The 54800-nt window shown below is 34.3% G+C and carries 44 protein-coding genes; 24 read left to right on the top strand and 20 right to left on the bottom strand.

The window, feature by feature from the left end; translation table 11 throughout:
• From ICJ83_RS11800 to ICJ83_RS11790, 3 genes are all read left to right on the top strand, one after another.
• Positions 1–3594 (top strand): HYR-like domain-containing protein (locus ICJ83_RS11800; RefSeq protein WP_188230599.1); only part of this gene is annotated, 3594 nt, incomplete at its 5' end.
• A 12-nt stretch (positions 3595–3606) separates the two neighbouring features.
• Complete coding sequence (locus tag ICJ83_RS11795; RefSeq protein ID WP_188230598.1) at positions 3607–4527, top strand: PorP/SprF family type IX secretion system membrane protein; 921 nt, start codon at positions 3607–3609, stop codon at positions 4525–4527.
• 11 nt (positions 4528–4538) lie between these two features.
• Positions 4539–6455, top strand: coding sequence for an OmpA family protein (locus ICJ83_RS11790; RefSeq protein ID WP_223154757.1), 1917 nt, complete (start codon positions 4539–4541; stop codon positions 6453–6455).
• A 445-nt stretch (positions 6456–6900) separates the two neighbouring features.
• Here the strand turns inward: ICJ83_RS11790 and ICJ83_RS11785 are convergent, their stop codons facing one another.
• Positions 6901–7395 (bottom strand): CAP domain-containing protein, encoded by a 495-nt coding sequence (locus ICJ83_RS11785; RefSeq protein ID WP_188230597.1) that lies wholly within the window; start codon positions 7393–7395, stop codon positions 6901–6903.
• Positions 7396–7560: 165 nt separating this feature from the next.
• Positions 7561–8208, bottom strand: coding sequence for a pyridoxamine 5'-phosphate oxidase (gene pdxH / locus ICJ83_RS11780; protein WP_188230596.1), 648 nt, complete (start codon positions 8206–8208; stop codon positions 7561–7563).
• A gap of 90 nt (positions 8209–8298) precedes the next feature.
• Between pdxH and ICJ83_RS11775 the strand changes: the two genes are divergently transcribed.
• A complete protein-coding gene (locus tag ICJ83_RS11775) occupies positions 8299–8721 on the top strand; it encodes a hypothetical protein (protein WP_188230595.1) in 423 nt (140 codons plus the stop codon).
• On the opposite strand, the gene ICJ83_RS11770 is transcribed toward ICJ83_RS11775, so the two are convergent.
• From ICJ83_RS11770 to rpsA, 6 genes are all read right to left on the bottom strand, one after another.
• Positions 8718–9623, bottom strand: a complete 906-nt coding sequence (locus ICJ83_RS11770) for a ribonuclease Z (protein WP_188230594.1) — start codon at positions 9621–9623, stop codon at positions 8718–8720. The two genes, ICJ83_RS11775 and ICJ83_RS11770, sit on opposite strands and share 4 nt — an antisense overlap.
• Before the next feature lie 3 nt (positions 9624–9626).
• Complete coding sequence (locus ICJ83_RS11765; protein ID WP_188230593.1) at positions 9627–10097, bottom strand: DUF3291 domain-containing protein; 471 nt, start codon at positions 10095–10097, stop codon at positions 9627–9629.
• A gap of 1 nt (position 10098) precedes the next feature.
• Positions 10099–10431, bottom strand: coding sequence for a ribonuclease Z (locus tag ICJ83_RS11760; RefSeq protein WP_188230592.1), 333 nt, complete (start codon positions 10429–10431; stop codon positions 10099–10101).
• Positions 10432–10433: 2 nt separating this feature from the next.
• Positions 10434–11363: an aspartate carbamoyltransferase catalytic subunit gene (locus tag ICJ83_RS11755; RefSeq protein WP_188230591.1), complete on the bottom strand. Its 930-nt coding sequence runs from the start codon at positions 11361–11363 to the stop codon at positions 10434–10436.
• Positions 11364–11441: 78 nt separating this feature from the next.
• The gene (pyrR, locus tag ICJ83_RS11750; protein ID WP_188230590.1) at positions 11442–11981 is read right to left on the bottom strand and encodes a bifunctional pyr operon transcriptional regulator/uracil phosphoribosyltransferase PyrR; all 540 of its coding nucleotides are present in this window, start codon (positions 11979–11981) and stop codon (positions 11442–11444) included.
• Between the two features lie 206 nt (positions 11982–12187).
• Positions 12188–14020: a 30S ribosomal protein S1 gene (gene rpsA / locus ICJ83_RS11745; RefSeq protein ID WP_188230589.1), complete on the bottom strand. Its 1833-nt coding sequence runs from the start codon at positions 14018–14020 to the stop codon at positions 12188–12190.
• Between the two features lie 296 nt (positions 14021–14316).
• On the opposite strand from rpsA, the gene ICJ83_RS11740 reads away from it, so the two are divergent.
• On the top strand, positions 14317–14697 hold the full coding sequence (locus ICJ83_RS11740; RefSeq protein WP_188230588.1) for a LysM peptidoglycan-binding domain-containing protein: 381 nt from the start codon (positions 14317–14319) through the stop codon (positions 14695–14697).
• Positions 14698–14778: 81 nt separating this feature from the next.
• Here the strand turns inward: ICJ83_RS11740 and cmk are convergent, their stop codons facing one another.
• Both cmk and porQ read right to left on the bottom strand, forming a co-directional pair.
• A complete protein-coding gene (gene cmk / locus ICJ83_RS11735; RefSeq protein ID WP_188230587.1) occupies positions 14779–15474 on the bottom strand; it encodes a (d)CMP kinase in 696 nt (231 codons plus the stop codon).
• A 1-nt stretch (position 15475) separates the two neighbouring features.
• A complete protein-coding gene (gene porQ, locus ICJ83_RS11730; RefSeq protein WP_188230586.1) occupies positions 15476–16495 on the bottom strand; it encodes a type IX secretion system protein PorQ in 1020 nt (339 codons plus the stop codon).
• Positions 16496–16678: 183 nt separating this feature from the next.
• Between porQ and ICJ83_RS11725 the strand changes: the two genes are divergently transcribed.
• Complete coding sequence (locus ICJ83_RS11725) at positions 16679–17848, top strand: retropepsin-like aspartic protease (protein WP_188230585.1); 1170 nt, start codon at positions 16679–16681, stop codon at positions 17846–17848.
• Between the two features lie 69 nt (positions 17849–17917).
• On the opposite strand, the gene lon is transcribed toward ICJ83_RS11725, so the two are convergent.
• Together lon and ICJ83_RS11715 are read right to left on the bottom strand one after the other, a co-directional pair.
• Complete coding sequence (lon, locus tag ICJ83_RS11720) at positions 17918–20368, bottom strand: endopeptidase La (protein WP_188230584.1); 2451 nt, start codon at positions 20366–20368, stop codon at positions 17918–17920.
• Positions 20369–20546: 178 nt separating this feature from the next.
• Positions 20547–21197 (bottom strand): rhomboid family intramembrane serine protease, encoded by a 651-nt coding sequence (locus ICJ83_RS11715; RefSeq protein WP_188230583.1) that lies wholly within the window; start codon positions 21195–21197, stop codon positions 20547–20549.
• A gap of 62 nt (positions 21198–21259) precedes the next feature.
• Here ICJ83_RS11715 and ICJ83_RS11710 point away from each other — a divergent pair, with 62 nt between their 5' ends.
• Complete coding sequence (locus ICJ83_RS11710; RefSeq protein WP_188230582.1) at positions 21260–22141, top strand: lysophospholipid acyltransferase family protein; 882 nt, start codon at positions 21260–21262, stop codon at positions 22139–22141.
• Between the two features lie 95 nt (positions 22142–22236).
• On the opposite strand, the gene ICJ83_RS11705 is transcribed toward ICJ83_RS11710, so the two are convergent.
• Positions 22237–22752, bottom strand: a complete 516-nt coding sequence (locus ICJ83_RS11705) for a DUF3124 domain-containing protein (protein WP_188230581.1) — start codon at positions 22750–22752, stop codon at positions 22237–22239.
• Between the two features lie 12 nt (positions 22753–22764).
• A complete protein-coding gene (gene glmM / locus ICJ83_RS11700) occupies positions 22765–24159 on the bottom strand; it encodes a phosphoglucosamine mutase (RefSeq protein WP_188230580.1) in 1395 nt (464 codons plus the stop codon).
• A gap of 84 nt (positions 24160–24243) precedes the next feature.
• On the opposite strand from glmM, the gene ICJ83_RS11695 reads away from it, so the two are divergent.
• The 9 genes from ICJ83_RS11695 (at position 24244) to pheT (ending at position 38860) form a co-directional block, all read left to right on the top strand.
• The gene (locus ICJ83_RS11695; RefSeq protein ID WP_188230579.1) at positions 24244–24855 is read left to right on the top strand and encodes an acyl carrier protein phosphodiesterase; all 612 of its coding nucleotides are present in this window, start codon (positions 24244–24246) and stop codon (positions 24853–24855) included.
• A gap of 183 nt (positions 24856–25038) precedes the next feature.
• Entirely contained in the window at positions 25039–25755 is a 717-nt protein-coding gene (locus ICJ83_RS11690; protein ID WP_188230578.1) for a hypothetical protein, read from the top strand.
• A gap of 520 nt (positions 25756–26275) precedes the next feature.
• Positions 26276–29110 carry an excinuclease ABC subunit UvrA gene (gene uvrA, locus ICJ83_RS11685; protein ID WP_188230577.1) on the top strand — a complete coding sequence of 945 codons (2835 nt, stop codon included), beginning with the start codon at positions 26276–26278 and terminating at the stop codon, positions 29108–29110.
• Between the two features lie 95 nt (positions 29111–29205).
• Entirely contained in the window at positions 29206–29892 is a 687-nt protein-coding gene (locus ICJ83_RS11680) for an LOG family protein (RefSeq protein ID WP_188230576.1), read from the top strand.
• A gap of 187 nt (positions 29893–30079) precedes the next feature.
• Positions 30080–32842 carry a metalloprotease gene (locus ICJ83_RS11675; RefSeq protein WP_223154756.1) on the top strand — a complete coding sequence of 921 codons (2763 nt, stop codon included), beginning with the start codon at positions 30080–30082 and terminating at the stop codon, positions 32840–32842.
• A 167-nt stretch (positions 32843–33009) separates the two neighbouring features.
• Positions 33010–35421 carry an alpha-ketoacid dehydrogenase subunit alpha/beta gene (locus ICJ83_RS11670; RefSeq protein WP_188230574.1) on the top strand — a complete coding sequence of 804 codons (2412 nt, stop codon included), beginning with the start codon at positions 33010–33012 and terminating at the stop codon, positions 35419–35421.
• A gap of 35 nt (positions 35422–35456) precedes the next feature.
• Complete coding sequence (locus tag ICJ83_RS11665; RefSeq protein WP_188230573.1) at positions 35457–35840, top strand: DoxX family protein; 384 nt, start codon at positions 35457–35459, stop codon at positions 35838–35840.
• Positions 35841–35843: 3 nt separating this feature from the next.
• Entirely contained in the window at positions 35844–36314 is a 471-nt protein-coding gene (locus ICJ83_RS11660) for a hypothetical protein (RefSeq protein ID WP_188230572.1), read from the top strand.
• A gap of 116 nt (positions 36315–36430) precedes the next feature.
• Entirely contained in the window at positions 36431–38860 is a 2430-nt protein-coding gene (gene pheT, locus ICJ83_RS11655; protein ID WP_188230571.1) for a phenylalanine--tRNA ligase subunit beta, read from the top strand.
• 18 nt (positions 38861–38878) lie between these two features.
• Here pheT and ICJ83_RS11650 read toward each other — a convergent pair whose 3' ends face one another.
• Positions 38879–39631: a sulfite exporter TauE/SafE family protein gene (locus tag ICJ83_RS11650; RefSeq protein ID WP_188230570.1), complete on the bottom strand. Its 753-nt coding sequence runs from the start codon at positions 39629–39631 to the stop codon at positions 38879–38881.
• Positions 39632–39744: 113 nt separating this feature from the next.
• Between ICJ83_RS11650 and ICJ83_RS11645 the strand changes: the two genes are divergently transcribed.
• Complete coding sequence (locus ICJ83_RS11645) at positions 39745–39981, top strand: DUF2007 domain-containing protein (RefSeq protein WP_188230569.1); 237 nt, start codon at positions 39745–39747, stop codon at positions 39979–39981.
• A gap of 15 nt (positions 39982–39996) precedes the next feature.
• Here ICJ83_RS11645 and ICJ83_RS11640 read toward each other — a convergent pair whose 3' ends face one another.
• Complete coding sequence (locus ICJ83_RS11640) at positions 39997–40449, bottom strand: Lrp/AsnC family transcriptional regulator (protein WP_188230568.1); 453 nt, start codon at positions 40447–40449, stop codon at positions 39997–39999.
• Positions 40450–40618: 169 nt separating this feature from the next.
• Here ICJ83_RS11640 and ICJ83_RS11635 point away from each other — a divergent pair, with 169 nt between their 5' ends.
• Positions 40619–41758, top strand: coding sequence for a histidine decarboxylase (locus ICJ83_RS11635; RefSeq protein WP_188230567.1), 1140 nt, complete (start codon positions 40619–40621; stop codon positions 41756–41758).
• Between the two features lie 81 nt (positions 41759–41839).
• Here the strand turns inward: ICJ83_RS11635 and katG are convergent, their stop codons facing one another.
• A complete protein-coding gene (gene katG / locus ICJ83_RS11630) occupies positions 41840–44014 on the bottom strand; it encodes a catalase/peroxidase HPI (protein WP_188230566.1) in 2175 nt (724 codons plus the stop codon).
• Between the two features lie 291 nt (positions 44015–44305).
• Here katG and tpx point away from each other — a divergent pair, with 291 nt between their 5' ends.
• The 6 genes from tpx to ribB all read left to right on the top strand — a co-directional run bounded on the left by tpx (position 44306) and on the right by ribB (position 51520).
• Positions 44306–44806 carry a thiol peroxidase gene (gene tpx, locus ICJ83_RS11625; RefSeq protein ID WP_188230565.1) on the top strand — a complete coding sequence of 167 codons (501 nt, stop codon included), beginning with the start codon at positions 44306–44308 and terminating at the stop codon, positions 44804–44806.
• A 17-nt stretch (positions 44807–44823) separates the two neighbouring features.
• On the top strand, positions 44824–45192 hold the full coding sequence (locus ICJ83_RS11620) for a diacylglycerol kinase (protein ID WP_188230564.1): 369 nt from the start codon (positions 44824–44826) through the stop codon (positions 45190–45192).
• 64 nt (positions 45193–45256) lie between these two features.
• On the top strand, positions 45257–47671 hold the full coding sequence (locus ICJ83_RS11615; RefSeq protein WP_188230563.1) for a DNA translocase FtsK: 2415 nt from the start codon (positions 45257–45259) through the stop codon (positions 47669–47671).
• Positions 47672–47684: 13 nt separating this feature from the next.
• Positions 47685–48320: a LolA family protein gene (locus ICJ83_RS11610; RefSeq protein ID WP_188230562.1), complete on the top strand. Its 636-nt coding sequence runs from the start codon at positions 47685–47687 to the stop codon at positions 48318–48320.
• Positions 48321–48331: 11 nt separating this feature from the next.
• On the top strand, positions 48332–50341 hold the full coding sequence (locus ICJ83_RS11605) for an LptF/LptG family permease (protein ID WP_188230561.1): 2010 nt from the start codon (positions 48332–48334) through the stop codon (positions 50339–50341).
• A gap of 15 nt (positions 50342–50356) precedes the next feature.
• On the top strand, positions 50357–51520 hold the full coding sequence (gene ribB / locus ICJ83_RS11600) for a 3,4-dihydroxy-2-butanone-4-phosphate synthase (RefSeq protein ID WP_223154754.1): 1164 nt from the start codon (positions 50357–50359) through the stop codon (positions 51518–51520).
• Here the strand turns inward: ribB and ICJ83_RS11595 are convergent.
• The 3 genes from ICJ83_RS11595 to ICJ83_RS11585 all read right to left on the bottom strand — a co-directional run bounded on the left by ICJ83_RS11595 (position 51517) and on the right by ICJ83_RS11585 (position 54546).
• A complete protein-coding gene (locus ICJ83_RS11595) occupies positions 51517–52482 on the bottom strand; it encodes a hypothetical protein (RefSeq protein ID WP_188230560.1) in 966 nt (321 codons plus the stop codon). The genes ribB and ICJ83_RS11595 overlap by 4 nt on opposite strands.
• 127 nt (positions 52483–52609) lie before the next feature.
• On the bottom strand, positions 52610–53806 hold the full coding sequence (locus ICJ83_RS11590) for a DegT/DnrJ/EryC1/StrS family aminotransferase (RefSeq protein WP_188230559.1): 1197 nt from the start codon (positions 53804–53806) through the stop codon (positions 52610–52612).
• A gap of 110 nt (positions 53807–53916) precedes the next feature.
• Entirely contained in the window at positions 53917–54546 is a 630-nt protein-coding gene (locus tag ICJ83_RS11585; protein WP_188230558.1) for an NAD(P)H-dependent oxidoreductase, read from the bottom strand.
• Positions 54547–54800 lie beyond the last annotated feature (254 nt).

Genomic DNA, 54800 nt, shown 5'->3' with positions numbered 1-54800 from the left:
GAGGCCTGTGATATTAACGGTCTGAATGACTTTAGTACCACGGCAGTGGATATTACTGGCGATGCTGTAACTTACGGTTACAGTGTGACTGAGGCTTGTGATTATACCGTAACCTATCAGGATAGCCAAAGCGGGTCTTGCCCGATTACCGTAACACGTACCTTTACAGCTACCGATGCTTGTGGTAACTCGGCTACCGATACACAAACTATTACTATTGATGATACTATAAATCCAGTTATCACAGCCCCTGCTGATGATACCATCGAGGCCTGTGATATTAACGGTCTGAATGACTTTAGTACCACGGCAGTGGATATTACTGGCGATGCTGTAACTTACGGATTCAGTGTGACTGAGGCTTGTGATTATACCGTAACCTATCAGGATAGCCAAAGCGGGTCTTGCCCGATTGTGGTAACACGTACCTTTACAGCTACCGATGCTTGTGGTAACTCGGCTACCGATACACAAACTATTACTATTGATGATACTATAAATCCGGTTATTACAGCTCCTGCTGAAATTACTGTGGAAGGTTGTGATGAAGGAGATATTACTACAGATGGAACTACTGCTTTAGCTTACAGTACTACTGCGGTTGATATAACTATAGACCAATTTAAAGCTGAAGGTGGAGATGCGTCTGATAGTTGTGGTATTCAATCTATTACTTATAGTGATGGAGCCCCGTCAGGAAGCTGTCCCGTAACTGTTGTAAGGACATTTACAGTTACTGATCCTTGTGGAAACACAAATTTTGCAACTCAAACTATAAATGTAGATGACACCACCCCTCCAACAATTGACAACAGTAATATAGCTGATATAGATATTGAATGTACTTTAGATGATCCTCAGAAATTAACCGATTGGCTAAATAATAATGCTGGTGCTACAGCTAACGACGCTTGTGGTTCTGTAACCTGGACAAACAATTATGGTCAAGACACTAGTGTGAAATGTAAAGAAGGAAAAGGAATAACAATAACTTTTACAGCTACTGATGCTTGTGGAAACTTTTCAGAAACTCAAGCTATTTATCATATTCAAGATAATATTGCTCCAAGTATAACAGTAGTTGCTTCTGATTATATAGCAGAATGCGATGGTGCAGGAAATATACAAGAACTTAACGATTGGCTAAACTCAAATGGAGGTGCCACAGCTAGCGATGAATGTTCTACTATTGACTGGTCTAACAATTTTTCAGCTTTAAGTAATGAATGTGGTAATACAGGTTCAGCGACAGTAACTTTCACCGTAACTGACGCCTGTGGTAATTTTAGCGAAACAACTGCAACATTTACCATTCAAGACACTATGCCTCCTGCATTAACAGTCCCTACCGACGTAACCATCGAATGTACTGAAGATGAAACTAGCGCCAATACTGGCGTAGCAACTGCTACAGAAACTTGTGGAAGTGTTACGGTTACCGAAAGTGACTCGGAAATTACTGCTTGTGGAAACACTAAAGTAATCACTAGAACATGGACAGCTACTGATGAATGTGGTAATCAGACTTCTGATACACAAACTATCACCGTTCAAGATACCACGCCTCCAGTTTTAACGATCCCTGCAGATGTAACTATCGAATGTACTGAAGACGAAACTAGTGTTAATACCGGCGTAGCAACTGCTACAGATACTTGTGGAAGTGTTACGGTTACTGAAAGTGATTCTGAAGTTGCTGCTTGTGGGAACACTAAAGTGATTACCAGAACATGGACTGCTACTGATGACTGTGGTAATCAGACTTCTGATACACAAACAATCACTGTTCAAGATACAACGCCTCCTGCATTAACTATTCCTGCTGATGTAACCATTGAATGTACTGAAGACGAAACTAGCGTTAATACAGGCGTAGCAACTGCTACAGATACTTGTGGAACCGTAACAATTACCGAAAGTGATTCTGAGGTTGCAGCTTGCGGAAACACAAAAGTGATTACCAGAACATGGACAGCTACTGATGAATGTGGTAATCAGACTTCTGATACACAAACTATAACCGTTCAAGATACAACGCCTCCTGTATTAACGATTCCTGCAGATGTTACTGTGGAATGTACTGAAGATATGACCAGTACCAGTACTGGTGTTGCAACTGCTACAGATACTTGTGGAAATGTTACGATTACTGAAAGTGATTCTGAGGTTACAGCTTGTGGAAACACCAAAGTGATTACCAGAACATGGACAGCTACTGATGAATGTGGTAATCAGACTTCTGATACACAAACTATCACTGTTCAAGATACAGTTGCTCCAGTTTTAACAGTACCTACTAATGTTACTGTAGAATGCACTGAAGATATAAGCAGTGTCTCACTTGGAACTGCCACAGCAACTGATAACTGTGGAAGTGTAACTGTTTCTCAAAGCGACTCTGAAGTTACTGCTTGTGGAAACACAAAAGTTATTACAAGAACGTGGACTGCAACAGATGAATGTGGTAACTCAGCTTCGGCTACTCAAACTATTACTGTAGAAGATACTACTCCTCCAGTTTTAACAGTACCTGCCGATGTAACAATCGAATGTACAGAAGATGCTACTAGCGTTAATACTGGTGTAGCAACCGCAACAGATACTTGCGGTAATGTTACTGTGAGCGAAAGTGACTCAGAAGTAGCAGGATGTGGCGCTTCAAAAACAATTACGAGAACATGGACAGCTACTGATGAATGTGGCAATACAGCTACGGCTACGCAAACCATTACAGTGCAGGATACGCAAGCACCAGAAAACACAACTAATTATAATGAAATTGTAAGAATAACATCATTAAATATTCCTGATGCTCCTGATATACAATTCACAGACTGTTCTGACTTCACGGTACAATTTACAGAGGTGAATACATTTATAGATAATGTTTTTGCAGATTACGAAATTACACGTACCTGGGTTGCTACCGACGAATGTGGTAATGTATCAGAGGTTAAACAACAAGTATTTGTGGCTATAGAAACCGTGACCACAAGAACAACTTCAAGTCCGATTTGTTTTGACGATGGTGCTAAGGATTTAAGAGACTTTTTACCATCTAACTTAAACCTTGACGGTGTTTGGGAGTTCATTTCAGGAAACAACATAGCAACCCTTGTAGGATCGATTTTCGACCCAACAAAACTACAGTTAGGAGAAGATATTCGCCCTGGTGAAATTTTAGAATTCTTAATAAGGTACAAGACGACTAAAGATGGTTCTATAAATGAAACCGAATTAACTGTCCAAGTAAACTCAGATTGTATTGTACTTCCATGTGGAGTTAATGATATTGAGATTTCTAAAGCAGTAACACCTAATGGAGATCCTTACAATGAGACTTTCGACATAAAAGGAATTGAACTTTGTGGGTTTATTGCTGAAGTTAAAATCTTTAACCGTTGGGGTGCCTTGATTTACGAATCTAACAACTATACCCTCGGAGAAAACATGGGTGACTGGAATGGAACCGCTAGTAAATCCTCTTTCGGATCTGCTGATAAAGTACCTAATGGAACTTATTATTACATAATTAACTTAAAAGATAGTGGATTGGCACCATTTACAGGACCAGTTTATTTAGGAACTAAATAAAAATCTTAACCTATGAAACTTTTTAAACATTACATAATCGCTATTGCATTATTAAGTTGTACGGTTGGAATTGCCCAACAATTACCGCAGTTCACGCAGTACATGTATAATACAATATCTATTAACCCAGCTTATGCTGGTAGTAGAGACGCCCTTAGCATTGTTGGATTACACAGAAGCCAATGGGTTGGTTTTAGAGGTGGACCAATAACGCAAACATTATCTATTCATACGCCTTTAAGAAACGATAGAATAGGTTTAGGTTTATCTTTTATTGAAGACGATTTAGGTCCTGAAAATTTCTCTTACCTATATGGTGATTTCTCGTATGCTATTCCAACGGGGCAAACCGGAAAATTAGCCTTTGGTATAAAAGGTGGGTTTACCCAATATAGCCTGGACGACGATTTTAGAAACTATGAAAGTTTAGATCCAACCATATATGGTATTCAAAACCGTTGGACACCAAATGTAGGTTTGGGAATATACTGGAGTACTAACAAATGGTATTTAGGTCTATCGGCCCCCAGAGTTTTAAATACAAACAGAAACACGGAAGAAGGCTTTGAAGCTTTAGAGCGCTTAAGTTATTATTTTACGGGTGGTTATGTGTTTAACCTAAGTAAAAAAATAAAATTCAAACCGGCTTATTTAATAAAAGCAACTAACGGCGCTCCCCTATCCTACGACCTTACTGCTAATTTTCTGTTTAATGAAAAGTTCTGGTTAGGTGGTTCGTATAGAATTAACGAACAAACAGCTGCTATTGGTGGTATTGTAGATTTTCAAATTTCAAGACAACTACGTATAGGATATGCTTATGAAAAACCCATTTCAGACATAGCTGACTATACGACAGGAACGCATGAAATCCTGCTTATTTACGAATTCAAATTCTTAAATTCTAAACTAAAATCACCTAGATACTTCTAATACCCTGAGATATGAAGATTAAAAATTACATTTTAGTATGTGCTGCAATTATGCTTTCCTTGACTGTTTTTGCTCAACAAGGACAACAAAAAAAAGCAGACACTTTATTCAATAAATTTTCTTTTGTAAAAGCTGCAGAAGTTTATAAAGAACTTATTGCTAAAGATTACAACAAAGATTACGCCACAAGAAAACTGGCCGATTGTTATGCACTTTTAAGAGATCCTAAAAATGCATCTAAATATTATGAAAAAGTCGTAAAGCAAGATAATGTTCCTGTCGAATATTACTATAGCTATGCGCAATCTTTACGTGGTATTAAAAAATACGATGAATCTGAAAAATGGTTACAACGCTATAAAGATTCGGGAGGTGTTGTTAATACAAACGACTTTTCAAAAGACGCCAACTTTATTACGAATGTGTTCAATGCTAAACAACAATATTTTTTAGATGATTTTAAATTTAATTCAAATTTAAGTGATTTTGGAGCCTTTGAACACGATGGTAAAATATATTTCTGCTCGACAAGAGATGAAGGTGTAGCGATTAAAAAATTATACGGCTGGAATGAGCAACCTTTTTTAGATGTATATGTTACCGATATAAATTCAGAAGAAGAAGTCGACCATACTAAAAAAATAAAAGGTGATATTAATACCCCTCTACACGATGGGCCTGTTACCATTACCAACGATGGAAAACATATGTATTTCTCTCGTAATAACATTAAAAATAATGTTGAAAACAAAGGCTCTAACGGTCTTACTAACATGAAAATATACAGAGCTACTTTTAGAGATAGTATCTGGACCGATATCGAGGATTTACCCATTAACGGTGATAATTTCTCTACGCAACATGCAGCCCTAAACAGTGATAACACAAAATTATATTTTGCGTCAGACCGTCCAGGAGGATTTGGTGGATCCGACATATATGTAGTAGATATCTCTGAAGATGGTGTTTTAGGAGAACCTAAAAATTTAGGCAATATTATTAATACCGATAAGGCTGAAGGATTTCCTTTTATTAATAACGAAGGTACCTTGTTCTTTTCTTCCGATGGTCATGTTGGACTGGGATTATTAGATGTTTTTGCTACTGTTGCAGATGAAAACAACAACATTGTAGATGTAATTAATTTAGGTGTGCCAGTAAATTCTAGTAGTGATGATTTTTCATTCTCCATGAATGCGAATGGAACCAGTGGTTATTTTGCTTCAAACAGATCTGGCGGTAAAGGTGATGATGATATTTATGCCTATAACAGAATACCTCCATTGAAAGTTGAAGGTGTAGTTTCCGATGCGATAAACGGAAATCCAATTGCTAACTCTACCATTAAGTTATACGACAGCAAAGGTTCTGAAATTGCTTACATGGAAACTGATGAGAAAGGGTATTACTCTATTAACATCGATAGAAATGAAGATTACAAAGTTGTTGGTAGTCATGAAAAATATATCGAAGATTACAGAACGTTTACGTCTAAAAATATAAAAACAGAGTTAACTACCATAACTGCAAATCTGTTATTAAACCCCGTTGAAGATGTGGTAACCCTTGCTGAATTAAATACAATTTATTTCGATTTTGATAAATTTGACATCAGACCAGACGCAGCATTAGAATTAGATAAAATTGTAGATTTAATGGTAAACCAATACCCAGATATGGTAATTAGAATAGAATCACATACAGATTCCAGAGGGTCATTATCTTACAATGACAAACTTTCTATTGATCGTGCAAACTCAACATATGAATATTTAATTTCAAAGGGCGTAGCTCCTGAAAGAATTACAGCTCATGAAGGGTTTGGTGAGCGTCGATTAACAAATGGTTGCGACGGAAGCGAAGATTGTGAAGAAGAAGCACATCAGTTGAACAGACGTACACAGTTTATTGTTATTAAAATGGAATAAATGTACGTAGCATTTCACTAATTAAGCTAAATATAAATACTATAAAAAGGCTCTTAACTCCGTTTAAGAGCCTTTTTTAATGTCTGGTCTGTTCCTTCTTCAACTAACTAACTAACTAACTAACTAACTAACTAACTAACTAACTAACTAACTAACTAACTAACTAACTAACTAACTAATTAACTAATTAACTAATTAACTGCTGAAGGTCTATATTTAAAATATAAAACAATTCTAATACTATCTCATAAAAAAAGCCTCCCTTGCCAGGGAGGCTCATACCTAAAGCTAAATTCAATAACAATTAAGTTATCAAGTATAGCCTTTTTACAAAGGCTATGTTTTAATTGCCAACTTACACAAGTGACACTATTTGTATTTTAAAAAAATGGTAAAGTAACATTTAAGTAAACCCTACTTCACCATATTTAGTATGTAAATACTTTTATTTTTTAATAAAAATGTTGGTGTAATACCATTTTCCTTCAGCATTTTCCTCGGCTGATATTCCAAAATTAGTAAAATCACCTTCTATTGTTGCTCTATGTCCTTCACTATTAAGCCAAGCTCTAACTACAGACTCAGCGGAACTATATCCATAAGCGACATTCTCTGAAACGCTAGATGCGCCTTCTTTAGATTTTAAATATTCACTACGCTTGAAAAAATTAGCGTGAGACACTTCATTATTATCCACCATATAATCAGTATGCGTGTAAGCAACAGATTTTACAACAGATAAATCAGATAACACATTTAAGCCTAATGATAATCTGTGGTTGTTTATTAGTTCTAAAATTTCAACTTCTATAGACTTATCTTCGAGAGTAATAAGACTAAATTCGATGTCGTTGGTTTGATCTTCAAGACTATCAGTAGTACAAGAAAATGTCATGGAGGCTATGAAAGCCAGAAAAAAAAGTTTTAATGATAACTGCATGGCTAAGTAAATTTAGATTTGGTTCTGCTAATTTAGCCACAGCATTGAAAGAAAATGTTAAAGAAATGTTAAAATCGACAAAACACATGTTTTTTAACGTTTAAATATGTATTTCATCGATTATTTTGTGCTGAAATTTCGATTTTTATGTATTTCAACGGTAATTTATGGCGATAATCGATTTTTACTCCATGCATAATCTTCTTCTAATTTATAAGATATCCGATCGTGCAATCTATTTGCTCTTCCTTGCCAAAATTCTATAGAAACAGGTTTTACAATATAGCCTCCCCAATGTTTCGGGCGTTCAATATCCTTACCTTCATATGCAATCTCATATTCTCGTAATTTAGCTTCAAGTGCTTCCCTACTTTCAATAATTTCACTTTGATTGGACACTATTGCCCCCAATTGACTTCCTCTTGGTCTTGATTCAAAATAGCCATCACTTAAGTTTTCAGCAATCTTTTCTGCTTTACCTCTTATTATAACTTGCCGCTCAGCTCCTGCCCAAAAAAAAGATAAACAAACATTTGGGTTTATATCAATCGATTTTCCCTTTTCACTATTATAATTCGTGTAAAAAATAAAGCCCTCATAAGTGTATTTTTTTAATAATACAACTCTATTTTTAGGATAACCGTCTTCTCCTAGAGTTGAAATAGTCATGGCATTGGTTTCGTCTTCCGGAAAATGCCTGTCCACCTCAAAAAACCACTTTTGAAACAATTCCATAGGGTTTTCCGGTGTATCTTTTAAGAGTAACTCGCCTTTATCGTATGACTTTCTATAGTTACTTAAATCTTTTTCCATTAGTGTTTTTAATTAGTTGTAATTAATTATATCGTTTTTGTTTTTTTTAAGAATAATCTTATTAGATTTGCTTTACCCTAACGAATTAAAATGAAATTTGAACACTCAACCTACTACAACCCAGAACTTCATGTTAAAATAGAAAAACCATTTGGTCGTTTCTTCTTTTGTGATAAATTTATTTTATCCGAAATCTATGAAGGTATTCATTTTGATTGGCCTATGATTAGTTGCTTATTAGATGATGTTGTGTCATTTTATGGTTCTTATGCAAATATAGGTTATATATCGAATAGAATTTACTCTTACTCGCGCGATCCTCATTCATGGACAGAAATTGATAAATATAACATCATTGTAGCAAGTGCTATAGTATCGTACAACCAGATGTCTTATTTAAATGCAACATTAGAAAAACGCTTTTCTAAAAAGAGTATTAAACGCTGTGATACATTGGATCAAGCTATCGAATGGATTATAAACTTAAAGGAGTTAAAAAATGTCTCTGTTTAAAATTTGAACGCTTTGCCATCTTTCGAGAGTTTAACGTTCTCAAAGACTTGCTTTGCTTCTTCTTTAAAGGCTTTCAGACTGTCGTAACGTGTTGAATAATGCCCTAGTAACAAGGTGCCAACATTGGCTTGTTTTGCTATCGATGCAGCTTCTTTTGCGGTAGAATGTTTTGTTTTTTCAGCCAAATGAGCATGTTTTTCCAAAAATGTAGATTCATGATATAAAACATCTACATTTGAAATTATCGGTACAATATCTTCCTTGTACTGTGTATCACTGCAAAACGCATAGCTTTTTGGTTTTTTACCTGCTTTAGTAACGCTTTCATTTTTGATTAAAATACCGTCTTCATTTACAACATCAAATCCTTGAGCCAATTTTCTGTAGTATGCTACATCTATATTCGCCTCCTCTACTAAATTAATATCAATTTTTCGATTCCCTTCCTTTTCTTGAAATAAATACCCGTTGGTATACACTCTATGATTTAGAGGAATTGTATGTACCTGGATAGTTTCATCTTCAAAAATTAATTCGGATGTTTTAGTTGTTAACTCATGAAAAATTAACTTAAAATTGGTCCAGGAATCGGCTAATTTCATTTGTAAGGTAACCACCTCTTTTATTCCTTTAGGGCCATAAATATGTAAATCGGTTTCTCTTGTTAACAATCGAAAGGTTGAAATTAATCCAACCAAACCAAAAAAATGATCACCGTGTAAATGAGAAATAAATATATGTTTTATTCGATTGAATTTAACTTTATGTTTTCGTAATTGTACCTGTGTTCCCTCACCACAATCAATTAAAAACATATGATTTGCAATTTCTAAAACTTGTGAAGTAGTATTATTTAAAGCTCGTGGTGTAGCACTGTAACAACCTAGTATTTTGAGCTTCATAAATTATTGGGTTTTATAGTTTATAGCGTCTTTAACCGAAAATTTACTCTTAAAAGTAAAGGCAAAAGGTGTTTCGCCATGGGAATTTAAGTAATCTAAACGAATTTTAGCATCTTTTAATGTAGGATTATATCCTTTTGGCACATACCAAAAAGCCATATGCTTCATTTTTATATTCTCGAACCATTCTTTTTTGCGTTTTAATACAGCAATATGATTCGATTTATATACGTAATTAAAGAGTGCTTCTAAATTTTTCCACACCGATATATTTACAATTAAGTTTGACTCGTGAAACAAAGATTGCACTTGCTCGGCTTTATCCATATCTTTTAAACGCCAAACAAAACCTTGGCTAGCTTCTGCAATCGCATTTATTTCGTTGGTGCTGTTTACAAAATCTTGCATTACAGTATGGTCCAAAGGTTCTAGACCTTTGGCTATATTAACTTGAGCAAGATGATATTCCTGCATTTTAAAAACCTAAATCACGTTCCATTTCCTCCATTTCAATTATATCGTAGGCCTCTTGTGAGGTTGGCACTACTACAATTTCATCTGGAGTTTCATCAACATTAATTTTATCGGTAACAATTACAAACGATTGTTTTGCACCGCGATGGGTATTAGATATTTGTAAAAACTCAACAATATCCTGTACTCCAAGAGGTTTCAATGAAGTTAAAATTACAATGATATTATGATTTTTAAACTTCGGATATAAAGCCTCCAGCTTTTTTACTAATTCTGGAATGGTTGCCTTTTCCTGAGTAATTATTGAAATATTTCCGTCTTGATCTATAATCATAACTATTGTTTTATTTTAGAAGCTAATAAATAAATAACAGCCATTCTTACCGCTACACCATTTTGCACTTGATCTAAAATAATGGCTTGCTTAGAATCGGCAACATCACTCGTTATCTCTACGCCCCGATTAATTGGTCCAGGGTGCATGATAGTAATTTCTTTATCTAATGAATTTAACAGTTCTTTATTTACTCCAAACTGTTGGGTATATTCTCGTGTAGACGGGAAATAACTTATATCCATGCGTTCATTTTGAACACGTAACATATTAGCCACATCACACCAGTTTAATGCCTTTCTGAGGTTAGTTTCTACTTTTACTCCCAATTCATGAATATAGCGAGGAATTAAGGTTTTAGGCCCACAAACCATAACTTCGGCACCTTGCATTTGTAAAGCAAAAATGTTAGATAACGCTACCCTACTGTGTAGAATATCTCCAACAATAACCACCTTTTTTCCGGCTACATCTCCTAACCTTTCACGTATGGAATACGAATCTAATAGGGCCTGTGTAGGGTGTTCATGAGCGCCATCGCCAGCATTTACAATACTCGCTTTTACGTGTTTAGATAGAAACACTCCTGCACCAGGGTTAGGGTGACGCATAACGACCATGTCTACTTTCATAGACAGAATATTATTTACAGTATCAATTAAGGTCTCTCCTTTTTTTACTGATGATTGACCCGATGAAAAATTTAATACATCTGCAGATAAGCGTTTTTCTGCTAATTCGAAAGATAATTTGGTTCGCGTTGAGTTTTCAAAAAACAAATTGGCAATCGTTATATCTCGAAGTGAAGGGACTTTTTTAATAGGCCTGTTGATGACTTCTTTAAAATGGTCGGCAGTTTCAAAAATAAGTTGAATATCTTTTTCCTGAAGATACTTTATACCTAATAAGTGATTTACACTTAATTCGCTCATTTCTAAAATTAAAGGTTAAAAAGTAAAAATTAATAGGACTGTAATTACCTTTTTTAATTTAAACTTCGTTAATAATTTTTATCTTTCTATTAAGTACACGGCGTCTTCCTTGTCGTTTTCTTTCCAGTTTACGCGTACTTTCTCATTGTTAATAACATCCACTTGTCTTCCTCTATAATTAGGCTGAATTGGTAAATGTCTGCTAAAACGCCTGTCTATTAGCGTTAATAACTCGATTTCATTAGGGCGTCCAAACGACTGAATTGCGGTTAACGCTGCCCTTATACTCCGTCCTGTATATAATACATCGTCGATAAATACTATATTTTTATCTTCGACTAAGAAATTTATTTTGGTTTTGTTGGCTTCTAACGTTTTATCGCCTCGTCTAAAATCATCTCTGAAAAACGTAATATCCAAATAACCTAACTGAATATTTTCAACGTTATAATCTTCTCTTAAAATTTTTGCAATTCTATCAGCCAAGTAAATACCACGTGGCTGTAAACCAATAAGTACGGTGTCTGAGAAGTCTTTATGTTTTTCAATAAGTTGACAAGCCAATCGGTGAAGAATGATGTTTACCTCTTTTTCGTTAAGTAAAACTTTTTGACTCATATACTATCCAAACGTGTTTGGAGAGCAAAGTTAGTTAAAAATTTAGAAGTTCAAACCATTATTATTAAACTTTATTTGGTTGTAACCCTAAGCGCTTGTAATAAAATATTTAAGCATCAAGTTTTAATTATGGCATAAAAAAAGCCCCGCGTAAATGCGGGGCTTTTTGTTATTAGGATGGAGATTTCTGCCTGAGCAGGAAATCCTTATTTTTTACCGTCCATTTTGTCTTTAAGAGCTTGTAAAGCATCATTCGCATCACCTAAAGTTGGTTTTGCTTCTGCTGCTTGAGCCTCAGCTTTTCTAGCTGCAGCTTTTACGTTAGCGATTTCTTCTGCTTTAAAGATAGCAGTGTGAGATGCCACTACACGTTTAAACTCTTTATTGAATTCAATAATTTTGAATTCTGCTTCTTCACCTTTCTTAAGTTTGCTTCCGTCTTCTTTTTCTAAGTGACGAGAAGGGATGAATGCAACGATATCTTCGTTAAATTCTACTGTAGCCCCTTTATCAACGATTTCGGCAATTTTACCTGTGTGAACCGTTTCTAAAGCAAACTCAGTTTCATACTTATCCCAAGGGTTAGCAGTAGTTTGCTTGTGACCTAAACTTAGTTTACGTCCTTCAACATCTAACTCTAATACCACAACTTCTAACTCATCTCCAGCTGAACAGAATTCGCTAGGGTGCTTAATTTTCTTAGTCCAAGATAAATCTGAGATATAAATTAATCCGTCGATACCTTCTTCTAATTCAACAAATACACCAAAGTTAGTAAAGTTACGTACAATACCTTTGTGCTTAGAACCTACAGGATACTTAGTAGTAATGTCTGTCCAAGGATCAGCAGATAATTGCTTAATACCTAAAGACATTTTACGCTCTTCTCTATCTAAAGTTAAGATAACAGCTTCAACTTCGTCTCCAACAGATACGAAATCTTGAGCTGAACGTAAGTGCGTAGACCAAGACATTTCAGAAACGTGGATAAGCCCTTCAACACCATCAGCTACTTCAATAAATGCACCGTAATCTGCAATTACAACAACTTTACCTTTTACTTTATCTCCTACAGCAACAGTATCGGCTAAAGCTTCCCATGGGTGTTTGCTTAATTGTTTTAATCCTAATTGGATTCTTGATTTATCTTCGTCAAAATCAAGGATTACAACGTTAAGTTTTTGATCTAACTCAACAATCTCATTTGGATGGTTGATACGAGACCAAGAAAGATCGGTAATGTGGATTAAACCATCTACACCTCCTAAATCGATGAATACACCGTAAGATGTGATGTTTTTAACAACACCTTCTAATACTTGACCTTTTTCTAACTGACCGATAATTTCTTTCTTCTGAATTTCGATATCAGCTTCGATAAGCGCTTTGTGAGATACTACTACATTCTTAAATTCGTGGTTGATTTTAACAACTTTGAATTCCATAGTTTTGTTTACGTACTGATCGTAATCTCTAATTGGCTTAACATCTATTTGAGAACCTGGTAAGAACGCTTCGATACCGAATACGTCTACAATCATACCTCCTTTTGTTCTACACTTAACAAAACCGTTAACGATTTCTCCGGTTTCATTTGCTTTAATTACACGATCCCATGCTTTAATTACACGAGCTTTTCTGTGAGATAATACTAATTGACCTGTTGCGTCTTCACGAACATCGATTAATACTTCAACTTTATCTCCAACAGCTAAATTAGGGTTGTAACGAAACTCGTTTAAAGAAATTACACCTTCAGATTTAGCGTTGATATCGATAATAGCATCTCTATCAGTAATATGTACTACAGTACCTTCAACAACTTCGTCATCTAAAGTATCAACGAAATTCTCAGCTACTAATTTTTCAAATTCTTGTAATTGCTTAGCGTCAACTTCATCAATACCTTCTTGGTAGTTGTGCCAGTTAAACTCTTTTAAGAATTTTTCAGGGTTTGCTTTAGCTTCAGATACTACTGGAGCCTCTACAGATTTTGCTTCTGTTGCTTCAACTTCAGCTTGTTTTGCGTTTTCAGCCATGTGCTGATTAAAATTTTGTATTTTGTATGCTTAGGAAATTCTACACGGCAAACACACAAAAGTGTTATTAAATATTTGATTTTCAATCCTTTTATACTTCCCGAACCGTTAAAAGGAGTGCAAAAATACAAAACATTAATCTAATTACCTAAAAATCAACTATAAAAATAGATGTGACTATTACACACTTCGCTGTGTCTTAATTTTTGACTATATTAAACTTAACATTGTTTTAATCTAGTTATCATTTTTACGTACTACATTGAAACTTAATTAATTTATTAAATTTTTACATTATGGCAGTGAAAGACAAATATCAACCTGTACTGGACTTAGGAACTTCTTTAAATATTCAAAATGGAGATGTTAAAGAAGAAGATGGTAAATTAAAAGTTTGGGGGACAGCGAAAACCCAATACGAAAAGAATTTGTTGTGGGATAAAATAAAAGAAATTGGAGGTGAAAAACCTTCTGATATTATGGCCGATATTAAAGTTGAAGACACAACTGTTTATGCCAGACACACGGTGAAGTCAGGGGAAACCTTAGGAAAAATAGCAAAACATTACTATGGTAATGCTGCAAAATACCAAGCCATTTTTGAGGCGAATACTGATATTTTAAAGAATCCAGATTTAATTCATCCAGGTCAAGAATTAGCAATTCCTAATCTTTAAAACTACTCCTTTTAAAAACATTTCAAAAGCCCCGAATTCACTTTTCCAATATATTGCTATTTGTGTTTTCGTGGCTTTTTTTTAAGCAGTGTTTATTTTGTTATTTACCAACTTTAAAATAACTTGAAACTGCTCCTCTAAACTCATGTTGGAATTGTCAATTTCTATAGCGTCATGTGCCTTTACAAGTGGCGAATCTTCTCTGTGAGTATCTATATAGTCTCGTTCTTGTACATTTTTTAAAACTGCCTGGTATGACACATTATCACCGCGACCTATTAGTTCTTTAAAACGGCGTTCGGCTCTGGTTTCTGCTGAAGCAGTCATAAATAATTTCAATTCAGCATCTGGAAACACAACAGTACCTATATCACGCCCATCCATAACAACACCTTTGTCTTTGCCAAGTTTTTGTTGTTGTTCAACTAATTTTTTACGCACTTCGGAAACTGCAGCTACCTTACTTACCAAATTAGATACATCCAATGATCTAATAGCTTTTTCGATATTTTCATTATTTAAATACACCTCTGCAAAACCCAACTGCTGGTTAAATTTAAAACTGATATTAATCTCGGGTAATTTCGCTATTAAGTCAGACTTATTAAATATTTCAGAACTTACAAAACCTTGTTCCATAGCGAAATACGTTACAGCACGATACATAGCTCCAGTATCCACATAAACGTAACCCAAATGTTTTGCCAACTGTTTAGCTACTGTACTTTTTCCTGTTGATGAAAATCCGTCTATTGCAATTGTAATTTTATTTGTCATTCTATTGTAAATCTATTTGTAAACCAAAAAAGTTTGAGTTGGCTGCACTTGAATATTTCGCATGCGTGTAGCTAAAACGCATTTTATTTAGTTTAATAGAAAACCCTGCCGATAATCCAGAAAAATTACGCTGATCGACTAACCTAAGCTCCTCGCCTCTTCTAAAATTATACCCTACTCTGATATTAAAGCCTCCTTCTGGAAAAACTTCAGCTCCAATTATAGTATGTCGAATAACCTGACCTATAAAACCTATCTCTTCCTCTGTTTGGTTACCACTTAAATCACTGGATACTCTTGAAGGATTTGGCCTGGCTATTGGCCATTCTTGTAAATTTTCTAAAGTTAAGTGCCACCTTAAAGGCACATTTTCTAATGTTTGCGACATACCAAAATCCACTTCAAAAGGTAGATTTTCACGTAAGCCTGCATAGGTTGTTATTTGAGTTCCTAAGTTTCTAACTGCCAAAGCTGCATGAAAATCAATAGCTTCATTTATGTAAAGAAGCCCTAAATCGATCGCAGTACCGAAAGAATTATATTGCTCCAATTTTGACGTGATTAACTTCAGGTTTCCACCAAAATAAAAGTCAGAATACCCAATTTGCAAAGCATAGCCTAAAGACAATGCTGTTTCCCCTCCCGAAAAAGTTCCTGTGGTATTACCATCCTCGTCATAACCATCAAACGAACCGTAATTGATATAGGTTATACCCGCATGAAAAGTTTGTGTTCTTCTATCGAGTGTGTAGGCATAAGCCGCAGTTCCGTAACTAATACCTGCTAAATGACTGCAATAATTTAAAGCTAATTGATTATCCATTTCAGGATTTATAGTAGCAGGATTAAACAGTCCTTGAGTTACATCATAATCGACATTGGTTAACACTTTACCTCCAAGTGCAGCTTGCCTTGGAGAAGATACCAAGTTTAAAAATTGATACGTAGCTTCACCTCCTAATTGAGCATAGGAAAAACAGGAAGTGAACACACTAAACGCAACAATAATTTTCTTTAACATATAAGGCGCAAAGTAAATAAATCTATCTTAAAACGGTAACATGGTTCTTTTATTTTAATAAAAAAAAGATCTGACTAATACATACTAAAGGATATTTCTCCAACTAAATGACTCAGAAATTTATATTTTAGAAGTTTAAAATCCAATGATTGACTTTTAACATTCGTTTTCTAAAATATCACTATGAAATTTAAATTAATCATATTCATTCTTTTTACCTACACTGGCTCGTTTTCGCAACAGGTTAATTTAAACAAAGGAAAGACCCCGAAAGATTTTTTTGAAATCATCCAATTTGAAGTTGTAAAAAACAAAATCATTTTACCGGTAACCATCGCGGATAAAACATATCGCTTTATACTGGATACTGGCGCTCCTAATATGATTTCAAACGAAATTGAAAACCTATTACAACCAAAAAAAGCTAAAATTATTTCCATTACCGATAGCAATAACAAAACAAAACCATTAAAATTAATTACTCTTAAAAATTTAAAACTTGGCGAATCTGAATTTAGAAATATACCAACTTTGGTTTATGATCTTAAAAACGACCCGATCTTTAAATGCTTTGAAATTGATGGGCTTATTGGCAGTAATATGTTACGACATTCAATTCTTAAATTGGATATGCAAGCTAAAACATTAACGCTTACTGATAACACTGAAAAACTAATATTAGACAGGAACAACTTTGAAAAGATTGAATATACCGACAAACAAAGTGGTCCTCGTATTTGGGTGGATTTAAAAGGTAAGGACCAAGGCAAAGAATTAATATTAATTGACACTGGAATGAGCAACCTTTACAGTTTGAGCAAAACCAACTATAATATACTTAAAACCAAAGACATATTCCATATAAAAGGCAAAAGCACAGGTGCTTCTGGCTTGGGCTTATTTGGAGAAACCTCTAAAAATGAGCATCATAAACTTTTACTGCCTTCTTTAAACCTATGCAACGTTAATTTAAGAAATGTTGTAACACAAACCTCAGACGACGACCATTCTAAAATTGGGTCTCAAATTTTACAATATGGCACCTTAACCATTGATTACAAACACAAGAGACTTTATTTCGATACTAAATCCATTACCATTCCTGTGAATTATTCAGATTTAGGGTTTTCATTTAGCGTGAAAAACGAAAATCTTATTATAGGTTTTGTCTGGGACGAAAAATTGAAAAAACAAATAAATTATGGCGATAAAGTTATAGCTATTAATGACCAACCCATAAACTTATGTGAAGTAATTACATCAGAAATAATTTCGAAAGACACGAAAACATTTACTTTAAAAATACTACCCTTAAAAGGCAGAATGTTCGAAATGAAATTATCTAAAAACTAAATGTTTTACTTTTTTTTTATAATTAATCGCAAAAAAAAAGAGGTTGATAAATCAACCTCTTTTAAATTATTATAGTGTTTTTGCTTTATTAACTTTTTGCTTTGTAACAGCAATAGCAATAACTTCACTCATATCGGATACATAATGAAAAGTTAAGCCTTTTAAGTACTCTTGTTTTATCTCTTCAATATCACGTTTGTTTTCTTCGCATAAAATAATTTCTTTGATTTTTGCTCTTTTAGCAGCTAAAATCTTTTCTTTTATTCCACCAACAGGAAGCACTTTACCCCGAAGTGTAATTTCGCCGGTCATTGCTAGGCTTTTCTTAACTTTTTTCTGGGTAAACAATGAAACTAACGATGTTAACATAGTAATCCCTGCACTTGGTCCGTCTTTTGGTGTTGCACCTTCCGGAACGTGAATATGTACATTATATTTATCGAAAACCTCTGGATTTATACCAAACTCATCGGCATTCGCTTTTATATATTCCATAGCTATTGTTGCCGACTCTTTCATCACCTTTCCTAGGTTTCCTGTTATGGTAAGCGCTCCTTTTCCTTTTGATAGAATAGACTCAATAAATAAAATATCACCTCCAACGCTAGTCCAAGCTAAGCCTGTTACAACACCTGCTACGTTATTATTTTCATATTTATCACGCTCCATTTTTGGTCTTCCAAGAACCTCCAAAATATCATCGTTCGATATTTTAACATTATAATCTTCTTCCATAGCAATATTTTTGGCTGCATATCGTACCATTTTTGCTATTTGCTTTTCTAATCCTCGAACACCCGATTCACGCGTATAGCCTTCAACAATCTTTTCTAATTGTGGTTTACCTATTTTTAAATGTGAATCATCTAAGCCATGTTCTTTTAATTGTTTTGGTAATAAATGACGCTTAGCAATCTCCACCTTCTCCTCTATCGTATAACCTGTTACGTTAATAATTTCCATACGATCGCGTAAAGCAGGTTGTATATTACCTAAACTGTTTGAAGTGGCTATAAACATTACCTTAGACAGGTCGTAACCCATTTCCAGGAAATTATCGTAGAATTGGCTGTTTTGCTCAGGATCTAGAACCTCAAGCATCGCTGACGAAGGGTCTCCCTGATGCGAATTTGATAATTTATCAATCTCATCTAACACGAACACCGGGTTTGATGTTCCTGCCTTTTTCAAACTCTGTATAATGCGCCCTGGCATAGCGCCAATATAAGTTTTTCTATGTCCGCGAATTTCAGCCTCATCTCTTAACCCTCCTAAAGAAACACGCACATACTCTCTTCCTAAAGCTTCAGCAATAGACTTTCCTAATGAGGTTTTACCAACCCCAGGAGGTCCATACAAACACAAAATAGGAGACTTCATGTCGTTACGCAATTTAAGAACTGCTAAATATTCAATGATGCGACGTTTTACATCTTCAAGACCAAAATGTTCGCGGTCTAAAATCTTTTTAGCACGCTTCAAATCGAAGTTATCCTGGCTAAATTCGTTCCAAGGTAAATCTAAAAACAACTCTAAATAATTTCGCTGTATAGAATATTCGGCCACTTGTGGATTCATGCGCTGCATTTTCGACAATTCCTTTTCGAAATGTTTTGCAACTTTTTCATCCCATTGCTTTGTTTTAGCCTGCTCACGCATTTCCTCTATTTCTTCTTCATGACTCACCCCACCAAGTTCTTCTTGTATGGTTTTCATTTGCTGATGAAGAAAATATTCACGCTGCTGCTGGCTCATATCCATTTGAACCTTTGACTGAATATCGTTTTTAAGTTCCAATTTTTGAAACTCTATATTCATATATTTCAAAGTTGCCAGCGCACGCTTTTTAAGTTCGTTAATTTCTAATAACGATTGTTTTTCAGCAACCGTTAAATTCATATTAGACGACACAAAATTGATTAAAAACGAATTGCTTTCAATGTTTTTTATTGCAAATGAAGCTTCACTGGGAATATTTGGACTTTCCTTTATAATATTTAAAGCTAACTCCTTTATAGAGTCTATTATTGCCGAAAATTCCTTGTTTTTCTCAGCAGGTTTTGCCTCCGGCAACTCACGAACGGTTGCGGTCATATAAGGTTCCTCTGTAAGAACTTCAGCTACTTTAAAACGTTTTTTACCCTGAATAATAACGGTTACATTACCATCAGGCATTTTTAATACCCGCAATATCTTTGCAACTGTGCCGATTTCATGAATTTCTTTGGCAGAAGGATTCTCTACCAACTCATCTTTTTGAGCGACAACACCTATAATTTTTGAGCCTTTATTCGCATCATTTATCAATTTAATTGATTTATCGCGTCCTGCCGTAATTGGTATAACAACACCCGGAAACAACACCGTATTTCGTAAGGATAAAATAGGTAAGGTTTCGGGCAACTCTTCGTTATTTATTTCTTCTTCGTCTTCAGGCGTCATTAAAGGAATTAACTCTGCATTTTCATCAAAGTCTTGTAATGACAAACTGTCAAGTGTAATAAAATTTGATTTTTTCATATCTATATTTGAGTCATTCTGTCAGTTTACAGAATAACTATTATGTATTAATATTTTGCAACTTTCCGCAATTATTTAGTACTCAAACTATTTAATCGCAAAATTACGTTACTCTTCATAATAAAAGACAATTCTTATGCCATAAACCTAAAAAGGCAGCTATATTTTAATGAAGTCATTAGATTTTGCCGGATTTCCTTAAGACATAAAGTAACACAATAGGAATAGCTAACAATACAATCATTAATAAATGCTCTCGAAATAACCATGGCGCCAACAAAAGTGTAATTACATAACCACCAACAGCGCCACCAAAATGCGCATCGTGACCAATATTTCCAACACGCTTTTTCATACCATAAATAGAATACAACAAATAGCCTATACCAAAAATATAAGCTGGAATTGGAATAGGTACAAAAAACAAGAACAAACTCATATCAGGACGCAACAGAATAGCAGAATACAATATACCTGTTACTGCCCCACTAGCCCCAACAGCACTATAATGGTATTCGTTTTTATGGAAATACAAAGCCAATAAATTACCAAACAACAAACTACCAACATAAATAATTAAAAAGTTTACAGTGCCTAAATACGCTAATACCGGGTTAGCAAAAAAATACAATGTCAACATATTAAATATAAGATGTTGCATATCTACATGTAAAAAAGCAGAACTAAACAATCTTATTTTCTCTCCGCGTTGCACACTGCCCACCTGAAATTTGTATTTATCAAAAAAAGAATAGTCTCCAAATCCTTTATAAGAGATTAAAACATTAGCTACTATAATTATAATGGTTACAATACTTAAATTCCCCATAAAGCGTAAAACTTGTTTTTTAAATTAGTATATATTTGCCGTTACAAATCTAAAATTAATTCATGCAATTTATAGCATATATTCTGGTTTATCCAATTTTATGGATGGTTTCAATATTACCTTTTCGTTTACTTTACTTAGTATCAGACGGTTTATACCTGTTAATGTTCTATATTATAGGCTATCGAAAAAAAGTGGTAAAAAGTAATCTTAAATTGGTGTTTCCAGAAAAAAGTGATGCTGAAATTAAAACCATTACAAAAAAATTCTATCATCATTTGTGTGATATGTTTTTAGAAATGGCTAAAACATTAACAATCTCAGAAAAACAATTAAAGGAACGTTTTAAAGTAAAAAATCCTGAAGAGTTCCAACGCTTAGAAAAGTTAAATCGCAGTGTTATATTAATGTTTGGTCATTATGCAAGTTGGGAATGGTCTCTAGAATTGCAGCGGCACACGAGTTTTAATGGCTTAGCCGTATACAAAAAACTATCTAACAAATATTTTGATGCTTTGGTTAGAAGAATGCGGTCTAAATACAATACCGAATTAATAAGCACCAAAGAAACTATTGCTACTATTACTCAATATGAAAATAAAAATATTAAAAGCATCATAGGTTTTCTAAGTGACCAATCGCCGAGATTATCTAAAGAGGTTTACTGGGGGGATTTTATGGGAATAACAGTTCCTTGTTATACAGGAGCAGAGCGATTAGCAAAAAAATTAGATTTGCCAACAGCCTTTTTAAAAGTTACTAAAATAAAACGCGGTTACTACGAAGCCGAGTTAAAAACCTTAGCTGAAGATAGTAAGTCTTACAATGATTACGAACTTACTGATTTATTTTTGAGAGAAGTTGAAAAACAAATCGATGAAGCTCCTGAATTTTATTTCTGGACCCATAAACGCTGGAAATACAAAGACCGTAAACCTGATTAAAAAATGAGTTTTTTATAAAAAAAGCTATTTCGAATGTAAAGAAATATTCTGCCACATTGGAAATAGCTTTAATGTTTATCTCAAATAAAAACTAATTAACGTTGAATTTCTTTTCCTTGCGTGGTAAATGAAATCCCTTGCTGACCAGAAGTAGAAATCATAACGCTTTCAAAAAAAGGTAAGCTCGAGTCTGGTTTCACTTTCCAATCAAATAAAAAGTTAGCGCCCGACCCACCTTCTTTGTCATGTTCATCTATAACAATTTCAACAGTTTCCATAGGAGCCACGTAAATGGTATTTTTAAAATATGTTCTAATCGCATTGCCGTGGGTGTCGTAATAAACCGCCTTATCTATATAGATAGTATCGGAAACATTTATATTCCTAATGCTAACTGTAGCTGTTAAACTGTGTAATCGATGTTCAGTTTCGCTATAAATTGCTGAATAAACCGACAAATAAGTTTGTCCCTGAATTAGAGAATCCTGCAACTTGGCTTTAACCATACGATTCCTCCAATTAACTTCATCTACAGAACTATAAGTCTTCTCGTTCTTACATGACTGCAAAAAGAACAAAGCTATACTAATGGTAATTATTTTTGAAGTCATATGTTTTAGGTTTTAATTATCAGGTTCTGCAATATCGCTTATTTCGGCAATAAATTTATCAGCTAACGCATCAGCTTCACTTTGTGATTTAGCTTCGGTATAAATTCTAATAATTGGTTCGGTATTACTTTTTCTTAAATGTACCCAATTTTCAGGAAAATCAATTTTCACACCATCAATTGTTGTTAGCTGTTCATCTTTATATCGCGATTCTATCGTTTCCAAAATGGCATCTACATCCAATTCGGGAGTCAATTCGATTTTCTTTTTACTCATAAAGTAATTCGGATACGTGTTTCTAAGTTCACTAACCGATGTTTTTCTTTCTGCTAGAAGACTTAAAAATAAGGCTACTCCAACTAAGGCATCTCTTCCATAGTGTGCTTGGGGATATATTATACCACCGTTACCTTCACCACCAATCACTACCTTGTTTTGCTTCATTAGCTTTACTACATTAACTTCTCCAACAGCACTCGCTTGGTAAGTTCCGCCATACTTTTCAGTAACGTCACGCAATGCTCTGGTAGAACTCATGTTACTCACAGTATTTCCGGGCGTTTTACTAAGTACGTAATCTGCACAAGCCACTAAGGTGTATTCTTCTCCAAACATCTCGCCATTTTCATCAACGAAGGCTAAGCGATCTACGTCTGGATCGACTACAATACCAAAATCAGCACGTTCTTCAACCACTTTCTTAGATAATTCAGTTAAATGCTCTTTTAATGGCTCTGGGTTATGAGGAAAATGCCCATTAGGCTCACAATACAGCTTTATAACCTCGACACCTAATCGCTCTAAAAGTAACGGAATTGCCCAGCCACCTGTTGAGTTTACACCATCAACTACAACTTTAAAACGTGCTTCTTCAATTGGGTTTACGGTTACAAGAGGCAAATCGAGTACTTCTATAATATGTAAATCAATATAAGCTTTATTTTTAGTGATTTTACCTAAATTATCGATATCGGAAAAAGTTACTGTATTACTTTCTGCTATTTCTAAAATTTTAGCGCCTTCAACTCCATCCAAAAATTCGCCATTGGCATTTAATAACTTTAAAGCATTCCATTGTTTAGGATTATGACTGGCAGTTAAAATAATTCCTCCATCGGCATGTTCCATGGGCACTGCAACCTCTACGGTAGGTGTGGTTGAAAGTCCTATATCTACAACATGAATTCCCATTCCTACTAAAGTATTCATTACCAAATCCTGAATCATTTTACCAGAAATACGGGCATCTCTACCAACAACAACTTTATAATCGGTTTTGTCTCGCTGCTGTTTAACCCATGTTCCGTAAGCCGCGGCATACTTAACGGCATCAATAGGGGTTAAATTATCACCAACGTTACCGCCAATAGTTCCTCTAATTCCTGAAATTGATTTTATTAGTGTCATTAATTTATTCTGTTTAATTTAGTTCAAAACAAATATACAATTACAAAATTGTAATTCTTAAAACCTAATTCGTAAATTTCACAAATGAATTACTTAGCCCATATATACCTTTCAGGAGAAAACGAATTAGTTACCATTGGAAATTTTATCGCCGATGGCATAAAAGGTAAATCCTACAAAACATACGATAAAGAAATACAAACAGGTATTTTACTTCATCGCCAAATCGACACCTTTACCGATGCGCATCCGGTAGTTAGACAAAGCACTAAACGTTTACACGAAAAATACGGGCATTACTCGGGAATTATTGTTGATATACTTTATGATCATTTTTTAGCTAAAAACTGGAATCAATACCACAAGAAACCATTAAAACAATACACCGACGCTTTTTATGATTCACTTGAAACGCATTACGACATTCTTCCGTTACGTATTCAAAAAATGATGCCTTACATGCTCACCGACAACTGGCTTTTAAGTTACGCTTCTATTGATGGTATAGCTCGAGTATTAGATGGAATGAACCGGCGAACTCAACAAAAATCTGGTATGAATGAAGCTGTAATTGAACTTGAAGCTTTTTATGATGAATTTGAATCTGAATTTTCTATATTTTTTGATGAGCTTATTGCATTTTCTAAGGAAAAGTTAATGGATTACGCCGAACTTTTTAAAATTCAAGTCGCTTAAAGCTAATCCTTGTATTTTTAGTTACATTCATTAACCAGAAATATCGCCGCTATAATACAGTTTATCGAAAACTTTAAAAACGAAGTGTTTTTAATCTAAATTATTTCTTCAAACCATTAGTTATTAATATTTTAGAAAATCATACTAGTCAATAATCCGAATCCCCTTCATTATAAAACACAAATGAAAATAAAAAAAGGCTTAAAAATAACGTTTGGAGTACTCGTGTTTCTAACCCTGCCAAGTCTTTTGCTATTCGGGTTCATGTATTTTAAATATAATGAAGAACTTCCTTCTGGCACTAAAGGTGAAGCCGCCGACCAATTTGCTAAAGAAATGCTACACGCATTAGATTACGACGCCTACCAAGATACATCTATAATTGAGTGGACTTTTAATAAAAGACACCATTTTGAATGGAACAAGCGTTTAAATACATGCAAAGTTTACTGGAAAGAATACAGAGTAGATTTAAACTTTAACAACCCAAATAATCATAAAGCATACGTACATAGTTTTATTGCTAATGGAGATTTATCGGAATCACTCATAAAAAAGGCTGTAAAATATTTTAATAATGACTCCTTTTGGTTAGTAGCACCGTATAAACTGTTTGATAAAGGTTGTGAGCGTCGATTAGTTAATCTAAAAAACAATAAAAAGGGACTTTTGGTAACTTACACAACAGGAGGGTCGACACCAGGAGACTCCTATTTGTGGCTTCTAGACGAATCAGGCAAACCCAAATCATTTAAAATGTGGACCTCTATTTTACCTATAAATGGCCTTGAAGCATCGTGGTCGGACTGGATTGTAACAAAAACAGGAGCTCAACTTCCAACTTTTCATAAATTTCTTTTCATCGGATTGGAAATAACCGACATAAAAACAAGTAACTAAATCTTACATTTCTTAAAAAAATGTTAAATATTTAACAATTGTTAATTTTTAAAAATCACACCAAATAAGGGTTTTCAATAAATTTATATACGTTCATGGTAAAAACACCCTTAAAAAAACACCTTTAAACGGTAATAACTATAATTTAAATTAAATTACCCCTTATAATTTTAGGGTGTTTAGGCTCTAGTTTAAAACTCCACATATCCTTCCGCATTCAAATTGATTTGCGTATTTCATTTAACTCGTTTACATTAGACAAAATTTAAAATACTTAACCTAGGTTAAGTTATTTGAATTAAAACATTATGTTTTTGATTTTAGACATTGTGTAACGCAGATTTTGGCTTTCACTTTAACTAATTCTCTAAAACAACAATACTTTATCAACTAACTAAAATTTCACCAATTAAGCCGTATTTATAAATACGGCTTTTTTTTATGGATATTTCATAAATTCAGGAAGACAGTTAATTATTAATTAACTACTAATATTGTAACTTTGTCGTTTTGCCATTATATGAGTCCATTTGAAGAATTTATAGAAGTAAAAGGAGCGCGAGTTCATAATTTAAAAAACATTGATGTTTCCATACCTCGTGAAAAATTAGTTGTTATAACAGGTTTATCGGGTAGCGGAAAATCATCATTAGCTTTCGATACGATTTACGCTGAAGGACAACGGCGTTACATCGAAACATTTTCGGCGTATGCCAGACAGTTTCTTGGGGGATTGGAACGCCCCGATGTTGATAAAATCGATGGTTTATCGCCTGTAATTGCTATCGAACAAAAAACCACAAGTAAATCTCCGCGGTCAACCGTTGGAACTATTACTGAAATTTACGATTTCCTTCGCTTGCTTTTTGCACGTGCCAGTGATGCTTACAGCTACAATACTGGGGACAAAATGGTAAGTTATAGTGATGAACAAATTAAAGAGCTTATTATAAAAAATTTTAAAGGGAAACGCATAAATGTTTTAGCTCCTGTAATTCGTTCCAGAAAAGGCCATTACCGAGAACTGTTTGAACAAATTGCTAAACAAGGTTTTGTAAAAGTAAGGGCCGACGGTGAAATTCAAGATCTTAAAAAAGGCATGAAACTCGACCGTTACAAAACCCATGATATTGAAATTGTAATCGATCGTTTAGTTATTGATGATTCAGACGATAACGATAAGCGTCTTTCCGAAACAATCAATACGGCAATGTATCATGGTGATGATGTTCTAATGATACTCGATCAGGACACGGGCGAGGTGCGATATTTTAGCAGAAATTTAATGTGTCCGTCTACCGGAATATCTTACCCCAATCCAGAACCAAACAATTTTTCTTTCAACTCCCCTAAAGGAGCTTGTCCCGCCTGTAACGGCATTGGAACTTTAAGAAAAGTTAATGAGCTTAAAATTGTACCCGACGATACGCTTTCCATAAAAAATGGCGCTTTAGCACCCCATGGACCAGAAAAAAACAGCTGGATATTCAAACAGTTAAACACCATAGCACAACGCTATAACTTTAGCTTATCTGATGCTTATAAAGATATTCCTAACGAAGCTAAGCAAATGATTCTTTATGGTGGTAATGAAAAATTTTCTGTAGAAAGTAAAAGTTTAGGAGTAACCCGAGATTATAAAATAGATTTTGAAGGTGTTGCTAATTTTATCGAAAACCAATATAAAATAGCTGAAACAACCACACTTAAACGATGGGCAAAAGGCTATATGGATAAAATTGAATGTCCGGAGTGCCATGGAAGTCGTCTTAAAAAGGAATCCCTATATTTCAAATTAAACGAAAAAAACATTGCAGAACTTGCCAATACCGATATTTCGGAGTTAGCTTTATGGTTTAATGATTTACATAATCATCTATCTGAAAAGCAATTTAAAATAGCCGAAGAAGTTCTTAAAGAAATAAAATCAAGGCTTCAGTTTTTACTGGATGTTGGTTTAAACTATTTATCTTTAAACAGAAGCTCAAAGTCTCTTTCTGGTGGCGAGGCTCAACGTATTCGTTTAGCAACTCAAATTGGTTCTCAGTTGGTGGGAGTTCTATATATCTTAGACGAGCCTAGTATTGGTTTACATCAAAGAGACAACGAAAAACTAATCAATTCATTGATATCTCTTCGAGATATTGGTAATTCAGTTGTTGTAGTTGAGCATGATAAAGACATGATTGAGCGTGCCGATTATGTTATAGATATTGGTCCTAAAGCTGGTAAACATGGAGGCCAAATAATTAGCATAGGCACACCAAAAGAACTTTTAACACACCAAACCCTAACTGCTGATTATTTAAACGGTACAAAAGAAATTGAAATCCCAGAAAAACGCCGTGAAGGAAATGGGAAATTTCTTGAACTAAAGGGGTGTACAGGAAATAATTTAAAGAATATATCGGTAAAATTTCCTCTTGGTAAAATGATTGGCGTCACTGGTGTTTCGGGTAGCGGTAAATCTACTTTAATTAACGAAACTTTATACCCTATTTTAAATGCCCATTATTTTAATGGTGTAAAAAAACCAATGCCTTATAAAAGTATTAAAGGTTTAGAACATATTGATAAAGTTATTGATATTAACCAATCCCCTATTGGACGAACCCCTAGAAGTAATCCTGCGACTTACACAGGTGTTTTTAGTGAAATTCGCAGCCTATTCTCAAAAATTCCGGAAGCCATGATTCGTGGCTATAAACCTGGCCGTTTTAGTTTTAATGTAAAAGGCGGACGATGCGAAACTTGTCAAGGTGGCGGATTAAAAGTTATTGAAATGAACTTTTTACCCGATGTTTACGTCGAATGTGAAACTTGCCAGGGCAAACGTTTCAACAGAGAAACCCTAGAAATTCGCTATAAAGGAAAATCGATAAGTGACGTTTTAAATATGACCATAAACGAAGCTGTAGAATTCTTCGAGCACATACCTAAAATATATAACAAACTAAAAACCATTAAAGATGTAGGCCTTGGCTACATAACTTTAGGACAGCAAAGCACAACGCTTTCTGGTGGTGAAGCACAACGAATAAAGTTAGCAACAGAATTAAGTAAACGAGACACAGGAAATACGTTTTATATTTTAGATGAGCCTACCACAGGGTTACATTTTGAAGACATTAGAGTGTTAATGATTGTTCTTAATAAATTGGCAAACAAAGGCAATACCGTTTTAATCATTGAGCATAATTTAGATGTTATAAAAACTGTTGACCACATCATTGATATTGGTTACGAAGGAGGTAAAGGCGGCGGAAAGGTAGTAGTAGAAGGCTCTCCTGAAACTGTGGCTCAACATAAAAAAAGTTACACCGCTAAATTCTTAAGAAAAGAGCTCGGTCTTTAATTAAAAACCCTTTTTACGTTTGCTTTTCAAAATTTAGAAAGCTAAATTTGAGCAATTCCCTGATTTTACAGGAAAGTTCTGAAATAAAATAACATATGAGAAAGAATCAACATCCCAAAGGATGGAATGCGATTAAGACAAATGATTCATGGGCAATTTTCAAAATAATGGGCGAATTTGTCAATGGTTTTGAAAAAATGAGTAAAATAGGGCCATGCGTATCTATATTTGGTTCGGCAAGAACAAAATCTAATCAAAAATATTATCAATTAGCCGAACGCGTAGCTAAAAGTATTGTTGAAGCTGGTTACGGCGTTATAACAGGCGGTGGTCCAGGGATTATGGAGGCTGGAAATAAAGGCGCTCATATTGGTGGCGGAACTTCAGTAGGTTTAAATATTGAACTACCTTTCGAACAACATGATAATCCTTATATCGACCCTGATAAAAGCCTGGATTTTGATTATTTTTTTGTTAGAAAAGTCATGTTCGTTAAATATTCACAAGGCTTTGTAGTTATGCCTGGTGGTTTTGGAACATTAGATGAGTTGTTTGAGGCTCTAACGCTTATTCAAACGCATAAAATAGAAAAATTTCCAATTATTTTAGTAGGTACCGATTTTTGGGAAGGCCTTATGGACTGGATAAAATCAACATTAGTCAGCTTCGGAAATATTAGTCCAGAAGATTTGGATTTAATCCATTTAGTTGATTCTGAAAAGGAAGTTGTAAAAATATTAGATAGCTTTTATAAGGAATCCGGTTTAAGTCCTAATTTTTAAAATGAATGCAGGTAGCATGTCGTATGTTATCTTTATTCAATCCTTTTCAAATACGTAATTGTATTTGCTATATTGCCATATGTAAACATTTAGTTACTTCTCAATGATTAATTACAAATTGAACATATTTTTTTCATGCTTAATATGTAGCCTGTTTTTTGGACTAAGGGGTTTAAGTCAAAATAAAATGCGCTTAAATGCTAAATTTAATATTGAAAAAAAAGAAATTATTATTTCTCAGAATATTCAATATAAAAACACTTCCAACGATACGCTTCAGTCTATATATTTGAATAACTGGAGTAACTCATATGCTACTAAAACAACACCTTTAGCGAAACGTATTGCCGACGAATACAGAAATGAATTTCATTTAGCCAAAAACGATGAGCGAGGATTTTCCATTGTCACTTCAATTAAAAGCAATGAGACAGCATTAATGTATCATGAGGTTAAGAACCAAATCGACGTTTTAAAAGTTAAATTAAACTCAGTACTACAACCGGGAGAAACTTATAGCATCGACTTAGAATATACAGTGCAATTGCCTAGCGATAAATTTACTGGGTACGGCATTTCGAAATCTGGAGATTTAAACCTGAGATATTGGTATATTACCCCAGCCCTTTACAATGGTAGTTGGCATTATTATAGCAATAAAGATTTAAATGATCTCTATATTCCAAAATCGGATATTGAACTTATTTTAAATGTACCAAAAGGATATACCGTTATTTCCGATTTAGATGAAATTAACACACTTCAAACCTCCTATCATCAAGAGATTACTTTTCAAGGAAAAAACAGAATCAATAATAAATTATTTATAACCAAAACTTCAAATTTTAATACTGTTGAAACTAATGAGTTTTCAATAGTTTCCGATATTGATGATGAAGGCATTGAGCTTATTGAAAAAATATTAATAAACGAAAAGATTATAAAGCATCTTACCAAAACATTTGGTGCATATCCCCATAAAAAACTATTTGCTACACAAATTGATTATGATAAAAATCCAGTGTATGGCTTAAATTTTCTACCCAGCTTTTTAAAAACATATCCAAGCACATTTATCTATGAATTAAAACTATTAAAAGTTGCACTCCGTAATTATTTAGAAAACACATTACTTTTAAACCCCCGCAAAGACCAGTGGCTAATAGATGGCATAGAAACATTCTATTTAATAAACTATGTGGAAGAAAACTATCCGAACATAAAATTTTTAGGGTCGTTAGCAGACTTTTGGGGTGTACGTTCTTTTCATGCCGCAGACATGCGATTTAATGACAAGTACAACTTGGCATACATGATTATGGCGAGAACCAACAGAGATCAACCACTAACTATGGCTAAAGACTCTTTGTTGAAATTTAATTCCAATATTGCAAACAAATATAAAGCGGGAATTGGATTAAAATATTTAGACGACTTTATCAACAGCGATATCGTAGAAAAGACCATTGAATCTTTTGTACGCGAATATAAATTACAACCTCTTGAATCCATTGCATTTGAAGACTATATAAAGGCTAGAACCAGCAAAAACATCGATTGGTTTTTTAAAGACTATTTGACCACAAGAAAAAAACTAGACTTTAAAATTAAAAAAGTTAGCAAAACCGACGACTCCATAACTTTAACTGTTAAAAATAAGAGACGCAATAGTATGCCAGTACCGCTGTATACTTTGAACAACGATAGTATTATTTCTAAAACATGGATAGAAAATATTAATTCTAACAAAACACTAACCATCCCTAGAAATGACGCTAACAAATTGGTTTTAAATTACAATAGCATATTACCTGAAATTAACGAAAGAGATAATTGGAAATCGTTAAAAGGATTTTTCTTTAATAACAAGCCACTTCAATTTAGATTATTTAAAGATATTGAGGATCCGTACTACAATCAGGTATTTTTAATGCCATTACTTGAGTTTAACAATATTTACGATGGATTTACATTAGGGGTTAAAGCATATAATAAAACCCTCTTAAGAAAAAGGTTCAGCTATAAGTTCTCACCGCAATACGCTTTTAAATCTAGATCTTTTACGGGCTCGGGTGTTGTTTCCATGACTCATTATCTTGAAAACAGAGACTTGTATGCTATAAACTATGGCTTAGTTGGCGGCTACAGCTCCTATGCACCAGATTTGTTTGTCAGACAAATTACGCCATCCTTATCTTTTTTGTTTAGAGAAGATGATAACTTCCGCTCAAATAAGCGTCAATTGTTATCCTTTAGATATATAGATATTCATCGCGACAAAGACATTAATAATATTTACACGAGCGATGAGCCTAATTATAATGTGTTTAATGCTCGATTTGTTCATTCTAATGACAATTTGATAAACTACAACAGGTGGTATACCGATTTACAAATTGGTAAAACCTTTAGCAAACTTGCCTTTAATTTCGAATATCGACATCTATTTCAAAATAATAGACAGCTTAATTTAAGATTATATTCCGGAGCGTTCTTAAGCAACACAAATGATATTAATTCCGACTATTTTAGTTTTGCACTAGACAGACCAACCGATTATTTATTTGAGCTTCCTTATTTAGGGCGCTCAGAAAGTTCAGGTATTTTCAGCCAGCAGTATATAGAAGCCGAAGGTGGTTTCAAATCAAAACTTCAACCTTCATTCGCTAATCAATGGATGTCAACCATGAATGTTAGCACCACTATATGGCGGTATATTTTAGCCTATGGCGATATCGGGTTTGTTAAAAATAAATTTAATTCGCCCGAATTTGTTTACGATTCTGGTATTCGCGTTAACTTGGTAACCGACTATTTCGAACTCTATTTTCCTGTTTATTCGAATTTAGGATGGGAAATAAGTCATGCTCATTATGCCGAAAAAATAAGAATAAAATTCACTTTAGACCCCCAAGTCCTACTTGGCTTATTTAGACGTCGTTGGTTTTAATTGATTACATAATTTTCACTCATTCATTTGTTTAAATAAATATAATTCAATCAAAACCGTTTAAAATTCTTTTTTTTAGAAAATTGTTAATTTCTTTGAATTAATTATAATTGCATAACCCATAAAGATTAACTACTTTTGCAGAAAGTTTAAAAGAGGTATTTAACATGCAATCAATTCCAGATTTGAAAAACAACATCTCATTCGAAGATTTTAAAACAGAAGTTTTAAACGATTATAAAATAGCAGTGAGAAGTCGGGAATGCAGTTTGCTAGGTCGACGCGAAGTATTAACTGGAAAAGCTAAATTCGGAATCTTTGGCGACGGTAAAGAAGTACCTCAATTAGCCATGGCTAAAGCCTTTAAAAAGGGGGATTGGCGCTCAGGTTATTACCGTGATCAAACTTTTATGATGGCAATTGGTGAATTAACGGCTGAACAATTTTTTGCTGGTTTATATGCCAATACCGATTTGGAACAAGAACCTATGTCGGCTGGTCGACAAATGGGAGGTCACTTCGTTACACACAGTTTGAATAACGACGGTAGTTGGAAAAACTTAACCAAACAGTACAATTCTAGTGCAGACATCTCTCCTACTGCAGGACAAATGCCTCGTTTACTTGGCTTAGCTCAAGCCTCTAAAATATTCAGAAATGTTCCTGGTATTAATGCTTCAAATTTTTCAGAAAGTGGAAATGAAGTAGCTTGGGGAACTATTGGAAATGCAAGCACCAGTGAAGGTTTGTTTTTTGAAACCATAAACGCAGCGGGTGTGTTACAAGTACCTATGGTTATAAGTGTGTGGGATGATGAATATGGTATTTCGGTACATGCTAAGCATCAAACCACAAAAGAAAATATCTCTGAAATTCTATCAGGATTTCAACGTGATGAGAACGGCAAAGGCTACGAGATATTAAGAGTAAAAGGTTGGGATTATGCAAATTTAATTCAAACCTATCAGGAGGCTGGAGAAATAGCCCGCTCTGAACATGTCCCTGTTCTTATTCACGTAACCGAATTAACACAGCCCCAAGGGCATTCAACTTCCGGCTCACACGAACGTTATAAATCTCCGGAACGTCTTAATTGGGAAACCGAGCATGACTGTAACGAAAAAATGCGAAAATGGTTGATTAGCAACGATATTGCTACTAATGAAGATTTAACGGAAATTGAGCGCATCATTAAGCGTGAAGTGAAAGAGGCCAAACGTAAGGCATGGACAACCTTTTTAAAACCCATTGCTAGCGATCAACGCGAGTTAGTTTCTATATTGAAACAGTTGGGTGAAACTAGCGAAAACGGCGTTTTTATCAATAAAATTCAAGAAAGCTTAGCGGCTATAGACGAACCTACCAGAAAGGATCTTCTTTCTCATGGCCGTCGTGCTTTAAGACATACTTTAGGTGAAAATTCAGCTAAAAAAGATCAATTACTACAGTGGATAGACAAATATCTTGAAGAAACACAACCTAAATTCAGTTCTCATTTATATTCCGAAACAGAACAATCTAATGTTCTTATAAAGGAAGTGAAACCAACTTATGATGAAAAGGCACAACAAGTAGATGGCAGAATTATTTTACGTGATAATTTTGATGCTATCTTCAATAAATATCCTGAAGCACTAATTTTTGGTGAGGACACAGGAAATATTGGTGACGTTAATCAAGGTCTCGAAGGGTTACAAAAAAAATATGGAGAACTACGTATTGCTGATGCAGGTATTCGTGAAGCCACCATTGTTGGACAAGGAATTGGAATGGCGCTTAGAGGATTAAAACCTATTGCCGAAATACAATACCTTGACTATTTAATGTATGCCTTACAAATTATAAGTGACGATTTAGCAACAGTACACTATAGAACAAAAGGTAAACAAAAAGCACCATTAATCGTAAGAACTCGTGGTCACCGACTTGAAGGCATTTGGCACTCAGGTTCGCAGATGGGTGGTATATTAAATCTAGTTCGAGGCGTTCACGTTTTAGTGCCTAGAAACATGACCAAAGCGGCTGGTTTTTACAATACCCTTTTACAAGGTGATGATCCTGCTATAGTTGTAGAATGCTTAAATGGTTACCGATTAAAAGAGAAAATGCCAAACAACCTGGGGTATTTAAAAACTCCTATCGGTGTTGTTGAAACCGTAAAAGAAGGAACCGATATTACTTTAGTTTCTTATGGATCAACACTTCGAATTGTTGAGCAAGTAGCAAACGAACTTTTAGCCCTTGGTATTGATGCCGAAGTTATTGATGTACAATCATTACTTCCATTCGACTTAAATCATGACATCCTAAAAAGTATCAAAAAAACCAATCGCGTAATGGTAATTGATGAAGATGTTCCTGGTGGTGCTTCAGCTTATATTTTAAATGAAATATTAAATAAGCAAAATGCTTATCAGTATTTAGATAGTCAGCCTAAAACATTGTCTGCAAAAGAGCACAGACCCGCTTATGGTAATGATGGAGATTATTTCTCTAAGCCATCAGCTGAAGATATTTTTGAAGCCATCTATGCTGTAATGCACGAAACAAATCCAGAAGAATTTCCGAAACTTCGTTAAATTAACGTATATTTATTTTTAAAATAAACAACGTTATGAAACGTAATTTTCCGGATATAGGCTTACTACTTTTAAGAGTTGGGTTTTGCTGTATGATGCTAACCCATGGCATCCCAAAATTTCAATCTTTATTTTTGGGACCTATAAAATTTGCCGATCCTATTGGCTTAGGGCAACCCATTTCTCTAAGTCTGGCAATTATTGGTGAGGCCGTAGCGCCATTATTAGTATTAGTCGGTTTTAAAACAAAATGGGCGACAATTCCAACTATTATCACCATGTTTGTTGCCGGTTTTATCGTTCATGCTAGCGACCCAATCGGTGTCAAAGAAAAATCAATCTTATACTTAATTGGTTTTATCGCTATTTTCTTAATGGGACCAGGGAAATTTTCCATTGACGGGTTTAAAAAACAATAATCTTTGCAGGCAACGTCAATTGTTAATATCAAGAAAGAATTAAAACACAAATCTCCTGAAGAGTTAACCGAGTTATGCTTACGATTATCTAAATTTAAAAAGGAAAACAAAGAACTTATTACTTACTTACTTTTTGAGTCTGACAACGAAGGTGAATATATTGAAAGCATTAAAACTCATATCGACACACAATTTGATGCAATTAACACTAAAAGCTTTTTTTTCATAAGAAAAAGTGTTCGTAAAATTTTGAGTCAAACCAAAAAATATATCCGATATTCTCAAAAAAAGGAAACTGAAGTAGAACTACTCCTCTACTTTCTCAAAACTTTAAAACACTTCAAACCCAGTTATAAAAATAGTGGGCAACTTCAAAATTTATATAATCGTCAACTCGAATTAGTAAAGAAAACAGTTTCTGGGCTTCACGAAGACCTTCAGTACGATTATAATTTGCTAATCGAAAACTTGTAGCTCCTTCTAATTTCCAGGTTTAGGAATTCCTTTTAAAATAGAGATAAATTAAGGGTTTATATTTGAATGCTAACAGCAATATTTTATCTTTACGGCCTTAAAACAGAACTTGGTTTATGAAGATTTCTTATAATTGGTTAAAACAATTTATAAAAACAGATTGGACACCAGAAGAAACTGGTGATTTACTTACAGATTTAGGTTTAGAGGTCGAAGGTATTGAGACCTATCAATCTGTAAAAGGTGGATTAGAAGGTGTTATTGTTGGTGAAGTATTAACATGCGAGCAACACGCAAATGCCGACAAATTAAAAGTTACTACTGTAAATATTGGAGGCGACGCGCCTCTTCAAATTGTATGTGGAGCCCCAAATGTGGCGGCAGGGCAAAAAGTACCGGTAGCGACTATAGGAACTACTTTATATACCGATGAAGGAGAAGCCTGGACCATTAAAAAAGGTAAAATTCGAGGTGAAGAAAGTCACGGAATGATTTGCGCCGAAGATGAATTAGGCTTAGGAAAATCGCACGACGGTATCATGGTACTAGATAATGATATTACCGTAGGAACATCTTGTGCGGATTTGTTTGAAATAGAAAACGACCATGTTTTTGAAATCGGATTAACACCAAACCGTGCCGATGCCATGAGTCATTGGGGAACTGCGCGCGATTTAAAAGCTGGTTTAGTGCAAAAAGAAATCAATTTAGAGCTTATAACGCCTTCAGTAAGTGCTTTTCATACCGATAACAGAACTTTGAAAATTGATGTTGAAGTAAAAAACAAGGATTTAGCACCAAGATATTGCGGGGTAACACTTTCAGGTTTAAAAGTTAAAGAATCTCCTGCCTGGCTTCAACATAGATTAAAGGCCATTGGCTTAGCTCCTATAAATAATATTGTAGATGCAACTAATTATGTGTTACACGAATTAGGGCAACCTCTACATGCCTTTGATGCTAATAAAATTGCAGGAAATAAAATAGAAGTAAAAACCCTTGAGGCTGGAACCAAATTTAAAACTTTAGATGGTGTTGAAAGAGTACTTCACGAAGACGATTTAATGATTTGTGACGCCGAAAAGCCCATGTGTATTGCAGGTGTTTTTGGTGGTGAATATTCTGGAGTTACCGAAACCACAACGAGTATTTTCTTAGAAAGTGCTTATTTTAATCCGGTAAGTGTTAGAAAAACAGCCAAACGACATGCTTTAAACACCGATGCGTCTTTCAGGTTTGAACGGGGTATAGATCCTAACATCACAGAATATGCATTAAAACGTGCTGCTTTATTAATAAAAGAAATTGCTGGAGGAGAAATCACAAGCGATGTTATGGACTTCTACCCTAACAAAATTGAAGATTTTCATGTACGCTTAAGTTTTGAAAATGCAAAACGATTAATTGGCGAAGAAATTCCGAAAGAAACCATTAAACGTATTTTATCTTCATTAGAAATTAAAGTGAATAACGTTACCGAAGCTGGATTAGGCTTAACGGTTCCTGCTTATAGAAATGATGTGCAACGTGAAGCGGATATTATTGAAGAAATACTGCGCGTTTATGGTTATAACAATATTAAAACTACAGAAAAGTTAAATGCTTCAATTTCCAACTCAACGCGATTTGAAGACCATAAAATACAAAACATTGTAGGTGATCAATTAGCATCGTTAGGATTTTTTGAAACCTTATCAAATTCACTTACTACACCTAATTACACCGCATTAAGCGAGCAACTTAAAGAAGATCATAACATTAGTATGTTGAATCCGTTAAGTAACGATTTGTCTGTACTACGTCAATCGCTGTTATTTTCTGGATTAGAAGCCATTTCTTTTAATATCAATAGAAGGCGAAACGATTTAAAGTTATTCGAGTTTGGTAAAACATACCATGGGTACGGTGATGATAAACGAGAAGAATTTAAACATTTAGCTTTATTTGTAACTGGCAATAAAACGATTGAAAACTGGAATTCACCAAGTTCGAAAAGTGACTTTTTCTATCTTAAAGGTTACGTTATAAATATTTTAGAGCGCTTGGGTATTTCCAAATATAACGAAAGCCCTGTGGATTCTGATGTATTTTCGGAGGGTGTTAGTTTTGGGTTAGGTAAAATGAAATTGGTAGATTTTGGTTTAGTTAAAAAACCTATTTTAAAACATTTTGATATTACTCAAGAAGTTCTATTTGCCGATTTTAACTGGGACACTATTTTAACTATTATAAAGCGTAATAAGGTCGTATTTGCTCCCATACCTAAATATCCTGAAGTTAGACGTGATTTTGCGCTATTACTGGACGATAAAGTTACTTTCGAATCTATTTATAAAATTGCTAGACAAACTGAAAAGCAATTACTGAAAAGTGTGAACTTGTTTGACGTTTACCAAGGAAAAAATCTTCCTGCTGGTAAAAAAAGTTATGCGGTAAGTTTTACTTTACAAGATGAAAACAAGACGCTTAACGACAAACAAATAGATAAAATAATGAATAAATTACAATCGAATTTCGAAAACCAATTAGGTGCAGAATTAAGATAAGTTAAAATATAATTTTTATTATAAGTGCGTTAGGTTATAATAATCTAACGCACTTTTTATTATAGTAACTATCCCTATTACTAAAATTAAACCCAGGGATATTTTTTTAAAATTGTCCTGAGATATTTTGTTTAAGCATAGTTTTCCTAAGTAAGTTCCAAGAATTCCAATTATAACTAAAAAAGGTATATAAATGAGGATTTCTATTTTGATATAACCATTTAAAAAGTAAACGACCGTCCTACTTAAATCGACACCAAAATCAATAATGGCTGATGTAGCTATAAAAACACTTTTCTCCAAATTAAATGCCGCCATTGTTAATCCTCGTATTGCCCCACCAGTACCAACTACTCCAGCAATGAAGCCAGATAATGTTCCTCCAATAATAGCTTCCTTTTTATTAGGCTTTATAATTAAATCTTTTTTTATAATAAACAACAAACTAAGCGCTACTAAAAACACTCCTAAAAAAAGCTCTAACAAAGTAACTCTTAAAAATTTACTTAGTACCCCTCCTACTATTACAAAAAGTACGGCAGGAACACCAATGTAAAGAATTAACTTTTTATCGATACCTTTTCTAAACAATGCTATTTTACTCAAATTACTAACGACGTGAAATATTGCAGTAATGCCAAGGACCGTTTGAAAATCAAAATAAAAATTAGCAATTGGAACAAAAAACACCGAAGAACCAAATCCACCTATGGTACCAATTACTTCAGCTATTAGGGCCAATATCAAAAATGTGACCTGAATGTGTTTCACCTTGAAAATTTATATTTAAATATACTTAAAAAACATAGCTACCAGTCACATAAATTAGAGGTTAATTCATAAAAAAATCGTATATTTAGATAACAACCATTACTTCTAATGCCATGAAAGATTCTAATTATATTAAAATATTTACGGGTAACCTTATAGTGACTCAACGAATTATTGCTGAATTAGAAAAAATAGACATTAATGCCGTAGTTAAAGAACAATCTGAATCTGGATTATTAACCGATGTTTTTGGAGGCTCGCGAGATTATCAAGAGGTGTTTGTTCACAAGGATGAACTGGAAGCCGCCAAAAAAGCTATTGATGGTCTAACTCCCGAATTGGAAGCTTGATTCACTGGTCACACTCTAAACCTGAAACACAGTGGAATCCTTTACAGATTCCATAACAAACGAACTATTAATGGTTGATATACTATCCAGTAAGGATAACTTCTCGTTTATAAATTGCTGATATTGTGTAATATCATCTACTACAATTTTCAATAAAAAATCAAAATTCCCCGAAATATGATGACATTCCATAATTTCAGGATATTGAAGGGTATGTAATTTAAAACCATCGAGCAAATCTTTATGATGCCTAATCAAAGTAATTTGACAATAGGCAATAAACTTCTTACCTATTTTCTCGCGATCGAGAAGCGCAACATACGATTTAATTATTTTAGCTTGCTCTATTTTTTTTACGCGCTCGTATGTTGGTGTCACACTAAGCCCTACTTTGCTTGCTATTTCCTTTATATTTTGCTTCGCATTGGTTTGAAGCTCCATCAGGATTCTCTTGTCTATATGATCCATATTAGTTTTTATTTCTAAAATTCAACATTTCAACTCAATTAAACAATTTATATATACTAAAATTTTAACAATTACAGTAATATTTACTAAATACTATATTTTAAAAGAAAATACAACTAATATACATTAATTTTGAAGTGATTTTATATTTCAAAAATTAACAGAAAATATGACTTGTTTACCACATTCTAACATAAAAGACCAACTAGAAGAAACCTTAAAAAAAATAAAAGAAGCTAACCAATTATCGATTGGATACCCTATTTCGAAGGATTTTGATTATTCTCCTCTTTTCGAATTTTTAAATTATCCAATTAATAACCTCGGAGACCCTTTTGTTGATAGCACCTATAAAGTACAAACCAGGGACATGGAACGTGATGTTATCGATTTTTTTGCTCATCTACTTAGAGCTAATAAAGATGATTACTGGGGATATGTTACTAATGGTGGTTCGGAAAGTAATTTATATGGCCTTTACATAGCCCGCGAGTTATACCCAAAAGCAATGGTTTATTATTCTGAATCCACACATTATAGTGTTAAAAAAAACATTCAATTATTAAACATACCTAGTATTGTAATTCGGTCTAACGATAATGGTGAAATCGATTATGATGATTTACAAAATACGTTACAATATAATCGTCACTTGCCAGCTATTATCCTTTCGAATTTCGGAACTACAATGAAAGAGGCAAAAGATGATGTTTCAAAAATAAAATCAATTCTAAAAAAACTGGCCATACAAGATCATTACATCCATTGTGACGCCGCATTATCAGGCGCTTACGGCGCTTTTCTAGAAAACAGAATACCTTTTGATATTGCCGATGGAGCAGATAGCATCTCTATTAGCGGCCACAAATTTATAGGCTCTCCCATACCCTGTGGAGTTGTAATAACTAAACGTTCACTAAGGGATCGCGTCTCAAAAAGTGTGTCTTACATTGGAACTTTAGATACGACCATAACCGGCTCAAGAAACGGACATAGTGCTTTATTTTTGTGGTATGCTTTAATGCATCTAGGTGTTGATGGTTTAAAATCGAGATACGACAATGCGCTTGAAGTTGCAGAATATTGCAAAGCTAAATTACAGCATTTAGGAATACCAGCCTGGAGTAACCCTGGAGCGATAACTGTTGTATTTCCTAAAACTTCAGAGGCATTAAAACAGAAATGGCAATTAGCTACCGAAGAACATATTACACATATCATTTGTATGTCTAATGTTACGAAATCACAAATCGATTTATTTATAGAAGATGTGGTTTTAGAAATGGAAAACAATAGGGTTTTAGCTTAACAACACTAAGTTATACAGTAAAAAAACAAAAGCCACACGCTTCACAAGCTGTGGCTTTTTAAAAGAACATAATTTCTAATACTAATTCAAATCAAAACGATCAGCATTCATAACTTTTACCCAGGCATTGACAAAATCGTTTACGAATTTTTCTTTACTATCATCTTGCGCGTAAACTTCGGCGTAAGCTCTTAAAATGGCATTAGAACCAAACACTAAGTCCACACGAGTAGCCGTCCATTTTACAACCCCAGATTTACGATCGCAAATTTCATAAACTCCATTTCCTGTAGATTTCCAATTGTAAGCCATATCTGTTAAATTTACGAAGAAATCATTAGTTAAGGCACCTACATTGTTTGTAAATACACCATGTTTTGTATTATCATGATTGGTACCCATTACACGCATACCGCCTATTAATACAGTCATTTCAGGTGCCGTTAATCCCATAAGCTGAGCGCGATCTAATAACATTTCTTCAGGGCTCACAATATAATCCTTTTTTTGCCAGTTTCTAAATCCGTCTGCTAAAGGCTCTAGTGGTTCAAATGAATCAACATCGGTCATCTCTTGTGATGCATCGCCACGTCCTGGAGAAAATGGCACTGTAATCTGCATACCTGCATTTTTAATGGCTTTTTCTACGCCTACATTTCCTGCAAGTACAATCGTATCGGCTAAACTTATACCGAATTGAGATGCGATTGGCTCTAGTACAGATAACACCTTTGATAATTTTTCAGGCTCATTTCCTGCCCAATCCTTTTGAGGAGCTAAACGAATTCGAGCACCATTTGCTCCACCTCTAAAATCGGACCCTCTAAAGGTTTTTGCGCTATCCCATGCAGTAGAAACTAACTCTGATATGGTTAACCCTGATTCTGCAATTTTTGCTTTAACTGCATCAACATCATAATCTGATTTTCCTTTTGGGATTGGGTCTTGCCAAATTAAATCTTCGGAAGGCACATCTGGTCCAAACCAACGATCTTTAGGCCCCATATCACGATGTGTTAATTTAAACCATGCTCTGGCAAAGGCATCCGAAAACGCTTCAAAATCATCTTTAAACTTTAACGATATTTCTTTATAAACGGGATCAACACGCATGGCCATATCGGCATCGGTCATCATTGGTTTATGTTTTGTTTTCATATCTTCAACATCAACTGGCATATCTTCTTCTTTAATAGAAACTGGTTCCCATTGATGCGCTCCCGCAGGACTTTTTTTCAATTCCCACTCATGATTGAATAGCATTTCAAAATATCCATTATCCCATTTTGTTGGATGTGTTGTCCATGCGCCTTCTAGCCCACTGGTTACGGTATCCTTCCCGACTCCTGTGCGCGTTGGATTAGACCAACCAAAGCCTTGCTCTTCTATTGGTGCGGACTCTGGGTCTGGACCAAGGATGCTGGCATCACCATTACCATGAGTTTTTCCTACGGTGTGCCCTCCGGCAGTCAGAGCTACGGTTTCTTCATCATTCATAGCCATACGTTTAAAGGTTTCTCTAACCTGAGCACCCGTTTTTAACGGATCAGGCTTACCGTTAACGCCTTCAGGATTTACATATATTAAACCCATTTGAACAGCTGCCAATGGATTTTCCATGGTTTCTGGCTTATCGACATCATCATATCGCTCGTCACTTGGTGCCAACCATTCTTTTTCAGATCCCCAATAGGTGTCTTTTTCGGGTGCCCAAATATCTTCACGTCCAAAAGCAAATCCATATGTTTTTAATCCCATACTTTCGTAAGCAATGGTTCCTGCAAGGATAATTAAATCCGCCCAACTTACTTTATTTCCGTATTTCTTCTTTATCGGCCAAAGTAATCGTCGTGCTTTATCTAAACTTACATTATCTGGCCATGAATTCAGAGGAGCAAAACGCTGATTTCCAGTTCCTCCTCCTCCTCTCCCATCAGAAATTCGATAAGAGCCTGCAGCATGCCAAGCCATTCGTATCATTAAACCGCCATAATGCCCCCAATCGGCAGGCCACCAGTCTTGGGAATCCGTCATTAAATCGGTAACATCTTTCTTTAACGCTTCTACATCTAGCGATTTTAAAGCCTCTCTGTAATTAAAATCTTTTCCTAAAGGGTTTACTTTTGTATCGTGCTGACTTAAAATATCTAAGTTTAATGTGTTAGGCCACCAATTTGTAACAGATTGACTTGTTTCGGTATTTGCACCATGCATAAAGGGACATTTTCCATTAGATGAATTTGAACTACCTTTCATAATTATATTTTAGTTTTAAGGTTATTTTATTTAGTGTTAATACCTTAAAGTTAAGAAATCGATTTTAAAATGTAACCATGTCGTATTTATAAAAATTATGGAATTATTATTAAAACTTATTGATGTCACGATTTTGACAATAAATAACTATGATTTCCATAATGTTTCTAATTTTGATTACTCATAATTCAAGAACCTCATAGCAACGTTAAAGATTTCAAAAAGCTAAACATGTTTTCTTTGTGTTTCTTATTAAATTACTACTTTTATTAAAAATTAAAATAAAATATAATGGCTACAGTAACATTAAAAGGCAATGAAATACATACGTCGGGAGAACTTCCTAAAGTAGGAACCACAGCTCCAGATTTTAAATTAACGAATACCGATTTAGAAACCATAAGCTTAAGTGATTTTTCGGGTAGCAAAGTGGTTTTAAACATTTTTCCTAGTATAGACACCGGTACTTGTGCAGCCTCGGTAAGAGCGTTTAACAAAGAAGCCAGTGAGTTAAAAAACACTAAGGTGTTGTGCATTTCTCATGACTTACCTTTTGCTATGGCTCGTTTTTGCGGTGCTGAAGGATTAGAGGATGTTGTAAATTTATCAGATTATAAAAACGGAAGTTTTGGTAAAGCCTATGGCTTAGATTTTACCGATGGTCCGCTTGAAACATTACACTCAAGATGTGTGGTTGTGTTGGATGAAAATGCAAAAGTACTTTACACCGAGCAAGTTTCAGAGATTGTAGACGAACCTAACTACAAAGCTGCTTTAGAGGCTTTATCGTAAGATCCTTATTTATCTCTGTGAAAAAGAAAGAATCCTTCCTTATAAACCGATTAAAAAGTGTTGGTTATGCTTTTAAAGGTGCTTATTTACTTTTAAAAACCGAAGCCAGCATTAAAATACAATTTATAATTGCAATTTGTGTTTGTGTGGCAGGATTCTTTTTTAATATCTCTACTACCGAGTGGATTTTACAACTATTCGCAATAGGTTTAGTTATGAGTATTGAAGGTATTAATACTGCAATAGAGGAAATCGCAAATTTTGTTCACCCCGAGCATCATAGTAAAATAGGTCATATAAAAGACATTTCGGCAGGAGCAGTTTTTATAGCTGCTATATTTGCCTCAATCGTTGGTTTTATTATATATTTTCCAAAGATTTTTTAAAATAATATATCGTTAGGATAAACGTTAGTAATTTGTATTTTTGTTTTAACCTAAACGTGCATGAATGGCGAAGAAAAAAACTAAAACCAAAACTTCAACAAAGAAAAAATTCAAATTACCTAGCTTTCAATTATCAAGTCAGCAAAAACTAGTCTACGGAAGCTTTTTAGTTCTTTTCGGTATCGTCCTGTGTATCGCTTTTGTATCTTTTTTATTTACTGGAGAAGCCGACCAAAGCACACTTTCTGATTTTGCTGCAAGAGAGGTAAAACCTAAAAACTGGTTGAGCAAAACTGGAGCTTGGTTAAGCGATTTATTTATTCAACGTGGTTTTGGAGTATCATCATTTATCTTTGCAGGTTTAGTATGCTTATCTGGCGTTTATATTTTAACTGACAGTAGTAAAACAAAATTACGAAAACATTGGTTTTGGGGTGTTTTCATAATGATATGGAGTTCCATTTTCTTTGGTTTTTTCGGAGCTAAAACCGGTGTCCTTGGAGGTATAATAGGTTTTGAAGTTAATAGTTATTTACAAGATTATATAGGTAAAATTGGTGTTTCTTTATTACTGCTTTTCGGAATTATTACTTATTTAGCCATGCGATTTGGTGTAACGTTCCAAAGTTTTGCTAACTTATTTCATTCTGCAAAAAAAGATTTTAAAGATGAATTTGCAACAACAAACGAACCTGTAGTCGCTGTTGATAATAATTTAACAGAAGAAGCTGAGGCCTTTAAGTCTGCTTTTGATATTAACGAATCTTCTGATATTAATATAATAAAGGAAGCAACCATTGAAAAATCACCAGATGATAATAAGGTTCAAGCACCTTTAAAAACCGAGCTTGAAGTCAAAATCGCTCAGAACGAAGAAGATGATGATGAGGATTTGGCTATTGAAGTAGAAAAAGTTGCAGAAGAACAATCGGAAAATGATAATTTATCAGATAAGTTAGTTGAAGATTTTGGCTTATTCGACCCAACATTAGAATTAGCTAAATATCAGTTCCCTACTCTAGATTTACTCAAAAAATACGATTCTGAAGGTATCACCATAAATCAAGAAGAATTAGAAGAGAATAAAAACCGAATTGTAGATACGCTTAAAAATTACAATATCGGTATTTCAAATATAAAGGCCACTATTGGACCTACAGTGACATTATATGAAATTGTACCCGACGCAGGAATTCGTATATCAAAAATTAAAAACCTTGAAGACGATATAGCCTTATCCTTGTCTGCCTTAGGTATACGTATTATAGCACCTATTCCTGGAAAAGGTACTATTGGTATTGAAGTACCAAATAAAAATTCTACAATCGTATCGATGCGTTCGGTAATTGCTTCTAAAAAGTTTCAAGCTTCAGATATGCAATTACCTATTGCTTTAGGTAAAACCATTAGTAACGAAACCTTTGTGGTCGATTTAGCTAAAATGCCTCACTTACTAATGGCAGGTGCTACAGGTCAAGGTAAGTCGGTAGGTTTAAATGCTGTCCTTACCTCTTTACTGTATAAAAAACATCCGGCGGAAGTAAAGTTTGTTTTAGTAGACCCTAAAAAGGTAGAACTTACACTCTTTAATAAGATAGAACGTCATTATTTAGCCAAACTACCTGATAGTGAAGATGCCATTATAACAGACAATACCAAGGTAATTAATACCTTAAATTCTTTGTGTATTGAAATGGATAATCGTTATGAGTTATTAAAAACAGCCATGTGTAGAAATATTGCTGAATATAATGCTAAATTCAAATCCAGAAAACTTAACCCTAATGATGGACATCAGTTTTTACCGTATATCGTATTAGTTGTGGATGAGTTTGCCGACCTGATTATGACAGCAGGAAAAGAAGTAGAAACGCCTATTGCTCGTCTTGCACAGTTAGCTCGTGCCATTGGAATTCACTTAATTATTGCTACGCAGCGTCCTTCGGTTAATGTGATTACGGGTATTATTAAGGCCAATTTCCCGGCAAGAATAGCCTTTAGAGTAACCTCTAAAATTGACTCCAGAACGATACTAGATGGCGCAGGAGCCGACCAACTTATTGGTCGCGGTGATATGTTATACACACAAGGCAATGACCTTATACGTGTTCAATGTGCCTTTGTTGACACTCCAGAAGTTGAACGAATCACCGATTTTATTGGCTCTCAAAAAGCATATCCGGATGCTTATATGCTCCCGGAATACGTTGGCGAAGAAAGTGGCACAAGTCTTGATATAGACATTTCAGATCGTGATAAACTATTTAAAGATGCTGCCATTGTTATAGTTACCGCTCAACAAGGCTCAGCATCTTTATTACAACGAAAATTAAAATTAGGTTATAACCGTGCTGGTCGATTAATCGATCAATTAGAGGCCGCTGGTATAGTAGGTCCTTTTGAAGGTAGTAAAGCTCGTCAAGTTTTAATACCAGATTTAACGGCACTAGATAACCATTTAGAAAATGAAATTCAATAATTTAAAAATGAAAATGAAGAAGATTTTAACCGTATTACTTATTGCCTTATCTGCAACAACATTTGCACAAAACATTGCAAAAGCCCTTTTAAAAGAAGTATCATCTAAGGTTAAGAGTTACGATAATATTTCTATAACGTTTAAATATGTTTTAGAAAATACTGCCGAGAACATTAAACAACAAACAAAAGGTGATGTGGTTTTACAAGGAGAAAAGTACCGATTAAACATTCTTGGTGTGACGCGTATGTTCGATGGCAAAAAGCTTTACAGCATAAGTATAGAAGATGAAGAAGTTACTATTTCTTCAGACAGTAACAACGAAGAGGACGCTATTACCCCAAGTAAAATGTTGTCTTTTTACGAAGACGGTTACACTTATGCCATGGACATTGAACAAAATATTAATGGTAGAAAAATACAGTATGTAAAATTAACACCAATCGATTCTAATTCAGAAATTAAAAATATTTTATTAGGTATCGATAAACAAACCAAACACATTTACAATTTAATTCAGGTTGGTAAAAACAGTACCAAAACAACACTTACTGTTAATTCTTTTAAAACAAACGAGCCTTTATCAAAAAGCTTATTTACTTTTGATGCCAACAAATACAAAGATTTTTACATCAATAATCTAGACTAAGCCTCCTACACTTGAAGATACTAGACCGATATATCCTGACGTCTTACCTTAAGACTTTCTTGAGCGTGTTTATAATACTCATGCTCATTTTTGTATTGCAAACCATATGGTTATATATAAAAGAATTAGCTGGGAAAGATTTAGACATAGAAGTTATTTTTAAATTTCTGTTCTATTTCATGCCAAAATTAATTCCGTTGGTTTTGCCATTAACCATTCTTTTAGCCTCTATAATGGTCTTTGGTAGCTTTGCCGAAAACTATGAGTTTGCAGCTATGAAATCTACAGGAATATCATTACAGCGAGCCATGTCTGGCCTTAGCGTTTTTATAGTTATTTTAGGAATTACAACATTTTTCTTTTCTAACAATGTTATTCCATGGGCTGAATTAAAATCATATAATTTACGCCGAAACATAGCGAAATTAAAACCAGCAATGGTTTTAGCCGAAGGGCAATTCAATCCAGTTGGCGTTTATAATATAAAATTTGATAAAAAACACGGTGAAAGAGGTCAGTTTTTAGATAATGTTACCATTCACATTAAAGGCAGTGATGGTCGTAAAAACGCTACCGTTATTCGCTCTAAAACAGGTGAACTAGCGAGTCGAGAAGAATCTAATGTCATTAAACTTATTTTAAATGACGGAAACTATTACAGTGACATATACAGCAGAGATCCTAAAACACGTAAAAAAAATCCGTTTGCAAAAAGTACATTCGAAACCTATACTATAAACATCGATATTTCTCAAATTAACGATGTAGATATGGATGAAGAATCTCAAACCGATAAATATAGTATGCTCGATGTGGTCGATTTGAATAAATCTATCGATTCTCTCGAAAAAAAGCGCGATAACGACCATGAAACATTCTCTAAAAGCATGTTTCAGCGTACGAGCATCATGGCTAATAATCATAGAATAACCCCTACTAAAAAAGCACCGTTACAAACTCCTAAAAAGGATTCTTTAAATATTGTAAGGACAGAACACAACCTTGCCCCCCTATTGGACAGTCTCGATTTAAGACGACAAATAGACCTTGTTGAAATGGCAAAAAAAACAATGGGTAGTGCCAGACAGTTAATCATTTCAAGAGAAACGCCTATTAAAGCATCAAAATCGTTAATTAATAGACACTATATTTCTTTACATGAAAAATTTGCACTTGGCTTGGCATGTATAGTTTTATTCTTTGTTGGTGCACCCCTGGGAGCTTTAATACGAAAAGGTGGTATAGGTCTGCCTATGGTGGTTGCAATTTTATTATTCTTAACCTATCATTTTATTGGTATTTTCGCCACCAATAGTGCCAAAAATGGCGGTTTTAATCCAATTTTAGCCAGCTGGTTTTCTACTTTAGTTATGTTGCCATTAGGTGTATTTTTAACCAAACGCGCTACCGCCGATAAAGGTTTATTTGAATTCGACAATTTAATAGAACCAATTAAAAAAGCCTTAAATATTAAACAAAAAGAATCGGTAGATTATACGTTTTTACATTCTTATAAAAACGATCGCCTTCTTGATGTTATTGCTAATTATGAGACTTTAGGTCATGATGAAAACACAAGGTTTGAAGCTTTAAAATTATTACAAAAGAGAGGATATCCAATACCTGTTTTACGTGGCCAAGGCCTTTCTATAGATGAATCTTTCGATACTTCAGAGGCAATCTATAAAGATTATAAGGATCATACCAATTTTGCAATTACACTCTATACTATTGGCGCTATTTTACTTATTTTGCATTTTATATTTGCTAATAACAAATTACCATCGGCTGCAGCGGCATCCATTCAATTAAGTATTGTGTCGTTTGTTATGTATATTATATACTACGTTAAATCAATTTTGAATATATCATCCTTTTACAAGCACATAAATAAAGTTGAAAAGAAACTGCATATTGCTCTATTAATTATTGGATTACCACTCTATTTTATAGGTTATGTGTTTTTAAATTCTAAAATGAAAGAAGACTTAAAACAAAATTGTTTAAATTCTTTAAAATAGCAATATCTTTGCAGCATGATTACCGAGACAATGACAGATAACGCATCAAACTTAAAGTTTAAATTAGATAGCATACATGATGCTATAGAAGATATAAGAAATGGAAAAGTCATTATAGTTGTTGATGATGAAAACCGTGAAAATGAAGGCGACTTTGTGGCTGCTGCCGATAAGGTAACGCCTGAAATGATAAACTTCATGGCCTCACAAGGAAGAGGTCTTATATGTGCGCCACTTACCGAAAAGCGCTGTAAAGAATTAGATTTACATATGATGGTTAGAAACAATACCGATCATATGGAAACAGCCTTTACGGTTTCTGTTGATTTGCGTGGTAATGGCGTTACCACAGGCATTTCTGCCAGTGACAGAGCAAAAACAATAAAGTCACTTATAGATCCTTCAACTAAACCCTTTGAATTAGCCCGACCAGGACATATTTTCCCTTTAGTTGCTAAAGAAGGTGGTGTTTTAAGACGCACAGGTCATACCGAAGCTGCTATAGACTTTGCACGATTAGCTGGATTACAGCCTGCTGGGGTTATCGTTGAAATTATGAATGAAGACGGAACCATGGCCCGTTTACCACAACTTATGGAAGTGGCTAAAAAACTGGATTTAAAAATAGTTTCTATTGAAGATTTGGTGGCTTATAGAATGCAGCACGATTCTTTAATTGATAAAAAAGAAGATTTTGAAATAGCTACACGTTTTGGCAACTTTAGATTACGAGCCTACAAACAAACCACCAATAATCAGGTGCACATAGCTTTAACTAAAGGTCAGTGGAAGGACACCGATGCCGTTCCTACTAGAATTAATTCTACATTAGTTAACAACGATATTTTAGGTACATTAACCAATAATGTAGATACCCAGTTAGAAAACATGTTTAAGGTTATAAATAAAGAAGGTCATGGTGCCATCATATTTATTAACCAGGAAGTGCAATCTATGAATATTTTAAACCGATTAAATTTCCTTAAAGAAAACCAACAACCGCATTCGGTATCTAAAGCTCCGCGTATTAATATGGATAACCGCGATTTCGGAATTGGAGCGCAAATATTACATGACCTGGATATACATAAAATGCGCCTAATTTCCAACAGTGAACAAACTAAGCGCATCGGTATGGTTGGTTACGGATTAGAAATTGTAGATTATTTAAATTATTAATCTTTTATTTCAAATACTTTAAGCAAGTTTTTACGCTTAGCACCAGGTACTTCCGAAATAAAAACGTATTTCCCGGGCCTTAAATCGGCTGTAAAATAACCATGTTTTCCGGCCGGTAGTTCTTGTATACCACCCAAAAATGTTACGCCTTTAGGCACTGGAGTAATTAAACCCTTTGGATTTGACCAATCCATCCATGATTCTAACGAGTCTAAATTTGCCTCGGCCGTCAATTGCGCTAGATGCACATCGCTCTGAACATAATTTTCATGAACTTTTTGATCGGGAAATTCTACCTTAAATACCGTTTGTCCTTTAGCTAAGCTGTCGTTAAAAACAATACCATTATCATTAGATATAGTTATAACAACATCTTCCTGAGGCGCATTATAACCAGAGTCTTCTTCTTTAACAATAAGTTGTTTCACCATACCCATAGCGTTATGAAATTTACCATTTGGCATTTTTACATAACACTCCAACACGTAGTATCCAGGTTCTAAATGTAATGTCGTAATACTGTATTGTCCACCGGCAATTAAACCCGAACCACCGGTAAATACAATATTAGGAAACCACTCTGGTAGCTTCCCAAATTCAGCAAATCCCGCTTCTGTATTTCCTTCATTAATTAAATCCATTCCTTTGTCAAATACGGGAATAATTTCTTTCTCTCCGTCTTCGATAGTTTTTCCTTCAGGATATTTGTCAAAAAGAATAAAATGTGTTTCGTTAGATTGATTAACATACTTAAACGTATTCCATCCTGAAGTTATCGTATCCGGGCCGATAAACTCCATAGACAAGGTTTTAAAGACAATAGCATCGTTGTAGGTTTTGTAGGGCTTTTGGGGAGTTTTATCCTCTACTGTATTTTCTGTTTCAGATTTTGTTTTCGACTTACAACTAACTGCAAAAACAAGCATACAAAGTACTATGAGATAATAATAAAAATTCTTCATAATTAAAGCCTTAAATGTTAATAAATAAACTTGTATTTACCTTAAATTTAAGACTTTAACTACACATATCAATAAAATTATTGCACTAAAAAAGATGATTTGTTTATTATAAAATAGTTTCCTGCAATTAATCTATTATGGATTTTATAATTTCTGCCATTTTCAAAGCTCTTTGCCTTACAGTTTCTTCTGTCCAGGATAATTTTATTAAGCAGGAAAGATTTCTACCAATAAAATGATCTGACTCTGAATAATCAGCATTTTTTAAATAAGCTAAACCACTTTTTACTTCTTCAGAAATAGGATACAACGATTTTAATTCCTTTAAGTGTTCCCATTTACGAACATAATGCCAATTATTATCGTAATAATGAAAACAACCATCAATGCCTTGTGTCTTAAACTCATTCGATACTTTACGAGCCGTATTTAAATCTGACAAAAAGAAATTTAAAAAGCCGTAACTTTCTTCACCTCCTTCAGGAACGGTTCTAAAGGTTACTTCAGGTATTGTAGCTAAAACATCCTTAATGATATTAAAGTTTCTTTTTTGAATGTCTATGATTTCCGGTAAACGTTTTAATTGTCCTAATCCAACAGCCGCATGCAATTCGGAAATACGAAAATTATAACCTAAAAAAGGATGAGTTTCTGCGCCTCTATCATTACCTATATGATCATGACCATGGTCGCTGAAATGATCAGAATTTATATAATATTCTTCATTATTTGTAATCACTGCACCGCCCTCTCCACAGGTAATGGTTTTAACAAAATCGAATGAAAAACAGCCCAAATCACCAATACTTCCCAAAGGTTTTCCTTTGTAACTTCCGCCAATGGCTTGGCAAGCGTCTTCTACAAGCAATAATTTGTTTGCCGCACATATGTTTTGCAAAGCTTCCATATTCCCCATACTTCCGCACATATGAACAACCATAACCGCTTTGGTTTTTGGCGTAATAGCGTCTTCAATAGCCTTAGGGCTTAGCGTTAAAGTATCATCTATATCTACTAAAACTGGTACAGCTCCTAGCATCATTACAGCTTCAAAACTGGCTACAAAAGTAAAGGTTGGAAGAATAACTTCGTCGCCTGCTCCTACTCCTGCTGCTGCCAAAGCAATAGACACGGCAGCTGTTCCGCTAGATACTAATTGCACATGGTTTGATTGAAAAGTTTCAGATAATTTTCGTTCTAATTCCTTAGCTTTCCAATGGCCATTTCGCATGCCATCGAAACCATAGCGCATAATTACGCCGTTATCCAATACATCGTTTACTTCTTTACGTTCTAAATCTCCAAATAATTCAAATCCGGGCATATATTTAAGTTTTATTTTGCGTTAGGGATTGAGGTATTGTTGAAGCTCCTTGAAAAGAGCGACTACCAAAAGCCCGCCACTAACCTGTTAGTGTAACGCCATTATTGTAATTAAAGTTCTATTATTGCTTCATTAAGGGGTTTTCTAACTTTAGCGAAATCGGAAAACATATCCTCTTTTGAGCGGTATCCTACAGGTAATAACAATACCGATTTTAAACCCTTTTTATCGAGATCTAAGATAGTATCAAATTCTGTTGCCTTGAACCCTTCCATGGGACAGGAATCTATTTTTTCAACCGCACAAACAGTCATAAGGTTACCCAATGCGATATAAGCTTGATGTCTGGACCATTGTTGACGTTCCTGAACAGACATTTTATGCATCATATTAATTAAATCCTGACGATATGGCTTTAAAATGGATTCTGAGGTGTTTCGAATATCCTTTATGTTTTTATAGTAATTTACCACATCTTCCTCTAAAACGTCGTCCTGAATACAAATAATTAACAGGTGCGATGCATCAACTACTTGACGCTGATTATAACTATGTGGTAACAATGCATCGCGTAAACTTTGCGTTTCAACAATAATTAGTTTTAAGGTTTGTAAACCAAAGGAAGTAGCCGTTAAATTAAAGGCTTGTTTTAATGTATTTAATTTTTCAGGTGATAGTTTTTTATTAACATCAAACTTTTTAGTAGCGTAGCGCCACTTGAGCTGTTTTATGATATCCATTTTTAGAATTTTCTTTACACAAAAGTACGGTTTGCATTTTATTTTGCATCACCAAATTTTAAAATTACTCGTAATGAGATCATTAAAATTTAATCTTGAAAAAAGTATAAAAAAAGCTAAAAAAACTTTGATAGAGTTGAAAAAGGGTTCTATATTTGCACCCGCAATCAGGAATGACTGATGAGACACTCAAGGAAGAATGGCAGAGTGGTCGAATGCGGCGGTCTTGAAAACCGTTGAGGGTCACACCTCCG

It is taken from the genome of Aestuariibaculum sediminum (genome assembly GCF_014596945.1).
Classification (GTDB): domain Bacteria; phylum Bacteroidota; class Bacteroidia; order Flavobacteriales; family Flavobacteriaceae; genus Aestuariibaculum; species Aestuariibaculum sediminum.
The sequence above is the reverse complement of the archived record's forward strand: the minus strand, read 5'-3'. Positions and strand labels throughout refer to the sequence as shown.

Excerpts from the sequence above, each read along its gene's own strand:
- ICJ83_RS11795 (WP_188230598.1), top strand. The coding sequence starts at position 3,607 with ATGAAACTTTTTAAACATTACATAATCGCTATTGCATTATTAAGTTGT.
- ICJ83_RS11790 (WP_223154757.1), top strand. The coding sequence starts at position 4,539 with ATGAAGATTAAAAATTACATTTTAGTATGTGCTGCAATTATGCTTTCC.
- ICJ83_RS11785 (WP_188230597.1), bottom strand. The coding sequence starts at position 7,395 with ATGCAGTTATCATTAAAACTTTTTTTTCTGGCTTTCATAGCCTCCATG.
- pdxH (WP_188230596.1), bottom strand. The coding sequence starts at position 8,208 with ATGGAAAAAGATTTAAGTAACTATAGAAAGTCATACGATAAAGGCGAG.
- ICJ83_RS11775 (WP_188230595.1), top strand. The coding sequence starts at position 8,299 with ATGAAATTTGAACACTCAACCTACTACAACCCAGAACTTCATGTTAAA.
- ICJ83_RS11770 (WP_188230594.1), bottom strand. The coding sequence starts at position 9,623 with ATGAAGCTCAAAATACTAGGTTGTTACAGTGCTACACCACGAGCTTTA.
- ICJ83_RS11765 (WP_188230593.1), bottom strand. The coding sequence starts at position 10,097 with ATGCAGGAATATCATCTTGCTCAAGTTAATATAGCCAAAGGTCTAGAA.
- ICJ83_RS11760 (WP_188230592.1), bottom strand. The coding sequence starts at position 10,431 with ATGATTATAGATCAAGACGGAAATATTTCAATAATTACTCAGGAAAAG.
- ICJ83_RS11755 (WP_188230591.1), bottom strand. The coding sequence starts at position 11,363 with ATGAGCGAATTAAGTGTAAATCACTTATTAGGTATAAAGTATCTTCAG.
- pyrR (WP_188230590.1), bottom strand. The coding sequence starts at position 11,981 with ATGAGTCAAAAAGTTTTACTTAACGAAAAAGAGGTAAACATCATTCTT.
- rpsA (WP_188230589.1), bottom strand. The coding sequence starts at position 14,020 with ATGGCTGAAAACGCAAAACAAGCTGAAGTTGAAGCAACAGAAGCAAAA.
- ICJ83_RS11740 (WP_188230588.1), top strand. The coding sequence starts at position 14,317 with ATGGCAGTGAAAGACAAATATCAACCTGTACTGGACTTAGGAACTTCT.
- cmk (WP_188230587.1), bottom strand. The coding sequence starts at position 15,474 with ATGACAAATAAAATTACAATTGCAATAGACGGATTTTCATCAACAGGA.
- porQ (WP_188230586.1), bottom strand. The coding sequence starts at position 16,495 with ATGTTAAAGAAAATTATTGTTGCGTTTAGTGTGTTCACTTCCTGTTTT.
- ICJ83_RS11725 (WP_188230585.1), top strand. The coding sequence starts at position 16,679 with ATGAAATTTAAATTAATCATATTCATTCTTTTTACCTACACTGGCTCG.
- lon (WP_188230584.1), bottom strand. The coding sequence starts at position 20,368 with ATGAAAAAATCAAATTTTATTACACTTGACAGTTTGTCATTACAAGAC.
- ICJ83_RS11715 (WP_188230583.1), bottom strand. The coding sequence starts at position 21,197 with ATGGGGAATTTAAGTATTGTAACCATTATAATTATAGTAGCTAATGTT.
- ICJ83_RS11710 (WP_188230582.1), top strand. The coding sequence starts at position 21,260 with ATGCAATTTATAGCATATATTCTGGTTTATCCAATTTTATGGATGGTT.
- ICJ83_RS11705 (WP_188230581.1), bottom strand. The coding sequence starts at position 22,752 with ATGACTTCAAAAATAATTACCATTAGTATAGCTTTGTTCTTTTTGCAG.
- glmM (WP_188230580.1), bottom strand. The coding sequence starts at position 24,159 with ATGACACTAATAAAATCAATTTCAGGAATTAGAGGAACTATTGGCGGT.
- ICJ83_RS11695 (WP_188230579.1), top strand. The coding sequence starts at position 24,244 with ATGAATTACTTAGCCCATATATACCTTTCAGGAGAAAACGAATTAGTT.
- ICJ83_RS11690 (WP_188230578.1), top strand. The coding sequence starts at position 25,039 with ATGAAAATAAAAAAAGGCTTAAAAATAACGTTTGGAGTACTCGTGTTT.
- uvrA (WP_188230577.1), top strand. The coding sequence starts at position 26,276 with ATGAGTCCATTTGAAGAATTTATAGAAGTAAAAGGAGCGCGAGTTCAT.
- ICJ83_RS11680 (WP_188230576.1), top strand. The coding sequence starts at position 29,206 with ATGAGAAAGAATCAACATCCCAAAGGATGGAATGCGATTAAGACAAAT.
- ICJ83_RS11675 (WP_223154756.1), top strand. The coding sequence starts at position 30,080 with ATGCGCTTAAATGCTAAATTTAATATTGAAAAAAAAGAAATTATTATT.
- ICJ83_RS11670 (WP_188230574.1), top strand. The coding sequence starts at position 33,010 with ATGCAATCAATTCCAGATTTGAAAAACAACATCTCATTCGAAGATTTT.
- ICJ83_RS11665 (WP_188230573.1), top strand. The coding sequence starts at position 35,457 with ATGAAACGTAATTTTCCGGATATAGGCTTACTACTTTTAAGAGTTGGG.
- pheT (WP_188230571.1), top strand. The coding sequence starts at position 36,431 with ATGAAGATTTCTTATAATTGGTTAAAACAATTTATAAAAACAGATTGG.
- ICJ83_RS11645 (WP_188230569.1), top strand. The coding sequence starts at position 39,745 with ATGAAAGATTCTAATTATATTAAAATATTTACGGGTAACCTTATAGTG.
- ICJ83_RS11640 (WP_188230568.1), bottom strand. The coding sequence starts at position 40,449 with ATGGATCATATAGACAAGAGAATCCTGATGGAGCTTCAAACCAATGCG.
- ICJ83_RS11635 (WP_188230567.1), top strand. The coding sequence starts at position 40,619 with ATGACTTGTTTACCACATTCTAACATAAAAGACCAACTAGAAGAAACC.
- katG (WP_188230566.1), bottom strand. The coding sequence starts at position 44,014 with ATGAAAGGTAGTTCAAATTCATCTAATGGAAAATGTCCCTTTATGCAT.
- tpx (WP_188230565.1), top strand. The coding sequence starts at position 44,306 with ATGGCTACAGTAACATTAAAAGGCAATGAAATACATACGTCGGGAGAA.
- ICJ83_RS11615 (WP_188230563.1), top strand. The coding sequence starts at position 45,257 with ATGGCGAAGAAAAAAACTAAAACCAAAACTTCAACAAAGAAAAAATTC.
- ICJ83_RS11610 (WP_188230562.1), top strand. The coding sequence starts at position 47,685 with ATGAAGAAGATTTTAACCGTATTACTTATTGCCTTATCTGCAACAACA.
- ribB (WP_223154754.1), top strand. The coding sequence starts at position 50,357 with ATGATTACCGAGACAATGACAGATAACGCATCAAACTTAAAGTTTAAA.
- ICJ83_RS11595 (WP_188230560.1), bottom strand. The coding sequence starts at position 52,482 with ATGAAGAATTTTTATTATTATCTCATAGTACTTTGTATGCTTGTTTTT.
- ICJ83_RS11590 (WP_188230559.1), bottom strand. The coding sequence starts at position 53,806 with ATGCCCGGATTTGAATTATTTGGAGATTTAGAACGTAAAGAAGTAAAC.
- ICJ83_RS11585 (WP_188230558.1), bottom strand. The coding sequence starts at position 54,546 with ATGGATATCATAAAACAGCTCAAGTGGCGCTACGCTACTAAAAAGTTT.